General features: G+C 55.3%; 53 protein-coding genes and 1 pseudogene (1 of these 54 running past the window's edge). 24 read left to right on the top strand and 30 right to left on the bottom strand.

Annotation, left to right across the window (positions count from 1 at the left end; all coding sequences use genetic code 11):
* The 3 genes in view from tssK to AC2FAK_RS03570 are tightly spaced (at most 25 nt apart) and all read right to left on the bottom strand, a layout consistent with a single transcriptional unit that may run on beyond the window.
* Positions 1–1076 carry the 5' portion of a type VI secretion system baseplate subunit TssK gene (tssK, locus tag AC2FAK_RS03560; RefSeq protein WP_095454537.1) on the bottom strand. The gene continues 268 nt to the left of window position 1, outside the view, so the window shows 1076 of its 1344 coding nt (coding positions 1–1076); its start codon is at positions 1074–1076; its stop codon lies off the left edge, out of view.
* Between the two features lie 25 nt (positions 1077–1101).
* The gene (gene tssJ / locus AC2FAK_RS03565) at positions 1102–1605 is read right to left on the bottom strand and encodes a type VI secretion system lipoprotein TssJ (protein WP_013096175.1); all 504 of its coding nucleotides are present in this window, start codon (positions 1603–1605) and stop codon (positions 1102–1104) included.
* Positions 1606–1628: 23 nt separating this feature from the next.
* Positions 1629–2123, bottom strand: a complete 495-nt coding sequence (locus AC2FAK_RS03570) for a hypothetical protein (protein WP_013096174.1) — start codon at positions 2121–2123, stop codon at positions 1629–1631.
* An 861-nt stretch (positions 2124–2984) separates the two neighbouring features.
* On the opposite strand from AC2FAK_RS03570, the gene AC2FAK_RS03575 reads away from it, so the two are divergent.
* The gene (locus AC2FAK_RS03575) at positions 2985–5273 is read left to right on the top strand and encodes an FdhF/YdeP family oxidoreductase (RefSeq protein WP_095454538.1); all 2289 of its coding nucleotides are present in this window, start codon (positions 2985–2987) and stop codon (positions 5271–5273) included.
* Here AC2FAK_RS03575 and AC2FAK_RS03580 read toward each other — a convergent pair.
* Complete coding sequence (locus AC2FAK_RS03580; protein WP_095454539.1) at positions 5239–6030, bottom strand: phosphate/phosphite/phosphonate ABC transporter substrate-binding protein; 792 nt, start codon at positions 6028–6030, stop codon at positions 5239–5241. The genes AC2FAK_RS03575 and AC2FAK_RS03580 overlap by 35 nt on opposite strands.
* Positions 6023–6994, bottom strand: a complete 972-nt coding sequence (locus tag AC2FAK_RS03585; protein WP_095454540.1) for a fatty acid desaturase — start codon at positions 6992–6994, stop codon at positions 6023–6025. The genes AC2FAK_RS03580 and AC2FAK_RS03585 overlap by 8 nt, the downstream gene beginning before the upstream one ends.
* Positions 6995–7158: 164 nt before the next feature.
* Here AC2FAK_RS03585 and AC2FAK_RS03590 point away from each other — a divergent pair, with 164 nt between their 5' ends.
* Both AC2FAK_RS03590 and gap read left to right on the top strand, forming a co-directional pair.
* Entirely contained in the window at positions 7159–8139 is a 981-nt protein-coding gene (locus AC2FAK_RS03590) for a GlxA family transcriptional regulator (RefSeq protein ID WP_020690861.1), read from the top strand.
* A 78-nt stretch (positions 8140–8217) separates the two neighbouring features.
* The gene (gene gap, locus AC2FAK_RS03595; RefSeq protein WP_095454541.1) at positions 8218–9228 is read left to right on the top strand and encodes a type I glyceraldehyde-3-phosphate dehydrogenase; all 1011 of its coding nucleotides are present in this window, start codon (positions 8218–8220) and stop codon (positions 9226–9228) included.
* A gap of 41 nt (positions 9229–9269) precedes the next feature.
* Here gap and AC2FAK_RS03600 read toward each other — a convergent pair whose 3' ends face one another.
* A complete protein-coding gene (locus tag AC2FAK_RS03600) occupies positions 9270–10457 on the bottom strand; it encodes an MFS transporter (protein WP_013096167.1) in 1188 nt (395 codons plus the stop codon).
* A 115-nt stretch (positions 10458–10572) separates the two neighbouring features.
* On the opposite strand from AC2FAK_RS03600, the gene AC2FAK_RS03605 reads away from it, so the two are divergent.
* A complete protein-coding gene (locus AC2FAK_RS03605) occupies positions 10573–11529 on the top strand; it encodes an AraC family transcriptional regulator (RefSeq protein WP_029882287.1) in 957 nt (318 codons plus the stop codon).
* Between the two features lie 13 nt (positions 11530–11542).
* Here the strand turns inward: AC2FAK_RS03605 and AC2FAK_RS03610 are convergent, their stop codons facing one another.
* A complete protein-coding gene (locus tag AC2FAK_RS03610; RefSeq protein ID WP_095454542.1) occupies positions 11543–12922 on the bottom strand; it encodes a carbohydrate porin in 1380 nt (459 codons plus the stop codon).
* A 94-nt stretch (positions 12923–13016) separates the two neighbouring features.
* Positions 13017–14375, bottom strand: coding sequence for a glycoside-pentoside-hexuronide (GPH):cation symporter (locus tag AC2FAK_RS03615; RefSeq protein ID WP_020690856.1), 1359 nt, complete (start codon positions 14373–14375; stop codon positions 13017–13019).
* A 365-nt stretch (positions 14376–14740) separates the two neighbouring features.
* Here AC2FAK_RS03615 and AC2FAK_RS03620 point away from each other — a divergent pair, with 365 nt between their 5' ends.
* Positions 14741–16426: an alpha,alpha-trehalase gene (locus tag AC2FAK_RS03620; protein ID WP_095454543.1), complete on the top strand. Its 1686-nt coding sequence runs from the start codon at positions 14741–14743 to the stop codon at positions 16424–16426.
* 67 nt (positions 16427–16493) lie between these two features.
* Here the strand turns inward: AC2FAK_RS03620 and AC2FAK_RS03625 are convergent, their stop codons facing one another.
* A complete protein-coding gene (locus AC2FAK_RS03625; RefSeq protein ID WP_095454544.1) occupies positions 16494–18596 on the bottom strand; it encodes a TonB-dependent siderophore receptor in 2103 nt (700 codons plus the stop codon).
* Between the two features lie 113 nt (positions 18597–18709).
* A complete protein-coding gene (locus AC2FAK_RS03630) occupies positions 18710–18964 on the bottom strand; it encodes a GlsB/YeaQ/YmgE family stress response membrane protein (RefSeq protein WP_013096161.1) in 255 nt (84 codons plus the stop codon).
* Positions 18965–19170: 206 nt separating this feature from the next.
* On the opposite strand from AC2FAK_RS03630, the gene ycgR reads away from it, so the two are divergent.
* Entirely contained in the window at positions 19171–19902 is a 732-nt protein-coding gene (gene ycgR, locus AC2FAK_RS03635; RefSeq protein WP_023621730.1) for a flagellar brake protein YcgR, read from the top strand.
* 38 nt (positions 19903–19940) lie between these two features.
* On the opposite strand, the gene emtA is transcribed toward ycgR, so the two are convergent.
* Entirely contained in the window at positions 19941–20552 is a 612-nt protein-coding gene (gene emtA, locus AC2FAK_RS03640) for a membrane-bound lytic murein transglycosylase EmtA (RefSeq protein WP_023621731.1), read from the bottom strand.
* Positions 20553–20648: 96 nt separating this feature from the next.
* On the opposite strand from emtA, the gene ldcA reads away from it, so the two are divergent.
* Complete coding sequence (gene ldcA, locus AC2FAK_RS03645; protein WP_062857091.1) at positions 20649–21563, top strand: muramoyltetrapeptide carboxypeptidase; 915 nt, start codon at positions 20649–20651, stop codon at positions 21561–21563.
* Between the two features lie 97 nt (positions 21564–21660).
* Complete coding sequence (locus AC2FAK_RS03650; RefSeq protein ID WP_013096157.1) at positions 21661–23394, top strand: potassium/proton antiporter; 1734 nt, start codon at positions 21661–21663, stop codon at positions 23392–23394.
* A 47-nt stretch (positions 23395–23441) separates the two neighbouring features.
* Here AC2FAK_RS03650 and dadX read toward each other — a convergent pair whose 3' ends face one another.
* Both dadX and AC2FAK_RS03660 read right to left on the bottom strand, forming a co-directional pair.
* On the bottom strand, positions 23442–24512 hold the full coding sequence (gene dadX, locus AC2FAK_RS03655) for a catabolic alanine racemase DadX (protein WP_095454545.1): 1071 nt from the start codon (positions 24510–24512) through the stop codon (positions 23442–23444).
* 9 nt (positions 24513–24521) lie between these two features.
* On the bottom strand, positions 24522–25820 hold the full coding sequence (locus AC2FAK_RS03660; RefSeq protein WP_014832348.1) for a D-amino acid dehydrogenase: 1299 nt from the start codon (positions 25818–25820) through the stop codon (positions 24522–24524).
* A 320-nt stretch (positions 25821–26140) separates the two neighbouring features.
* Between AC2FAK_RS03660 and AC2FAK_RS03665 the strand changes: the two genes are divergently transcribed.
* Positions 26141–27673 (top strand): SpoVR family protein, encoded by a 1533-nt coding sequence (locus AC2FAK_RS03665; RefSeq protein WP_013096153.1) that lies wholly within the window; start codon positions 26141–26143, stop codon positions 27671–27673.
* Positions 27674–27791: 118 nt separating this feature from the next.
* On the opposite strand, the gene fadR is transcribed toward AC2FAK_RS03665, so the two are convergent.
* A complete protein-coding gene (gene fadR / locus AC2FAK_RS03670) occupies positions 27792–28511 on the bottom strand; it encodes a fatty acid metabolism transcriptional regulator FadR (protein WP_013096152.1) in 720 nt (239 codons plus the stop codon).
* A 201-nt stretch (positions 28512–28712) separates the two neighbouring features.
* Here fadR and nhaB point away from each other — a divergent pair, with 201 nt between their 5' ends.
* The gene (gene nhaB / locus AC2FAK_RS03675; protein ID WP_047023045.1) at positions 28713–30251 is read left to right on the top strand and encodes a Na(+)/H(+) antiporter NhaB; all 1539 of its coding nucleotides are present in this window, start codon (positions 28713–28715) and stop codon (positions 30249–30251) included.
* Positions 30252–30297: 46 nt separating this feature from the next.
* Entirely contained in the window at positions 30298–30828 is a 531-nt protein-coding gene (gene dsbB, locus AC2FAK_RS03680) for a disulfide bond formation protein DsbB (RefSeq protein ID WP_028028084.1), read from the top strand.
* A gap of 121 nt (positions 30829–30949) precedes the next feature.
* Here dsbB and AC2FAK_RS03685 read toward each other — a convergent pair whose 3' ends face one another.
* The 3 genes from AC2FAK_RS03685 to AC2FAK_RS03695 form a co-directional block, all read right to left on the bottom strand.
* Positions 30950–31390: a YcgN family cysteine cluster protein gene (locus AC2FAK_RS03685; protein ID WP_014832353.1), complete on the bottom strand. Its 441-nt coding sequence runs from the start codon at positions 31388–31390 to the stop codon at positions 30950–30952.
* A 92-nt stretch (positions 31391–31482) separates the two neighbouring features.
* Positions 31483–32142 (bottom strand): fumarylacetoacetate hydrolase family protein, encoded by a 660-nt coding sequence (locus AC2FAK_RS03690; RefSeq protein ID WP_038984664.1) that lies wholly within the window; start codon positions 32140–32142, stop codon positions 31483–31485.
* A 47-nt stretch (positions 32143–32189) separates the two neighbouring features.
* On the bottom strand, positions 32190–32465 hold the full coding sequence (locus tag AC2FAK_RS03695; protein WP_013096146.1) for a YcgL domain-containing protein: 276 nt from the start codon (positions 32463–32465) through the stop codon (positions 32190–32192).
* Positions 32466–32588: 123 nt separating this feature from the next.
* Between AC2FAK_RS03695 and minC the strand changes: the two genes are divergently transcribed.
* The 3 genes from minC to minE are packed head-to-tail and all read left to right on the top strand — an operon-like array spanning position 32589 to position 34405.
* A complete protein-coding gene (minC, locus tag AC2FAK_RS03700; protein WP_020690845.1) occupies positions 32589–33296 on the top strand; it encodes a septum site-determining protein MinC in 708 nt (235 codons plus the stop codon).
* A 23-nt stretch (positions 33297–33319) separates the two neighbouring features.
* Complete coding sequence (minD, locus tag AC2FAK_RS03705) at positions 33320–34132, top strand: septum site-determining protein MinD (RefSeq protein ID WP_013096144.1); 813 nt, start codon at positions 33320–33322, stop codon at positions 34130–34132.
* Between the two features lie 3 nt (positions 34133–34135).
* The gene (gene minE / locus AC2FAK_RS03710) at positions 34136–34405 is read left to right on the top strand and encodes a cell division topological specificity factor MinE (RefSeq protein ID WP_008500504.1); all 270 of its coding nucleotides are present in this window, start codon (positions 34136–34138) and stop codon (positions 34403–34405) included.
* 73 nt (positions 34406–34478) lie between these two features.
* Here minE and rnd read toward each other — a convergent pair whose 3' ends face one another.
* The 5 genes from rnd to yoaA all read right to left on the bottom strand — a co-directional run bounded on the left by rnd (position 34479) and on the right by yoaA (position 40859).
* Positions 34479–35606 carry a ribonuclease D gene (gene rnd / locus AC2FAK_RS03715; RefSeq protein WP_029882295.1) on the bottom strand — a complete coding sequence of 376 codons (1128 nt, stop codon included), beginning with the start codon at positions 35604–35606 and terminating at the stop codon, positions 34479–34481.
* Between the two features lie 71 nt (positions 35607–35677).
* Complete coding sequence (fadD, locus tag AC2FAK_RS03720; RefSeq protein ID WP_141236754.1) at positions 35678–37363, bottom strand: long-chain-fatty-acid--CoA ligase FadD; 1686 nt, start codon at positions 37361–37363, stop codon at positions 35678–35680.
* A 204-nt stretch (positions 37364–37567) separates the two neighbouring features.
* Positions 37568–38149, bottom strand: coding sequence for a Slp family lipoprotein (locus tag AC2FAK_RS03725; protein WP_013096141.1), 582 nt, complete (start codon positions 38147–38149; stop codon positions 37568–37570).
* Positions 38150–38186: 37 nt separating this feature from the next.
* Entirely contained in the window at positions 38187–38882 is a 696-nt protein-coding gene (tsaB, locus tag AC2FAK_RS03730) for a tRNA (adenosine(37)-N6)-threonylcarbamoyltransferase complex dimerization subunit type 1 TsaB (RefSeq protein WP_047023047.1), read from the bottom strand.
* 66 nt (positions 38883–38948) lie between these two features.
* Positions 38949–40859 (bottom strand): DNA repair helicase YoaA, encoded by a 1911-nt coding sequence (gene yoaA / locus AC2FAK_RS03735; RefSeq protein ID WP_047023048.1) that lies wholly within the window; start codon positions 40857–40859, stop codon positions 38949–38951.
* A gap of 132 nt (positions 40860–40991) precedes the next feature.
* Here yoaA and AC2FAK_RS03740 point away from each other — a divergent pair, with 132 nt between their 5' ends.
* Complete coding sequence (locus AC2FAK_RS03740; RefSeq protein WP_013096138.1) at positions 40992–41336, top strand: RidA family protein; 345 nt, start codon at positions 40992–40994, stop codon at positions 41334–41336.
* Positions 41337–41341: 5 nt separating this feature from the next.
* Here AC2FAK_RS03740 and AC2FAK_RS03745 read toward each other — a convergent pair whose 3' ends face one another.
* Positions 41342–41524, bottom strand: coding sequence for a YoaH family protein (locus tag AC2FAK_RS03745; protein ID WP_008500497.1), 183 nt, complete (start codon positions 41522–41524; stop codon positions 41342–41344).
* Between the two features lie 61 nt (positions 41525–41585).
* Between AC2FAK_RS03745 and pabB the strand changes: the two genes are divergently transcribed.
* From pabB to AC2FAK_RS03765, 4 genes are all read left to right on the top strand, one after another.
* Positions 41586–42914: an aminodeoxychorismate synthase component 1 gene (gene pabB, locus AC2FAK_RS03750; RefSeq protein ID WP_047023049.1), complete on the top strand. Its 1329-nt coding sequence runs from the start codon at positions 41586–41588 to the stop codon at positions 42912–42914.
* Positions 42915–42917: 3 nt separating this feature from the next.
* Positions 42918–43496, top strand: a complete 579-nt coding sequence (locus AC2FAK_RS03755; protein ID WP_095454546.1) for a CoA pyrophosphatase — start codon at positions 42918–42920, stop codon at positions 43494–43496.
* 184 nt (positions 43497–43680) lie between these two features.
* The gene (gene sdaA, locus AC2FAK_RS03760; protein ID WP_038419892.1) at positions 43681–45045 is read left to right on the top strand and encodes an L-serine ammonia-lyase; all 1365 of its coding nucleotides are present in this window, start codon (positions 43681–43683) and stop codon (positions 45043–45045) included.
* Positions 45046–45175: 130 nt separating this feature from the next.
* Positions 45176–46774, top strand: a complete 1599-nt coding sequence (locus AC2FAK_RS03765; protein WP_038419893.1) for an EAL domain-containing protein — start codon at positions 45176–45178, stop codon at positions 46772–46774.
* 6 nt (positions 46775–46780) lie between these two features.
* On the opposite strand, the gene yoaE is transcribed toward AC2FAK_RS03765, so the two are convergent.
* A complete protein-coding gene (gene yoaE, locus AC2FAK_RS03770) occupies positions 46781–48340 on the bottom strand; it encodes a CNNM family cation transport protein YoaE (RefSeq protein ID WP_013096133.1) in 1560 nt (519 codons plus the stop codon).
* Positions 48328–48537: a protein YoaL gene (locus tag AC2FAK_RS03775; protein WP_071843273.1), complete on the bottom strand. Its 210-nt coding sequence runs from the start codon at positions 48535–48537 to the stop codon at positions 48328–48330. Before AC2FAK_RS03775 ends, yoaE begins: the two co-directional genes overlap by 13 nt.
* A gap of 264 nt (positions 48538–48801) precedes the next feature.
* Between AC2FAK_RS03775 and manX the strand changes: the two genes are divergently transcribed.
* From manX to mntP, 5 genes are all read left to right on the top strand, one after another.
* A complete protein-coding gene (gene manX, locus AC2FAK_RS03780; protein WP_029882299.1) occupies positions 48802–49767 on the top strand; it encodes a PTS mannose transporter subunit IIAB in 966 nt (321 codons plus the stop codon).
* 47 nt (positions 49768–49814) lie between these two features.
* The gene (gene manY / locus AC2FAK_RS03785) at positions 49815–50615 is read left to right on the top strand and encodes a PTS mannose transporter subunit IIC (protein WP_003859914.1); all 801 of its coding nucleotides are present in this window, start codon (positions 49815–49817) and stop codon (positions 50613–50615) included.
* 12 nt (positions 50616–50627) lie between these two features.
* Positions 50628–51479 carry a PTS mannose transporter subunit IID gene (locus AC2FAK_RS03790; RefSeq protein WP_006175979.1) on the top strand — a complete coding sequence of 284 codons (852 nt, stop codon included), beginning with the start codon at positions 50628–50630 and terminating at the stop codon, positions 51477–51479.
* 54 nt (positions 51480–51533) lie between these two features.
* Positions 51534–51992 carry a DUF986 family protein gene (locus AC2FAK_RS03795; RefSeq protein WP_013096131.1) on the top strand — a complete coding sequence of 153 codons (459 nt, stop codon included), beginning with the start codon at positions 51534–51536 and terminating at the stop codon, positions 51990–51992.
* A 397-nt stretch (positions 51993–52389) separates the two neighbouring features.
* On the top strand, positions 52390–52956 hold the full coding sequence (gene mntP / locus AC2FAK_RS03800; protein WP_013096130.1) for a manganese efflux pump MntP: 567 nt from the start codon (positions 52390–52392) through the stop codon (positions 52954–52956).
* On the opposite strand, the gene rlmA is transcribed toward mntP, so the two are convergent.
* The 5 genes and pseudogenes from rlmA to AC2FAK_RS03825 all read right to left on the bottom strand — a co-directional run bounded on the left by rlmA (position 52953) and on the right by AC2FAK_RS03825 (position 57654).
* The gene (gene rlmA, locus AC2FAK_RS03805) at positions 52953–53768 is read right to left on the bottom strand and encodes a 23S rRNA (guanine(745)-N(1))-methyltransferase (protein ID WP_047023051.1); all 816 of its coding nucleotides are present in this window, start codon (positions 53766–53768) and stop codon (positions 52953–52955) included. The two genes, mntP and rlmA, sit on opposite strands and share 4 nt — an antisense overlap.
* Before the next feature lie 67 nt (positions 53769–53835).
* Positions 53836–55542, bottom strand: coding sequence for a peptidoglycan glycosyltransferase FtsI (ftsI, locus tag AC2FAK_RS03810; RefSeq protein WP_072200481.1), 1707 nt, complete (start codon positions 55540–55542; stop codon positions 53836–53838).
* A 230-nt stretch (positions 55543–55772) separates the two neighbouring features.
* Complete coding sequence (cspE, locus tag AC2FAK_RS03815) at positions 55773–55982, bottom strand: transcription antiterminator/RNA stability regulator CspE (protein ID WP_001062678.1); 210 nt, start codon at positions 55980–55982, stop codon at positions 55773–55775.
* 12 nt (positions 55983–55994) lie between these two features.
* Positions 55995–56139 (bottom strand): annotated as a pseudogene (locus AC2FAK_RS03820) (DUF2627 domain-containing protein).
* Positions 56140–56664: 525 nt separating this feature from the next.
* Positions 56665–57654, bottom strand: a complete 990-nt coding sequence (locus AC2FAK_RS03825; RefSeq protein WP_075203482.1) for an MBL fold metallo-hydrolase — start codon at positions 57652–57654, stop codon at positions 56665–56667.
* Between the last annotated feature and the right edge of the window lie 17 nt (positions 57655–57671).

Raw genomic sequence — 57671 nt, forward strand, 5'->3', positions numbered from 1 at the left:
TGCAGGTGTTCGCCCGGCACGTTGGCTTTGACCGCCAGGACGAAGCCGAACTCGCGCACCATGCTGGTCTCCGGCACCGTGGCGATGTTCAGGCCATGAGAGCGCTCGTTCAGCGGCAGCTGAATGGCCTGCTCTTCCATCACCAGCGACAGCCCCTGACGCAGCATCAGCATCAACTTGCTGAAGCATCCCGCAAGGTCGTCGTGATCGTAAATCGGCAGCACGCTTTCGGCGGTGCGTTGCGAGGTCCAGGTGGCAAGCTCCGTGGCAAACGGCAGCCAGCTGCGCCAGAGCGTTTCCGGGTGCAGCAGCGGGAGCGTTTTTAAATGGGAGACTTCGCCCAGATGACGGTTAACCAGCGACAGCAGCGTAAATTCGATCAGCTCTGAGGTGTTAAAGCGGCCAGGCTGGCGCAAACGCCCCCCAATCTGCTGGCTGCGCTGCACCAGCAAGCCGTGGAGATCGTTGACCATGCTGTAAAGTTGCGGGCTGTTGCAGGCGTTCAGCATCGGCGGAATGTAGCTGCTATCCAGACGCACATGGTTGTCGTTGCGCTTTTCCGCGACAAACGCGATGCCAATCGCCGTCCATTCGGCCGTCAGATCTTTTTCCAGCATCAGGGTCAGACGTAAACGGCCAAACTGCACCGTGGCATCCCCCACCGACATGGCGTTATCATCTTCCACCTCCTGCTCGAAGGCGATGAAACGCGCCAGTGATGCGGGCTCTTCGCTGAAAATAACCTCTTCACGCTCTCCCCTACGTACCGGCAGCGCGAGCACCACCTTTTCGTTGGTGAGATTGTCAGGAATTTTCAGCGGGGCCGGGCCATTGCGCCCATTGCGAACCTGGAAAAACGTACCGTCGGGTAGCACACCGCTGGCATAGCTCAGGGCAATGCAGCCCTGGCGAAGCATCGCTTCGTCCAGTTCAACATCGAGGAAGCCCCAAAGATACGATCGCTGTAGCGCACCCCATTCCCGAACGTGGTTGAGCAGATAACTTTCTGTCCGTTGAAAATGGTGTGGACGCAGGAACATGCCTTCGGTCCAGACGACCTTCTCTGCTTTGGTCATGATAGGTTTCCTGTTTTTAAGCGCGTTACTGGCTGATGACCCGGATGCCATTTATGTCGAGAAAGACATTGGCCTGGAGTTCATCGGATGACCATTTCCAGAACTGGTAGAGATGGTTTTCGCCCGGAACAGGCAGTGGGAGTGAGACACGCCATTTCTTTCCATCCAGCATCTGATATTCGGCCATAACACCGATATAGCGCGCCTCGGGTGAGCTTTGTCCGCTAAGGGTTTTCGAAAGCTGGCCCGGCATCAGGAAGAAAACATCGCTGTTCAGCAGATTCGCGCCAAGCGTGGCTGACGCGTTGTTCTGCAGGGAATAGAAGTCACTGGACATGAAATCCGCATCGGACTTCAACAGCAGCACTCTGACTTTAAGCGGCGCAGAATCATTGATTTGTGGATGAGCCTGAAACTGCAGATTGTAGCGGGAGGGGTCGCTGTGTGAAGACGACGAACAACCACTGACCAGGGCGAATATCACCGCGTAAAAGACGAACCACAGCTTATGAAAATTTTTATTATTCATAAAAATACGCTCAGAAAAGCCGTTTAGTTCAGGATCCAGGTACCGTTAGCGCTGTCTTTGCAGGCTTTGCTGTTACCATCGACATCGACACAGGTCGCTTTTTTACGCGCCTTAGGACGAATAGCCTGTTTACGCACGGTGGCTTCGTACTGATCGGCTTTGATTACCGCACGCATTGGAACGTAACCAATCAGCTGGTCTTGTCCTTCATCGGCAAGCGCCATCCAGTAGTGTTCAACCTGCCCCAGCACCACGTAGGTTTTACCGGTGACAAGCGTACTGACCACTTTCCCACCGAAATCAGGGCGGCTCATCAGGGAGGCCGGATACATGGCACGGTATGGCTCGTTAACCTGTGTGAACTCAGCAGGAGGCGTGATGGCATGCCGGTGGGTTAAGGTGACGCCGTTGACCTGGCTGGTCACGATCGTATCGTCGGTGATCACAGGTTTCTGCGGCGCTTTACAGCCCGCCACCGCCATTACAAACAGAAGTGAAAACAATACGCGCATTTTCATATGCTTTTCCGTAGCGATATTTCGATGATGAGATAAAGGGGATGAAGTTTGACTTAAGTGCTATCGTTAAAATAGCCAGGATATTTTCGGGGCGTTACTATTATTCGGGCATAGCTACCGCACGAGCCCTTCAGAATAAGGCCCAGCGTCTTCCTGACATATTTTGACAAACGGTAAACAAGTTTACATGAGCTTGTCACCAATTCAATATTTCCTTCCTCACAACTGCTGCTTAATGAAGCACCCGACTCATTATAGGATTAATCTGAGAAAAAAAGCTTACTTTGCTGAATTTGTCTTATTATTACGCGCCCCTCTAACACAAACCATTGATTCAAAAATGAAAAAATCAAAAGAGAACCATTGTCATTAACGCAATACTGCTATTATCGCCACTACCATAATTAGTAGAATGGGGATTTTTTCGGGGGGAGTATGAATATATCTTCCATGAATTATTTGTTGCATTGATAGCGTATCTTTAATAGCGATGACTTTTCCGCCCTGAATTAAGACAATTCATAGACGATGAAAAAAATTAATTTTACGGCGCAAAATAACCTGGTGCCTTTAATCCCTTAGAGGCACGATTTACACCACCCGCAGTGAATTAACAGTTAAGCAGTACTACATCTTTATTCCCCGGCGCATTGTTCACTTTATCGCCTTCAGCATCGTCGGGTAAATATATTGCAGGTTCCCCTGCCCGCCTTTCGTTTGAAATTTTACTGTCACTAACATTGTCGCATTCACGCCACCCTTGTCAGGACACATTATCGACATGATAAAAATTTGTTATGATTTCTTTAATTTTTCTCAGCCGCATCATGCACGACCGGCGGTCTAACAGGGTAATCTGGAATGAATAACAAACGACGTGCCGTTCCCGGCATCAGACCTTACGACGGCCCTGCAGGCGGCTGGGGAGCATTAAAAGCGACGGCAATTGCCGTGCGAACACAGATGGATGCCCTGGATGCTCCCGCCACGCTGTTGCGCACCAACCAGCCTGACGGCTTCGACTGCCCGGGCTGCGCGTGGCCAGACAAAGAGCATAAATCCACATTTCAGTTCTGCGAGAACGGGGCAAAAGCGGTCACCTGGGAAGCCACCAGCAAACGGGTGACTCCTGAGTTCCTCGCTCATAACACCGTTACGTCGTTACTGGCAAAATCTGACTTTGAGCTGGAAGGATACGGGCGCCTGACCCATCCCCTGCGCTATGACCGGGCAAGTGACACCTTCCGCCCCGTTGAGTGGGAGGATGCCTTCGAACGCATCGGCGAGGTTCTGCGCGGGCTTGAACCAGACCAGGTGGAGTTTTATACCTCCGGTCGCGCCTCCAACGAAGCGGCCTGGCTGTTCCAGCTTTTTGCCCGTGAGTACGGAACCAATAATTTTCCCGACTGCTCCAACATGTGTCACGAAGCCACCAGCGTCGGTTTACCGCGCTCTATTGGTATCGGGAAAGGCACCGTCTCGCTGGACGATTTTGACAAGACGGAGCTGGTGATCTCCATCGGGCATAATCCCGGCACCAACCATCCGCGTATGATGGGCACCCTGCATGAACTGGCTCGCCGCGGCGTGCCGATCATCGTCCTGAACCCGCTGCGCGAGCGCGCGCTGGAACGGTTTGCCGATCCGCAGAGCGTCATTGAGATGGCGACCTACGGATCCACCGACATCGCCTCAACCTACTTCCAGGTTAAAGCCGGTGGCGATGCCGCCGCGCTAAAAGGCATCGCCAAACACCTGCTGCAGATGGAAGCCGGGCGTGGCAACGTGCTCGACCACGCGTTTATCACCGAACACACACAGGGCTTTGAAGACTTTGCGGCAGACATTGCGCAAACGAACTGGGACGCCATTGAGCGCGAGTCCGGGCTGAGCCAGGCGGCGCTGAAACAGGTTGCCGATGCCTACGCGAAATCGAATGCCACCATCATTACCTACGGCATGGGCATTACGCAGCATAATAAAGGAACTTCCAACGTCCGCCTGATCGCCGATGTGCTGCTGCTGCGCGGCAATATAGGCAAGCCCGGTGCGGGGATCTGTCCGCTGCGCGGCCACTCTAACGTTCAGGGAAACCGTACCGTCGGGATAAGCGAGAAACCAACCCCGGCATTTCTGAACCGTCTTAAGGAGGTGTTTGGCTTTGAGCCGCCCTCTCACCATGGCCATGACGCAGTGCAGGCAACCCAGGCCATGATTGACGGTCGTGCCAGAGCGCTTATCTGCCTCGGCGGCAACTTTGCGGTGGCGATGCCCGATCACGAAAACGGCTTCCCGGCGATGAGTAAGCTGGATCTGAGCGTGCACGTTGGCACCAAGCTGAACCGTACGCACCTGCTGGTGGGTAAAGAGACCTTCATTTTACCCTGCCTTGGCCGCACGGAACTGGATATGCAGGCCAGCGGACGTCAGTCCATTACCGTTGAAGATTCCATGTCGATGGTTCATGCCTCCTTAGGCAAGCTGAAACCCGCCTCTCCCCTGCTTCGCGCTGAACCGGCTATTGTGGCCGGCATGGCGAAGGCAACCCTGAAGACAACCCGCGTGGACTGGATGCACCTGGTTGCGGATTACGATCGCATTCGCGATCTGATTGAGCAGACCATTCCGGGCTTTGAGGACTATAACGCGCGGATCCGGGTACCCGGTGGATTCCGTATGCCGCTGCCACCCACGAAACGTATCTGGCCGACGGCGACGGGCAAAGCGATGTTCTCGGTATTTGAAGGGGTCAATGAAGATGCCAGCGGTGAAGGCGATAACGTCCTGCGTCTGATCACGCTGCGCAGTCACGACCAGTACAACACCACGATTTACGCTCTCGACGACCGCTACCGGGGCGTCTTTGGCCGTCGCGACGTGCTGTTTATGAATGAAGCGGATATGGCGCAGTCAGGACTGGAGCACGGCGACCGGGTGGATATCGAAACCGCCCTCCCGGGCAGCACTCAGCGTCTGGAGGATATCACTGTGGTGGCGTATGCCATCGCCCCGGGCTCGGTCGGGGCCTACTATCCTGAGGCCAACGTGCTGGTTCCGCTCGACTATCTGGATAAAGAGAGCGGCACGCCGTCGTATAAATCGGTGCCTGTCCGCCTCACCCTGCGCTCGAAAGAGATCCGTCCGCTGTAATCCCGGTTAACACAGACCAGGCCTCACGCGCCACGACGCTAAACCCGCCGATAAACAGCGCATCACACACGCCCCGGTATTCCGGGGCGCTCACCAGCGTGGTTAGCGCATCACGGATGGCATGAAGCGTTTCGGGTGCGGTGCCGGACGCGGTGATCAGCGGCAGTCCTGGCGTAAGGGGCGTCTGGTCAATCACAGTTAGCCCCGCCAGCAGGGTCGGTTCATGCCGCTGCAACAGCGCATACGTCACGCAGTCGATCGCCGCGATATCCCCTCCCCCACGTTTTACTTCGATCAGCGACTGGCGATGGCTGCCGCTAAAGATAACCTCTGAGAACCAGGTGTTTAACGCACGTGACGGCACGCGGTTGCGCAGCGCATTGTAGCCAGACTGGGAATCGGGCGCGTTACATACCACCCGCCGTCCGCGAAAATCAGCCAGCGTGCGGTGTTTATCCTCATCACGTACCACCAGAAAACTGCGGTAATTTATCCCTTCGCAGCCCGGTACCCGGTAGTGAAAACAGCCGACGACCTGTACCTCCGGCAGTTGTGTCATCAGCGGGTAGCCGCAGGTCTGGCTCAGGATAAGATTAGGCTGCTGCCAGTGTGCCAACAGGTCAGGCTCAGGCCTGCCGGGAATAAGCTCCTCCACCGGCAGACCACGCGCCACCAGTAGACGCTGGACGGCCCGCCACAGGGCAAGAGTATCTGTACTATCCACCGCATACATCGGAAACGCCAGCCGGTTACTCATCTCCTTCCTCCTGTTGACGCCAGGGATGTACGGTGACGTCCACCGACGTTTTCCAGAACCGTCGCATCCATTCGCCATACCCTCTGACCAGAAACCCGTGGTTACGCTCCCGGTACGCCTTCTTGTTTTGCAGGTAGATCGTCTTAAGCCCATACCAGGGCACGCCGGGTAAATCGTGATGTACTGAATGGTAGTTAAGATTTAAAAACAGCACGCGCCAGAACAAGCCTGCTTCGTTAATCACCGAACGCGCCAGCGGGTCGTCCGCCGCGCGATGTTCGAGAAAAGAGCGTACTTTTGTCAGCGCCAGCGCCGGGTAGCTTACCGCCAGTACAAACCAGAGCGGAGAGAAACCGTTGTGCATCATCCAGGTAAAAAGCAGCGCCAATAACGCTATATGCACAAGCCACATCACCATCGCCCGCAGTTGAAGATGGCGAAACGCCGCCACCGCGCTGCCCAGCGTCTGGAGAATATCCAGCAGCGGCGCCAGCAACAGTCGCCCGGTAAAGGTGTTTCGGGCGTGGATCACCCGCTTCTGCCAGGACGACAATCGCGCCCAGCTCGCCTGCGAAAAGTAGTATGACTCCGGGTCATCCACCGGAATGGTGAGATGGTCGTGACGATGGTGGGCCAGATGAGAATCCCGGTACAGGCCATACGGATACCAGACCGCCAGCGGCAGCGTGCCAAAGAGCTGGTTCAGCCACACGAAACGCGTGGGATGGCCGTGGATCAATTCATGCTGAAGGGACATATACCAGGCGGTAAACCCAATCAGCAACAGCGTGGCAGGCAGCAGACCGAGGGTGTGCCAGAACGCCAGCGTCGAGAACCAGCCGCCATAAATGGTGGCGATTAATATCCACGTGGGCAGTTCGGTTCGCCAGAGAAACCCCGAGGCGAGATGGTGAATTTGGTCGCGTTGCTGCGGATGTAAATAGAGGGAGCTTCGTTTACCCATTCCTTCAGAGCCGTTTCGCCAGAGATAATATGCTGACGATCCGGGATAACGCCTGAAATAACAAAGAACTTAAATCACTTTGCTTTGCCAGAAAGGTGTGTTGTGCCAGCCAACGCCCTTGCCCTCCGCTTGACTTATTTTGCAATAAAGGTACTTTTCAGGACATGAAGAAGATCCTGATTATTGTTCCTGACGGCGGCATGCTGTTTGAAGCCGCCGGCATCGCCGACATTCTGATGCAAGCTAACCGCCTGCACCCGGGAGGCCTTGCGCAGCCCTGCTATCGCATCATCATCGCCACGACCCAGCCGCACCAGGTGATCCACGGCCAGTCTGGTCTCAATCTGCTGGCAGATTATCGCCTGCCGGAGCTGGATCCCCGTGAGCCGCTTGATACCATCATCATTACCGGGCGCGGCATGAACGAGCAGGAGAGCACCGCCGTGGTGGACTGGCTGCATCTTGCAGCCCCCCATGCGCGGCGGATCGCCTCCATTTGCGGTGGCGCAATGCTGCTGGCCCAGACCGGTTTGCTTGACGGCCGTCGGGCAACCACCCACTGGCGGCTGCTGGAAACCATGCAAGCGCAGTACCCCACCATCCGTGTTGAGGGAGGGCCGCTCTATATTCAGGATGGCCCTGTCTGGACCTCCGGTGGCGTGAGTTCCGGCTTTGATCTGACCCTGGCGCTGGTGGAAGACGATTATGGCTTCAGCCTCGCGCGCGACGTGGCGCAGGATATGGTGATGTATCTGCGCCGCCCGGGAGGACAGCTACAGTTCAGCCGCTATAACCTGTCGCAGTCCGGCTCCTCCGGCCCCATCAGCGAGCTGCAAACCTGGATCCTGCAAAACCTGACGGCCGATCTGTGCGTCGAAAAGCTGGCGGAAAAAGTAGCCATGAGCCCGCGCAACTTCACCCGGGTATTCACCCGCGACACGGGGGCGTCTCCGGCACGCTATGTGACCGAAGCGCGCCTTGCCGCAGCCCGACAGTTGCTTGAACAGACCGACGATCCGCTGTCCGTTATCGCCGAGAAAAGCGGATTTGGCACCAGCATCAACCTGCGTCGCGTATTTGAAAAACAGCTCCACCTCACACCCGGTGAATACCGTCAGCGTTTTCACTGCCGCAAAATGGCGTAATGTGATCTTTTTTTGTCGTTTACGCCATCCGGCCTGAAGCCTACAGTGACTCCAGACAACAGAGATAAGGAGTGCTTTATGGTTAAGGTCGGCATTAACGGTTTCGGCCGTATCGGACGTAATTTCCTGCGCGCGGCACTGGGCAATCCGGACCTGCAGATTGTGGCGATTAACGATCTGACGGACAGCAAAACCCTCGCCCATTTGCTTAAGCATGATTCCCTGCTCGGCACGCTACCGGCACCCGTTGAAGCGGCGGACGGCGCGCTGCAGGTTGACGGCCAGCGCATTACCGTCTTTAGCGAACGCGATCCGGCGAATATTCCCTGGCGCGATGCGGGCGTTGACGTGGTGATTGAAGCGACCGGTTTCTTCACCGAGCGCGAAAAAGCGCTGGTGCATATCACCCACGGTGGGGCGAAGCGCGTCATCATCTCCGCGCCGGGTAAAAATGACGATCTGACGGTGGTGATGGGCGTTAACCACGAGCAGTACGATCCGGCTAAGCACGTAGTAGTAAGCAACGGGAGTTGCACCACGAACGGCCTGGCCCCGGCTGCTCAGGTCCTGCATCAGCAGTTTGGTATTGAGCATGGCTTGATGAACACCACGCACGCTTATACCAACAGCCAGGCGCTGCACGACCAGCCGGAAAAAGATCTGCGCGGCGCACGTGCAGCAGCCCTGTCGATTGTGCCGTACTCCAGCGGTGCCGCGAAGGCACTGGGGAAAGTCATTCCGTCTCTGGACGGCAAGCTGACCGGCTATTCCCTGCGCGTACCGGTTCCGGTGGTCTCGATTGTGGACTTAACGGTGACGCTGAGCCGTGACGTTACGGCCGAAGAGGTGAACGATGCGTTCCGCAAAGCCGCGGCCAGCGGGCCACTGAAAGGCATTCTGGGATACAGCGATGAACCGCTGGTCTCCAGCGATTATCAGGGCGACCCGCGCTCTTCGATTATTGACGGTCTCTCCACCCTGGTGATTGGTGATCGGATGGTGAAAATTCTGGCGTGGTATGACAACGAGTGGGGCTTCTCTAACCGCCTGGTGGATCTGGCGGTGCTGATGGATAAGAAAGGGTTGTAAGGTTTAAGCCGGGTGGCGCTTGCGCTTACCCGGCTAATAATTCACTCCGCCTTAACCTTCACGCCCATCAACACAATCACCATCGCCGTTACCAGCAGGAAACCGCTTCCGGCAAAGACGCCGCTGGCGCCGTTGAGGTCAAATACCGCCCCGCCCACGGCCGCACCGGCGCTGATTGCCAGCTGGATAGAGGCTACCAGCAAACCACCTGCGCTTTCGGCTTCATCTGGCACCGTCGTGGCAAGCCAGGTTGACCAGCCCACCGGAACCAGACCAAACGCAAAGCCCCACATCGCCACCAGCAATCCATCCAGTATCGCCAGATGACCAAACGCCACCATGGTGAGTGCCAGCACGCCCATGGCGAACGGTACCAGCGCCAGCGTCAGGCGCAGATTACGCGCCAGCAGATGTCCGGCTACGGAGGTACCGATAAAGTTGGCAATCCCAAAGCCCAGCAGGATCAGCGAGATGCTCTCCACGCTTGCCTGCCCCACCGTTTCAAGGAACGGACGCAGATAGGTAAAGAAGGCAAAATGACCGCTGAAGATCAGAATGGTCGCCAGCATTCCACCGATCATTCCCGGACGACGCAGCACGCGGAACAGTGTGCCCAGGCTGCCGCTGCTCTCCGGCTTCATTGACGGCAGTACCCAGAGCTGCCACAGCAGCGCCAGCATGCTCGGCAGAATGCAGAGGATAAAGACGTTACGCCAGCCAATCAGGCTGCCAAGATAGCTGCCCAGCGGGGCCGCGACCACCGTGGCGATCGACACACTGGAGAAGATCACCGCCAGCGCTTTCGGCACTTTATCGGCAGGCACCAGACGCATCGCCGTGGCGGTCGACATCGCCCAGAATCCCCCGATGGCAATCCCTAACAGCAGGCGTCCCATCAGCAGTACGTGCAGCGTGGGTGCAAAAGCCACCAGCAGGCTGGAGACGATTTGCAGCACCGAGAAAAACATCAGTACCCAGCGACGGTCGATACTTTTGGTCGCCGGGGTGATCAGCAATCCGGTGACCAGCGCGACCAGCGCGGTGGCGGTCACCGCCTGCCCAGCCATCCCCTCCGTTACGCCCAGGCTTGCGGCCATGGGCGTTAACAAACTGGCGGGCAGGAACTCCGCCGTGATCAAACCAAACACCCCCAGCCCCAGTGAATAGACGGCCCGCCAGGCGGGTTTTGCAGGCACAACAGCCTCTCTCGCCGCGACACATGAACTCATCTGTTGATCTCCCGTTATGAAAATGTGACAACTGTCGCAAAAGGATAGAGTGTTCACCCTGGACGATCTATGACATATAATCTCCACTTATTGATTATTCGTCCGGAGTTTTGCCATGACCGCTCAGTCCCCCGATCTGATTAGCGAGCTGTTGCGCGGAATGCGCCTGTCGGGCGTGAAATACCGCCGCATTGAAGCCAGCGCGCCTTTCGGCGTGGCGTTCCACCAGGCGCCGGGCAAAGCACAATTTCATTTTGTCAGCCGCGGCAGCGCCCTGCTGCGTATGGAGAATGGCGCAACGTTTACCTTAAGCGGTGGCGATGCCCTTTTTATTCCGAACGGTAATGCGCACGCCCTGCTGTCTGACGAGAAGGCAACCATCACGCCGGTTAGCGCGTTTCCCAGCGAGCCTATCTGCGGCTCGGTCTGCGCCATCACCTGCGAACCCTGCCCGGACAGCGAGAACACCGTGATTTTCAGCGGATGCATGGACTTTGAACTGGGCGGAATGCAGCCGCTAATTAAAGCGATGCCGGAGGTGATGATGGTGAGCCGGTTGATGTCCACCTGGCCGGAGATCCACCCGCTGCTGGCGGCGATGGAACGCGAATCCATGACGCGTCAGGCCGGATTCGCCGGGATCCTCGCGCGGCTGGCGGACGTGGTGGCGGCGCTAATCGTGCGGGGCTGGGTTGAAGGAGGCTGCGGAAAAGCCACCGGCTGGGTGCAGGTACTGCGTGACCCGCGTCTGAGCCGGGCCATTTACGCCATGCACCAGCAGCCAGGTCTGAACTGGAGCGTGGCGGATCTGGCAAAAGAGGCTGGCACCTCCCGCTCGGTGTTTGCGGAACGTTTTCTCGCCGCGACGGGCACTACCCCGGCGAAATACCTCAGCGAATTGAGGATGCGCCTGGCAATTCAGTACATTCGCCATGAAAATCAGCCTATTGAAACGGTCGCGCTGCGACTGGGGTACGGATCCCTTGCGGCGTTTAGCCGGGCGTTCAAGCGAATAATCGGCCATGCGCCGGGCACGCTGCGGGAGACCAGCCAGACCCCGGAAGAGGCCTGACTGGCGCTGGACATCAGAAGTAGTATTTGAAGCGCACGCGCCCGCCATAGCGATCGTCGTTACGGTCATCGCCGTCATTCGGATGTGCTTCAACCCACGAAGCATACGCGCCAAGATAGATATTGAAATTCTTCATCTTCATGACGTTCGGGATCAGGTACGACGCATGAATGGTGTGAATATCATAATCACCGGGATCGGTCACCCAGCAGTCGCCATCACAATCCGCATTAAAGTTGGCGGTGTTGAAATTATCGATCTGGTTATGCGCGTAGATATAGCCCAGCTCAACATTGCGCCATAAGGCATTCACGCCCGCGGTGAAATCCGTCTCGTCGGTAGCATCCATGTAGGCGGTATTCAGGTTCGCCACGATACCGTCATCCGGATCGGTTTTTTGCCCGTTCCAGGTCATGGTAAAGCCATAGCCGGTGCGGTCAGACTGGTCGACCCATCTTCCGGACGCATCGTGGTAGCCGTAGGCATTGTTGACGAGGTTGCTCTCCATCGCGATGGCGGTCGAGAAGTTTCCTTCCTGCCAGGCAATCACCGGACGGACGTAGGCGACGTTTTTATCGTTATCCAGGTCCATGCCATGATACTGCTGGTCAACAAACAGCGAGCTGCCGTCTTCCAGCAGCGTGTTAACCTCGAGATACCAGTTGCCCAGGGTTTTACTCAGCAGGAAGTTACCGCCGCTGTCGCTACGCCCCCGCCCCTCTTTCATCATATAGATATAGCCATAACCATCGCCGTAGAGATCGTTAGCGGTGTTGCCGGAATATTCAACGAAGGTATCCTGGTTAAGCGGGAACATGTCATAGGCTTCAAAGCGGCCAACTTTTACCTTCCAGTCGTTTTCCGTGCCAAAGAAGAAGACCGCGTCATCCAGGTTCATTTTGCCCGTTAAGTCCGCCAGCGGCTGTACGGAGAAACCGGCAAAATTGCCGTTTTCCATTCGCTTATAGCCGTCAAACCCCAGCAGCAAACGCCCGTTAATATCCCAGCGTTCATGGTTACCGGGTGCCCAGTCTTTATTGGCTGTCGTTTTCATGGACGTTAAACTGCCGGTCTTGCTGGCCGCATCCATATTAAATTCAACGTCACCATAAAATTTAATATCACCGTAGCCGGATAACGTAAGCTTAGGTGCCGTTTGCGCTGTCGCAGGCTCTGTGGATTCAACCACCACAGGATTTGCAGCTACCACGGTATGCTGCTGTTGCTCCAGAACCTGAATTTGTGCTTCTGCCTTTGCTGCCCTTGTTTCGGCCTTTTCGAGGCGCGCCTCCAGTTGCGCCAGTTTATCTTCCAGACGTTGGGTATCATTTGCTGCCATTGCTGCGGTAGAACAAAACGCACTGACGAGCAGTGCAAAGTATTTCACTTTCATCGACTCCATCCTCGTGAGTTAATCATTATTTCCTGACGGACACAGAGAACCTCACCGATAATTCAAATGAATTATCGGCTTACTGCTTCAACTATTAAGAGTTAGCGAATTCGCCTTTGTTTAAATCACTCACCACGCCATTCATGACGTTTTCAGTTAATTTATAAAATTTGATCGAGAATGCGGTGAGTAAATAAAAGAGTGAAGGGATTAACGTGAACAATAAAATAACGCCCTGAATGGCGGATTCTGACTGTACGGTACTGTTCGACTGGTAATTAAACCAGGCCAGCACCCAACCCAGAATGGCACCACCGACGGCGACCCCCAACTTAATCACGAAAATATTGGCCGCAACATTCATACCTGTAATACGACGTTGGGTTTTCCATTCACCGTAATTATTTGCATCAGTGATCATTGACCACTGCAACGCGCCGTTACCGCCCTGGACAATCTGAATGAACACATGGGCAATCAGTGGAATGACCCAGAACTCCAGCGGCAGCCAGAAGCAGGCCACGCCTAACGCAGCGTTGAGAATATTGATCCAGAACGAGAGTTTAACCTTGCAAAAACGGGTCCCGAACGGCTGCGCCAGAACCGAACCAAACATCGAGGCCAGCATCCCGCCCAGCATAAAGAACGAGATGACGTCAGCCCCCTTGTTGAGAACAGTGTTCACGTAATAGACCACTGCACCACCGCGGATCACCACCGCCACCAGCATCATAAAGTTGTAGATCGAGAGAATGCGCCACTGATCGTTACGAAAGAGAATTTTAACGTCCCGGGCGATGTTCAGATTTTCCTCTTTGATCGGCTGGACGCGCTCTTTGGTGGTAACAAAACAAATGATAAACATCACGCAGCCGATTGCGCCAAAAAGCGCCATCGCCACCTGAATGCCGGTCGCCCTGTCGCCGGGGTAGAGATAGTCCGCCAGGGGCAGAATCAGCGCGGTGCCGAGCGCCCCGCCAATTGGCGTAATGGCAAAGCGCCAGGACTGCAACGAGAGGTTTTCACGCGGATCGGACGTCAGCGCCGCCCCCAAAGAACAATACGGGATATTTATGGCTGTATACATCAGGGTCATAAATATATACGCGCCAACGGCATAATAAATTTTCCCGGTTTCAGTAAAATCAGGTATGGAATATACCAGCACGCAACTCACCGCAAAAGGAACGCATATCGCCAGCAGCCAGGGGCGAAAACGTCCCCAGCGAGTGGATGTTGCATCGGCAATCGCTCCCATAACGGGGTCGGTAATGGCATCTAATAAGCGGACCAAAAGAAACATGGTTCCCATTACGGCCGGGGGTAAGCCATAAATATCCGTATAGTAATACGCCAGAATGGCGACCGAGGAGTCAAAAACAATATGACTCGCGGCATCTCCAAGGCTGTAGCCTATTTTTTCCCGGACCGGAATTTTTTCACTCACTGACATCACGTTACTCCTTATTGATGAAACCGGTTTCTGCTTTGGCAATAATTTCGCCTGAGCGCAACGAGGCGATCCATTATGTTTTTTCACCATGAAGTTATGTTTTTTGCTTTATGTGATCGGGATAATTAAAAGAAAGCCTTTATCCGGAAAATTATGCGTAACGGATCGCAATTTATTTTCTCGCCTACAGCCATTCACAATATCAATATTTCAGCCGCGCCACCGGGGCATTAAACGCAACGGTAAATTGTCTGGATTTGTGCAAAGTGCGATGTTCGACACGCGAAGCGCGGAATATTCGACTAAGGTTTTCTGGTGAATGATTACAGCGTGACCGCTGCTCAGCGAAATAAGGAGAAGCACCGATGATAACACCTCAAAAGCTGCGCCCTCGCCTCTTACCTCTGGTTCTGGGCAGTGCGCTGCTCGCGGTTGCCGCGACAGGCAACGCGGAAGAGATGAACTCTGGCCAGACAAATTCACCGGATATCTTGCTCGGCCCTCTTTTCAACGATGTCCAGAGCGCCAAACTCTTCCCCGATCAAAAAACCTTTGCCGATGCCGTACCGAAAAGCGATCCCCTGACGATCCTGGCCGACTACCGCATGCAGCGTCGTCAGTCCGGGTTTGATTTACGCCATTTTGTTGATATGAACTTCACGCTTCCCGCGGAAGGGGAAAAATATGTTCCTCCTGCGGGGCAGAGCCTGCGTGAGCATATTGACGGGCTGTGGCCTGTGCTGACGCGTACCACCGATAAAGCCAGTAACAAATGGGATTCACTCCTGCCCTTACCGAAATCCTACGTTGTGCCGGGCGGGCGTTTCCGCGAGGTCTACTACTGGGACAGCTATTTCACCATGTTAGGGCTGGCGGAAAGCGGCCACTGGGACAAAATCAGCGATATGGTGGACAACTTTGCCTACGAGCTGGATACATGGGGGCACATTCCGAACGGCAACCGCAGTTACTATCTGAGCCGCTCCCAGCCGCCATTTTTCTCGCTGATGGTGGAACTGCTGGCCACGCACGACAGCGAGGCGCTGAAAAAATACCGTCCGCAGATGGAAAAGGAGTACGCCTACTGGATGGAGGGCGCAGATGCGCTGCAGGCCGGAGAGGCCAACAAACGCGTGGTGAAGCTGGAGGATGGCTCGCTGCTCAACCGCTACTGGGATGACCGCGACACGCCGCGTCCGGAGTCGTGGCTTGACGATATCACCACCGCCAAAAGCAACCCTAACCGCCCGGCAACCGAAATCTACCGCGATTTGCGCTCTGCGGCGGCCTCAGGCTGGGACTTCAGTTCCCGCTGGATGGACGATCCGCAAAAGCTGGGCACCATCCGCACCACCAGTATTGTGCCGGTGGATCTGAACGCCCTGATGTTCAAGATGGAAAAACTGCTCGCCCGGGCAAGCCAGGAGAGCGGCGATGCCGCCAGCGCGAACAAATATGAAGCCCTGGCCACGGCGCGCCAGAAGGCGATGGAGAAGTATCTGTGGAACGATAAAGAGGGATGGTATGCGGATTACGACCTGAAGAGTAAGAAGGTGCGTAATCAGCTCACGGCTGCAGCCCTCTTCCCGCTGTATGTGAAGGCAGCGGCACAGGATCGCGCGGATAAAGTGGCTGCAGCGACGTCCTCACGTCTGCTGAAACCGGGTGGCATCACCACCACCACCGTGAACAGCGGCCAGCAGTGGGATGCCCCCAATGGCTGGGCGCCACTGCAGTGGGTAGCCACGGAAGGGTTGCAAAATTATGGACAGGACAAGGTCGCGATGGATGTCACCTGGCGCTTCCTGAAAAATGTTCAGCATACCTACGATCGCGAGCAGAAACTGGTGGAGAAATATGATGTCTCCTCCACCGGTACGGGCGGCGGCGGCGGTGAGTATCCGCTACAGGATGGATTCGGCTGGAGCAACGGCGTGACGCTGAAGATGCTGGATCTGGTCTGTCCGAAAGAGAAACCGTGTGACAGCGTGCCGCAGAATCAGCCTGCGGCGAATGATGAGGCTGCGCCGGTGAAAAGTACGGCGCAGTAAGTGAACAATGCCGGGTGGCGCTAACGCCTACCCGGCCTGCATTCCCTGCGGGAGAGGGAAACGATAATCAGAAGCTGTAGCTCGCCCCCAACTGATACGTCCGGTCACGTCCAATCCAGCAGTTTGTCGCGTCGTAGCAGGTCAGCGTCTCTTTGTTGGTGATGTTTTGCGCGCTGGCTTTCAGCGTCAATCCCTCCAGCGACGGCAGGATTTCCCCCATACGGTAGGAGGCCGCCAGATCGTACTGCATGGTGCCGCCCAGTTTGCCCGCATCGTTGTTCGGTGAAATTTCCATTGGACCGGTGTAGCGCGCCCCTGCCCCCAGCATCAGCCCTCTCAGCGGCGTGTTGTCAAAGGTGTAATCCCCCCACAGGTTGAACGCATTCTCCGGCACCTGCGTTGGCCGTTTGCCCTGGTATTTGTCATCTTCGGTATTGATCAGATGGGTGTAGGCATAGTTGGCAATCAGGGTCACGTTATCCGCCGGGCGGCTGACGATTGAGAGCTCAGCCCCTTTAGATTCCACTTCTCCGGTCTGGCTGTAATTCAGGAAGCCCGGATCGGAGGTGACGACATTTTTCTGACGGATATTAAATACCGAGGCGGTAAAGGTTGTGGCGTAATCCGCCAGCAGGTATTTTACCCCGCCTTCCACCTGCTTGCTGGTGGTTGGCTTCACGTCTTTAGCCGTGAGCGTACCCTGCGGCGACACCGGGGCAAACCCTTCAGAGTAGCTGATGAACGGTGACAGCCCATTCTCAAACGCGTAAAGCGCGCCCAGGCGTTTGGTCACGCGATCCTGCGAGACCCACGCCTTGTCGCCATTCTGCATATAGTTGGTGGTTACCGAGCGGTAATCGTCATAACGCAGGCTGGCCAGCAGATTTAAACCGCCAAACTCCACCTGATCCTGCAGGTAATAGCCGTTTTGCTGATAGCTCAGACGATTTTTCTGCCCCGTATACAACCCGAGATCGCGTTCATTGATCTGCGAATAGTCAGGATTTCGCATATCGATGCCAGGCGTTGTTGAGGCATAACGGTAGTAGAAGTGAGAGTCCATCTTTTGATAGTCAAACCCGGCCAACAGGTGGTGTTTCCACTCTCCCAGCGCCACGGTTTTGGTTACCTGGTTATCGATGTTGAAGCTCTTCAGATCTTCATCAGTGGTGTAAGCAAACCGGTTAAGCTGGTAGACCGCGCTCCCCGTCCCCGTGGCATAAACGCTGCGCTGGTGGGTGTCGACATCAAAGTACCGTGCTTTCTGGTTAAAGCCCCAGCCACTGTCAAACTCATGTTCAAAGCTGTAGCCCAGCATCCACTGACGCTGTTTGAAACCGCTCCACTCATCCCCGGCATAATCCCGGCGGTCGGCATATTTCGAGCGCAGATAAGCAAGCGGCAACGGGTTGGATGGAGACAGGCTCGGGGAGTTTTGCGCCAGTGCATCAACCGTAAGACGCGTTTTGCTGTCCGGCTCCCAGGTCACGGACGGGGCAACCAGATAATTTTCATAGCGCGTGGTATGGGGCTGATCGTCATTTTCCGTGGCTTTGCCCAGCAGGCGGTAGTTCCAGTCGCTGTCGGCAATTTGTCCGGTCGAGTCGAGATAACCCTCCTTCAGATTGCGATTGCCGGTGTTGAAACCCAACTCGGTATGGGCGGTTTTTTGTGGCTTTTTACCCTGAATATTTACCAGCCCCCCCGGGGAGCCACCACCGTAGAGCACAGAAGATGGCCCTTTGAGGATATCAACGCTTTCAATCAGCAGTGGATCGATGCGCGCTTTGGTGTTTCCGGTGACGTTATACGGCAGCTGCAGGCCGTTGTAGAACTCCTGGTCGACCGTAAAGCCACGAATTTTATACTCGCTCATGTACGTGGTGTTTCCACGCAGCTCTGTCGAAACGCCCGGAACATAGCGCAGGATTTCGTTCACGGAACTGGCATGGCGTTGCTCAATTTGCTGCGCAGAGACGGTATCGATCACCTGCGGCGTTTTACTTTCGGCCACCGCCGATTTGGTTGCGCTGTTTGTCCATGCGGGGAGAACGCTGCCCTGCTCAGAGCCGGTGACAAGAATGGTGGATTCTTCCGCAAATGCCTGTGCCTGTAATGCCAGCGTCACGGCTCCTGCCAACGCGCATACTGCAAAACGTGAGGTGTTCATAGTGTCGTCTTGTGGTTATATGTAACTAGGAACGACAATTATTATCATTTCGATTAGCAAATCAATATCACGACAAAAAAAACGGCCCTGTCGCGAGAGCCGTTTTGTGTCATCTATGCCCGTCGGAGCAACCTGAATATGCCCAGGACAACAATGGCGCCCACCACAGCCACAAGGAAACTGTGCAGGTCGAATCCACTGATGTCGCCCCCAAAGCCAAACATGGTCGCCAGCCAGCCGCCGACAACCGCACCAACAACCCCAAGAACACAGGTCAATATAAAGCCGCCGCCATCATTTCCCGGCATGATGAGTTTAGCGATAGCCCCGGCAATAAGACCAAAGATGATCCACGCGATAATACCCATAGCGATGCCCTCTTGCAGGTTTAACGCATGCGCAGAAAACCCTCCGCGCAGGTAACGTAAGTATAGGTCATCACGGTAAAACCGATTTCATCTCACCGACTTAACTTCTCTGTACTGCGAAAAAAACTCACCGGTTTGTATTAAGTTTCGTTTCACGCTGCCGATAACGCAGAGACAGTCTGTCATTTATCAAGGAGCCATCCGGCGTGAGTAATTACAGTGAGCAGTTCCTGAAGCAAAATCCGCTGGCTGTATTAGGGGTATTGCGCGACCTGCAAAAAGGCGAGGTGCCGCTGCGCATCAGCTGGTCAAACAATCAGTTCATCAGCAAAATCCTGGATGCTTCTGCAGAGAGGCTGGTCATCGACCTGGGCAGCCAGGAGCATGAAAACCGCGCCGCGCTGCGGGCGGAGAAAATCTCGGTGATGGCAGAAACGCACGGCGCAAAAGTGGAATTTGTCCTGCCGCGCCTGGAGTTGAGCGAATACGGTGGTCTTCCGGCGTTTGTCACCCCGCTGCCGGCCAACCTCTGGTTTGTTCAGCGCCGTGAATATTTTCGTATCAGTGCCCCGCTTCACCCTGCCTATTTTGGTAAGGCCAAAATGCCGGACAAAAAAGAGATCCGCTTTCGCCTTTTTGACCTCTCCCTGGGCGGCATGGGTGCGCTGATGGATACGCCAAAGCCTGACGGACTGGTAGAAGGCATGCGATTTACCCAAATCGAACTGGATATGGGAGGCTGGGGGCGTTTTTACTTTGATGCGCAGCTGATTGCCATCAGCGAGCGTAAGGTGGTCGACAGCAAAAATGAAACGATCGTCACGCCGCGTCTGAGCTTCCGCTTCCTGAACGTCGGGCCGGGCGCAGAGCGTGAACTGCAGCGGATTATCTATTCTCTGGAGCGAGAGGCGCGGGAGCGGGCGAATAAAGTGTTGTGACAGGAGCCGGGCAGCACACAGGCCGCCCGACAACGGCATTACATGGCATCCATTGCTTTCTGAACTTTCCAGATATAACGCGGAGCCTGTGGTGCCGGATGATTTTTCACCACGTGTTCAAAGAACTCGTCTTTGTCCATGTCGTTGATCTCTTCTATCGCCTCTTTACGGTCCGATGAGAACGTCCTGAGCAGCGCACCCGCGCCGTTCACGTAAGAGACCACCAGCGCATACTGCATCACTTCAGGATCCTCGATTCCCTTCAGCACGCCGTGTTCCAGAATGCTCAAATAGGCCGTGCCCATGGAGATGTTGCGTTCCGGGTTTTTCAGCTCGCTGGTTGACGGCTGACCACGCCAGCCCATATAGCGGTAGACCTCTCTCCCTGCGGTTGAGGCCTTAAGCTGCATCAGCCCCACGGCGTTAGATTTGCTGACAAGCGTTGGGTTACCGCCGGATTCCACGGCAATGATCGCCGTGATCAGTCGCGGGCTGACGCCCCAGGCCTTGCCTGCCTGTTCACTGATCGGCATCCACTGCATGGCCCGTTTTACAGGCACTTCCGGGTTCCATGCCGGGTTTTGATAGTCATGTTTTGAACTACAGCCAGCCAGCAACACAATCAAAAAAGCAAACCATCTCAATTTCACGTCATCTATCCTTATAGCCGGTCATCGCCCTTGAAGCAGGCAACGTATAAGCGGCATGATATAGACAATTAGATTCTCATTCAGCAAGGAATTGCCATGTCTCAGTTTCATCTTATCGCGCCGTCCGGGTACTGCATCAACCAGGAGGCGGCACAGCGGGGCGTTGAGCGCTTACTGGAACTCGGTTACCCGGTAGAAAATCAGACAATTATCCCCCGCCGCCAGCAGCGTTTTGCCGGTACGGAAGCGCAAAGGCTGAATGATATCAACAGCCTGGTGAACCTGCAGGGTGAGAACAATATCGTGCTGGCGGTGCGCGGCGGCTATGGTGCGAGCCGGTTGCTGGAGAGTATTGACTGGCAAGGGCTGGCAAAGCGTCAGCAGCAGGATCCGCTGCTTATCTGCGGCCACAGCGACTTTACCGTAATCCAGCTCGGGCTACTCGCGCTGCATAACGTGGTGACCTTCAGCGGCCCGATGCTGGCCGGTAATTTCGGGGCACCCGAGCTTGACCCATTTACGGTGGAACACTTCTGGCGCGCCCTGAAAAACCCGACCTACAGCGTTGTGTGGCAGGGCAACGGGCCGCACTGGTCGTGTGAAGGACAACTCTGGGGCGGAAATCTGGCAATGCTTGTGTCGCTCATTGGAACGCCATGGCTGCCGCAAATTGACGGCGGCATTCTGGTGCTGGAAGATATCAATGAACATCCGTTCCGCGTCGAGCGCATGTTATTGCAGCTGTATTACGCCGGTATTCTGGAACGTCAATCCGCGGTTATTCTTGGCAGTTTTACCGGTGCCGCACCGAATGACTATGACGCAGGATACTCGCTGGAAACGATGGTCGATTTCATCCGCTCACGCCTTGATATTCCTGTTATTACCGGGCTGGACTTCGGCCACGAGCAGCAAACCGTCACCCTGGCGTTAGGCGCGCAGGCCATCCTGAAGCACGATGAAACGGGCAGTCGGTTAACGATTGGGGGTCATCCGGTCTTAAAGGCATAAAAAAGCCGTTAATCCCCCTCAATAAACCGCTGTTTCCGTCGTTAATATGTTAGGGTTTTAGTAACAGCATTAACATTGAGGTGGGAGTAAGACAACATTGGATGCCACAGCGATAATCAGTCTTTTCATTCTGGGTTCTGTGCTCGTAACCTGTAGTATTTTATTAAGTTCATTTTCATCGCGTCTCGGCATACCTATTCTTGTTATTTTCCTTGCCATCGGCATGCTGGCGGGTGTCGATGGTATCGGCGGTATCCCTTTCGATAACTACCCTTTCGCTTACATGATCAGTAACCTTGCGCTGGCGGTGATCCTACTCGACGGCGGGATGCGCACCCAGGCGAGCTCATTTCGCGTGGCGCTGGGGCCCGCCCTGTCGCTGGCGACGGTCGGGGTGTTAATCACCTCCGGTCTGACCGGCATGATGGCGGCGTGGCTGTTCCATCTCGATCTGATGGAAGGTTTACTGATTGGCGCGATTGTCGGCTCAACCGACGCGGCGGCGGTGTTTTCCCTGCTGGGGGGCAAAGGGTTGAACGAACGCGTCGGGTCCACGCTTGAGATTGAATCCGGCAGTAACGATCCGATGGCGGTATTTCTCACCATCACGCTGATAGAGATGATCCAGCAGCATGAAACGGGCTTAAGCTGGATGTTTGTCCTGCATATCCTGCAGCAGTTCGGCCTGGGGATTGCGCTCGGCCTGGCCGGGGGTTACCTGCTTCAGCAGACGATCAACCGGATATCGCTGCCTTCGGGGCTCTACCCGCTGCTTGCCCTGAGCGGCGGCATTCTGATTTTTGCCGTCACCACTGCGCTGAACGGCAGCGGGATCCTCGCGGTTTATCTCTGCGGCTTCCTGCTGGGCAATCGCCCTATTCGCAACCGTCACGCCATTTTGCAGAACTTCGACGGGCTGGCCTGGCTGGCGCAAATCGGGATGTTCCTCGTGCTGGGCCTGCTGGTGACGCCGTCAGACCTGCTGCCGATTGCCGTTCCGGCGCTGATTTTATCGGCGTGGATGATCTTCTTCGCACGCCCCCTGTCGGTGTTTGCCGGTCTGCTGCCGTTTCGCGGCTTCAACCTGCGCGAACGGGTCTTTATCAGCTGGGTGGGGCTGCGCGGCGCGGTGCCCATTATCCTGGCTGTCTTCCCGATGATGGCCGGACTGGATAACGCGCGGCTATTCTTTAACGTCGCCTTCTTCGTGGTGCTGATCTCGCTGCTGTTCCAGGGAACCTCGCTCGGGTGGGCGGCGAAAAAAGCCAAAGTGGTGGTTCCTCCTGTGGGCTGGCCGGTGTCTCGCGTGGGGCTGGATATTCACCCGGAAAACCCGTGGGAACAGTTTGTTTACCAGCTCAGCGCTGATAAATGGTGCGTGGGGGCATCGCTGCGCGATTTGCATATGCCTGCGGAAACGCGAATTGCCGCCCTGTTCCGCGATAATGTCCTGCTGCACCCAACCGGCAGCACCCGGCTACGCGAAGGCGATATTCTGTGTGTGATTGGCCGCGAGCGGGACCTGCCCGCCCTGGGTAAACTGTTCAGCCAGTCGCCTCCGGTGGCGCTGGATCAGCGTTTCTTCGGCGATTTTATTCTGGAAGCCAGCGCCAGGTTTGCGGATGTGGCCCTGATTTATGGGCTCGACGAAGGGGCTGAAGGCGACGATAACCAGCAAACGCTGGGCGAAATCATCCAGCAGCGCCTTGGTGCGGCCCCGGTTGTGGGTGACCAGGTGGAGTTTGCCGGGATGATCTGGACCGTAGCAGAGAAAGAAGATAACGCAGTGCGGAAAGTCGGTTTGCGGCCGATGGAAGAGGACGTGGAGTAGTGGTTTTTTGCCGGGTGGCGCTAACGCTTACCCGGCACACAGACATGTTACACCGTCACAACCGGCACTCTCGGTGCCAGCGCGCACATCAGTTCATACCCTACCGTCCCCGCCGCGGCAGCCACGTCATCAATTTTGACTTCGTTACCCCACAGCTCAACCGGGGAACCAATGCCCGCCTGCGGATATGGCGTGAGGTCAACGGCCAGCATATCCATGGAGACAGTGCCCACCGTTCCCGTACGCACCCCGTCTACCCAGACTGGCGTGCCGCTCGGCGCGATACGCGGGTAGCCGTCAGCATAACCGCCCGCCACAATACCAATCCGTTGCTCGCCCGTCGCCCGGTAACGGCTGCCATAGCCCACCGTGTCGCCGGCCTTCAGCGTCTGCACACCGATGATTTCGCTGCGCAGGGTCATCACCGGCTTAAGGCCGCTGTTGGCGATATCCTGCCACTGGCCTGAGGGAGAGGCGCCATAAAGGACAATGCCCGGACGCACCCAGTTATAATGCGCCTCAGGATGCCACAGCGTGGCCGCTGAGTTGGAGAGCGAACGTGGGCAATCCAGCCCTTCTGCTGCCTGCTCAATGCGCACCATCGCATCGGCAATGCCGTCCGGTTTTTCCGCATCGGCAAAATGCGCCATCAGCGTCATTTCGCCCACGTTCTTCAGGACGCGCAACTGTTGCCATACCGTATGGACCCGCTCAGGCTGGAAGCCCAGGCGGTTCATACCGCTGTTCACCTTGAGATAAATATCCAGCGGCGCATGCAGTTTTGCATCCTGAATCGCTTTAATTTGCCAGTTGCTGTGAACGCTGGTGGTCAGCCGGTACTTATCCAGCAGCGGCAGATCGTCGGCGTGGAAGAACCCCTCAAGCAACAGAATGGGCCCTTTCCAGCCGCGCTCGCGCAGCAGAATGGCCTCTTCCAGATTCAGTAACGCAAAACCGTCGGTGGCGCTGAGCGCACTCCAGATACGATCGATACCGTGGCCGTAGGCATTGGCTTTCACCACCGACCAGACGCGTGAACCTGGCGCCGCCCGGCGAACAATTTGCAGGTTATCCTTCAGGGCCTGCAAATCGAGCTGAGCCAGAACAGGACGGGACATGACAACTCCTTAGTTATGCGCGCCGTGCAGGTGCTGTGGACGCGAAGGGGTAAACCCCGATTGATAGCGTGCGGCACTTAAATCGTCAAACGGAATTGCCGGCGTGCGCCCGGATATCAAATCGCTAAGCAGCTGGCCTGAGCCGCAGGCCATTGTCCAGCCAAGCGTACCGTGGCCGGTATTGGTCCACAGGTTTTTGAACGGCGTACGGCCGACAATTGGCGTGCCGTCTGGCGTCATTGGACGCAGCCCTGTCCAGAAGGTTGCCTGCTCGACAAAACCGCCACGCGGGAACAGGTCGCCCACCACCATCTCCAGCGTTTCACGGCGCGGCTTCAGCAGCTCGGTGTTAAAGCCAACAATCTCCGCCATCCCGCCAACGCGGATGCGGTTATCGAAGCGGGTAATGGCGATTTTATAGGTTTCATCCAGAATGGTGGAAACTGGCGCCCCGCTGTCCTCTTTTACCGGAATGGTCAGGGAGTAGCCCTTCAGCGGGTAAACCGGAATGTCGAGAATGCCCTTCAGCATCGCGGTGGAATAGGAGCCAAACGCCATAACGTAGGCATCCGCTTTAATGACTTCATCGCCACACTTCACGCCGTAGATACTTCCGCCTTCTGACAGCAGTTTGTCGACTGCGGTATTAAAGCGGAATTTCACCCCCGCCTGCTCGCACATCTGCGCGAGACGCTGCGTAAACAGCTGGCAGTCGCCGGTTTCATCATTCGGCAAACGCAGGCCGCCCGTCAGCTTGTGCGACACTTCTGCCAGCGCCGGTTCAACCTGCCCAAGCTGGCTGGCTTCGAGCAGTTGATACGGTACGCCCGCATCTTCCAGCACGGCAATATCACGGGTGGCGTTTTCATACTGTTGCGCCGTACGGAACAGCTGCAGCGTGCCGCCCTGGCGACCTTCGTACTCAATACCGGTGGAGGCGCGCAGTGCTTTCAGGCAGTCACGGCTGTATTCCGCCAGACGCACCATCCGACCTTTGTTTTCCATATAGTGCCGGGTGTCGCAGTTGCGCAGCATCTGCCACATCCACTTCAGCTGGAACTGGGTGCCGTCGAGGCTGATGGCCAGCGGCGCATGGCGCTGGAACATCCACTTAATTGCCTTCAGCGGAACGCCGGGTGCCGCCCACGGCGCGGCATAGCCCGGAGAGATCTGTCCGGCGTTCGCCGCACTGGTTTCCAGCGCAGGCCCTGACTCACGATCGATAACGGTCACGTCATGTCCCGCCTGACTTAAATACCAGGCGCTGGTTACGCCAACGACACCACTTCCCAGTATGACAACACGCATAGCCACTCCATATGTGCAAAAGAACAATCTTCTAATTACAGATTGATAACCTAGTTGAAAATATTATTCAACATACGACTTTTTTATGGTGACTTACCTCACACATCCCCCAGCATCAGGGGATGAGGCGAATTTGGGATCTCCTGCTGCGCGTTATTTTTAACCAGTATAAAATTCTGTGAAGACCGCTTTTTTTGCCGCATCAAAAACGGGAAATCGCAAAGAAAAAATTTCTGCTCCAGCACGCTTTTTAACACGGTGATCTATGCTTATCAGGAGGCTCTCCAGACAGAGAGAGCTCCCACAACGAGGGCGCGCTAATGGCTACTATTGATTCCCTGAATAAGGACAGCACACGTCTGAGCGATGGACCCGACTGGACCTTCGAGTTGCTGGATGTCTATCTCGCCGAAATCGACCGGGTGGCAAAACTGTATCGTCTGGATACTTATCCCCATCAGATTGAAGTCATTACGTCCGAGCAGATGATGGACGCCTACTCCAGCGTCGGGATGCCGATCAATTATCCGCACTGGTCGTTTGGTAAAAAATTCATTGAAACGGAGCGCTTATATAAGCACGGCCAGCAGGGGCTGGCGTATGAGATCGTGATCAACTCCAATCCGTGTATCGCCTACCTGATGGAAGAGAACACCATTACCATGCAGGCGCTGGTGATGGCGCATGCCTGCTACGGGCATAACTCGTTCTTCAAGAATAACTACCTGTTCCGCAGCTGGACCGATGCCAGCTCGATTGTCGATTACCTGATCTTCGCGCGTAAATACATTACCGACTGCGAAGAGCGCTACGGCGTGGACGAAGTGGAGAAACTGCTCGACTCCTGTCACGCGCTGATGAACTACGGCGTTGATCGTTACAAACGTCCGCAGAAAATCTCCCTTCAGGAGGAGAAAGCGCGGCAGAAAAGCCGCGAAGAGTATCTGCAAAGCCAGGTGAATATGCTGTGGCGCACCCTGCCGAAACGTGAAGAAGAGAAAGCGGTTGCCGAAGCGCGTCGCTACCCGTCTGAGCCGCAGGAAAACCTGCTCTATTTTATGGAGAAAAACGCGCCGCTGCTGGAGCCGTGGCAGCGTGAGATCCTGCGCATCGTGCGTAAGGTCAGCCAGTATTTCTATCCGCAGAAACAGACCCAGGTGATGAACGAAGGCTGGGCCACCTTCTGGCATTACACCATCCTTAACCATCTGTACGATGAAGGGAAAGTCACCGAGCGGTTCATGATGGAGTTCCTGCACAGCCATACAAACGTGGTGTTCCAGCCGCCTTACAACAGCCCGTGGTATAGCGGCATTAACCCGTACGCGCTCGGCTTTGCGATGTTCCAGGACATTAAACGCATCTGCCAGTCGCCAACGGAAGAAGATAAATACTGGTTCCCGGATATCGCCGGCTCTGACTGGCTGGAAACGCTGCATTTCGCGATGCGTGACTTTAAGGATGAGAGCTTCATCAGCCAGTTTATGTCGCCGAAGATCATGCGTGATTTCCGCTTCTTCACCGTGCTGGATGACGACCGCAATAACTACCTGGAGATTTCTGCGATCCATAACGAGGAAGGCTACCGTGAGATCCGCTCTCGCCTCTCCTCCCAGTACAACCTGAGCAACCTTGAACCCAACATTCAGGTATGGAACGTGGATTTACGCGGCGATCGCTCCCTGACGCTGCGCTATATTCCGCACAACCGGGCGCCGCTGGATAAAGGACGCAAAGAGGTGCTGAAGCATGTGCATCGCCTGTGGGGCTTTGATGTGCTGCTGGAGCAGCAGAATGAAGATGGCAGCGTGGAGCTGCTGGAACGTTGCCCGGCGCGGTTGAATACGCTCTAATGCGGGCCTTTTTGCGCCCGGTGGCGCTTCGCTTACCGGGCCTACATGAACCGTAGGTCGGGTAAGGCGTAGCCGCCACCCGACGAAAAAAAACCTCTCACTTGAGAGGTTTTTTATTTCAGCGGCCCTGAATGGCTAAATCACCCGGCAGCGTTTTCTGCATCCGGTGCCAGATTTCACCGGAATCGTGGCCGTAGCGGCGCACCGTCTCATACACCTGATCGTGCAGGCCTTCAGTACAGAGCTTGCTGAGCTTATGGTAGAAGCCCAGCGCCAGGCTGCGCGCCTCGGGGTTGGCAAAGTAGTGGCGACCGATACGGGTATACAGCCCTTTCATGCCGTTCAGGATCAGACCGTACACTGGGTTACCGGAGGCAAACGCCAGTCCGCGGAAAACGTTGTAATCGAGCGTGGCAAAGGCATCGGCGTGATCTTCCACTTCGTTCGCGCTGGCAAGCACCTGCAGCGCGTCTTCCGGATGCTGACGAAAAGCGGTACGAATAAAGATTGTCGCAATGTTGGTACGCACCGAGAGCAGATTATCGATCAGCTGTGGCACGCTTTCGTGATCGAGGCGCGCCAGCGTTTCAAGAATGTTCAGCCCGGAAGTTTCCCAGAAGTTGTTTACTTTCGTTGGCTTACCGTGCTGGATCGTCAACCAGCCATCGCGCGCCAGTCGCTGGAGCACTTCACGCAGCGTGGTGCGAGTGACGCCAATCAGTTCAGAGAGTTCGCGTTCAGCCGGAAGAATGGATCCCGCAGGGAAGCGATTATTCCAGATGCTTTCAATGATGTACTCTTCCGCGAAACCCGCCGGGCTCTGCGCCTTAATGACCATAGTGAGATTTCCATTACACAGCTTTTGCAAATTGCACTCATCATACCAGAGGCATGCAGTGGCAGGTAGCGCGTGAAAGAGAGAAAAGAGGGATCGCTGTTTTATTTTCGTGAAATTTACAATACACGCTTATCCGCCTCTGCCCCGCGTTTTTTGCGTATACTGATGTTTTGTTTTACCTGACGGGGAAGGACGTCTGTTGTGGAAATTTCTTTTGGGCGCGCGCTGTGGCGCAATTTTTTAGGCCAGTCTCCTGACTGGTACAAACTGATACTTCTGGTTTTCCTGGTTGTTAATCCCATTATTTTTAGTATCGCTCCGTTCGTCGCGGGGTGGCTGCTGGTGGCGGAGTTTATCTTCACCCTGGCCATGGCGCTGAAATGTTATCCCCTGCTGCCGGGTGGTTTGCTGGCTTTTGAAGCCGTGGTTATCGGCATGACGAGCGCAGAACATGTCAAAGCCGAGCTGGCATCCAATCTTGAAGTGCTTCTGCTGCTGATCTTCATGGTGGCCGGTATCTACTTTATGAAACAGCTGCTGCTGTTTATCTTCACCCGCCTGTTGCTCAGCATTCCGTCTAAAACGATGCTGTCGCTGGCGTTCTGCCTTGCTGCCGCATTCCTTTCGGCCTTCCTGGATGCGCTAACCGTCGTGGCGGTGGTTATCAGCGTTGCCGTCGGGTTTTACGGCATTTATCACCGCGTGGCATCGTCCCGTCCGGGCGAGGATTTGCAGGACGACAGCCACGTCGAGGCGCATAACCGTGAGGTGCTGGAACAGTTCCGCGCGTTTCTGCGCAGCCTGATGATGCACGCAGGCGTCGGTACCGCATTAGGTGGCGTGATGACCATGGTAGGTGAGCCGCAAAACCTGATCATCGCCAAAGCCGCTGAGTGGCATTTCGGCGAGTTTTTCCTGCGCATGGCCCCGGTCAGCGTGCCCGTGTTCGTCTGCGGGCTAGCAACCTGCATTCTGGTCGAGAAATTTAACGTTTTCGGCTACGGTGCGCAGTTGCCTGAGCCAGTTCGCAAAGAGCTGCATAAATTTGACGAGCAGAACCGTACGCAGCGCACGCGCCAGGAGACGCTGCGTCTGATTGCGCAGGGGATCATCGGTCTCTGGCTTATCGTCGCGCTGGCTTTCCATCTTGCCGAAGTCGGGCTGATTGGTCTTTCGGTTATTATTCTTGCGACGACCTTTAGCGGGGTAACGGATGAACATGCTATCGGTAAAGCCTTTACCGAAGCCCTGCCATTTACCGCGCTGCTGGCGGTCTTCTTTGCGGTGGTGGCGGTGATTATCGACCAACACCTGTTCGCCCCGATTATTACTTTTGTACTGCAGGCGGCGCCCGACGCGCAACTGTCGCTCTTCTATCTGTTCAACGGCCTGCTGTCGTCCATCTCCGATAACGTTTTTGTCGGCACGGTCTACATCAATGAAGCCAAAGCGGCGATGGAAGAAGGCATTATCAACGCCGGGCAGTTCGAGCTGCTGGCGGTTGCCATTAATACCGGCACCAATCTGCCGTCGGTGGCGACGCCAAACGGACAGGCCGCGTTCCTGTTCCTGCTGACCTCGGCCCTCGCGCCACTCATACGTCTTTCTTATGGAAAGATGGTCTGGATGGCGCTGCCCTATACGCTGGTGCTCACCATTGTGGGATTGCTTTGCGTCAAAATTACCCTCATTCCCTGTACGCAATGGCTGATACAAGCGGGTATACTTGCGGCGCATTAAAATTCGTTTACACTGCGCTTTCTAAGCATGTTCCAGGGAAATGATTATGTTGAGATTTTTAAACCAGTGCTCCCGCGGTCGCGGAGCATGGTTGTTAATGGCCCTGACCGCCTTTGCGCTGGAAATGGTCGCGCTGTGGTTCCAGCATGTGATGGGACTCAAACCCTGCGTGCTCTGTATCTACGAGCGCTGCGCGCTGTTTGGCGTCATGGGCGCGGGTCTGTTGGGTGCGATTGCACCTAAAACACCGCTCCGTTACGTCGCTATCGCGGTCTGGCTGTACAGCGCCTGGAAAGGGATTGAGCTTTCCTGGCAGCACACCATGATGCAACTGCACCCGTCGCCGTTCATGACCTGTGATTTCGCAGCCCGCTTCCCGAGCTGGTTGCCGCTGGATAAATGGCTGCCGCAGGTGTTTGTCGCCTCCGGTGACTGCTCTGTACGTCAGTGGGAATTCCTGTCGCTGGAGATGCCGCAGTGGCTGGTGGGCATTTTTGTGGCCTACTTCGTCGTGGCGCTGCTGGTGCTGATTGCTCAGCCGTTTAAGCCGAAGAAGCGCGATCTGTTCGGAAGGTAAAAGCAAAACGGCAACGATAGTTGCCTTTTTTAGTTTTTGCGCCCTCTCCCGTGGGAGAGGGTTGGGGTGAGGGCATCAGGCCGCACCCCAATAAAAACCCGCCTCGGCGGGTTTTTATTTATCACCGGGTCGGGTGATTCATAATGTGGTCTTCCCAGTCCCGCACCTCGGACTCTTTCACCGCGATGTGACGCACAGAGATACGCTCGCCGTGCATGGCCGCTTTAGAGCCGGTCAGCAAGGGGTGCCATGTCGGCAGATCCTTCCCTTCCGCCAGCAGGCGATACGCGCAGGTATGCGGCAGCCATTCAAACGTCGGCAGGTTCTCACGGGTGAGCTTAATGCAGTCCGGCTCGAACTCGAAGCGGCGCTCGTAGTTGCGACACTGGCAGGTTTTGATGTTTAACTGCTTACAGGCAACGTTGGTGAAATAGATTTCATCAGTGTCTTCATCCATGAGCTTATGCAGGCAGCACTGCCCGCAGCCGTCACATAACGACTCCCACTCCACGTCTGTCATTTCATCGAGAGTTTTGCGTTGCCAGAAAGGGATGTCGTTCATCAGGATGTCCACACGTCAAAAGAAAGCGCACCTTATAACGAGTCTGGCACGTTGATGCAAGTTTTGCCGCCCTGAGGGGCGGCAAAATGCGTTTACAGTACGCGGGTTTTCAGTGACAGGCCGTTAAAGCTCACGTCCAGTTCGTCTCCACCGTTAAGAGGGCCGACACCTTCTGGCGTACCGGTCAGGATCACATCACCCGGCTTAAGGGTAAAGAAGCGGCTCATATAGGCAATCAGCGGCACGATCTTATGGATCATATCTGCCGTGGTGCCCTGCTGGCGGATCTCACCGTTCACTTTCAGGCTGAGGGACGTGTTCTGTGGATCGCCGGTAAATTCGCCGACCGGAACAAAACCCGAGATCGGGCAGGCATTATCAAAGCCTTTGGCTTTTTCCCACGGCTGCCCTGCTTTCTTCAGCTTGCCCTGTACCTCACGCAGCGTCAGATCCAGCGCCACGCCGTAACCGGCGATAGCTTTTTGCACATGCTCTTCGGAGGCCTGGCGTAGCGTCGCGCCAATCAGCACCGCCAGCTCCACTTCATGATGCACAGAACCCAGTCCCTGCGGCAGTGCCAGCGGCTGGCGGATATCGCAAAGCGCGGTTTCTGGCTTAATGAACAGCACCGGCTCTTCTGGTGTCGCGCTGCCCATCTCCTGAATGTGTTTGGCATAATTGCTGCCCACGCAAACCACTTTGCTGACGGGATAATCCAGTAATGCACCTTGCCAGTTATGATGTTGATACATGGTCGACCCCTAAACGGTTGATGTGTTATGCCCGAAAACAGGTGAGGCTATTTTTTACCGGTCGCCTCAAGATGCTGTTTTAATAAATTCTCGGGAGGTGGCGGGAGCTGTAAATAATAGCCTTGCTCCGTTAAGGCCGTTTTAACTTTTTCCAGATCGGCGTTAACCAGTTTCTTACGACCGTCGAGCGGCAGCAGCATCGCCAGCTGAGGTCGGCCAAAGCTCTTCATTAATTCTTCTGGCACGCGGGAAAAATCGTCTTTCTTTTCGACATAAAGATAGGTCTGGTCGCGGCTTGTACTTCTGTAGATCACACAAAACATGTTTTTACTCTGAATTCATAGGTGGTTGCTTGCCTCAATATACTCCTGACTATAACATGCCTGATACTCTTCGGAATATCGCAGCGAGTGGTTGCGGTTAATAGCAAATTGAGTAAGGCCAGGATGTCAAACACGCCCATCGAGCTTAAAGGCAGTAGCTTCACCTTATCAGTGGTACATTTGCATGATGCAAAACCCGAGGTTATTCGTCAGGCGTTAGAAGACAAAATCGCTCAGGCTCCCGCCTTTCTGAAACACGCCCCTGTTGTTATCAATGTCAGCGGTCTGGAATCCCCGGTTAACTGGAAACAACTCCAGCAGGCCGTCTCCTCTACCGGTCTGCGCATTGTGGGCATCAGTGGCTGTAAAGATACTGAGCTGAAAGCGGAAATCGACCGTGCGGGACTGCCTCTTCTGAACGAAGGCAAAGAAAAAGCCCCACGTGCGGCCCCCGTTGCCGTTGAAACGCCCCCACCTGCGGTACAAAACGTTACCGCCCTCACAAAAACGCGAATGATTGATGTGCCGGTTCGTTCCGGACAGCGCATTTATGCACCAAACTGTGATCTAATTGTTACAAGCCACGTCAGCGCTGGCGCTGAGCTGATTGCAGATGGCAATATTCACGTTTACGGTATGATGCGTGGGCGTGCACTCGCTGGGGCGAGTGGCGATCGGGACGCACAAATATTTTGTACTCACCTGACAGCGGAACTGGTGTCCATCGCAGGTGAATATTGGCTGAGCGACAAGATCCCAGCCGAATTTTATGGCAAAGCGGCTCGTCTGCGACTGGCAGACGACGCGTTGACCGTTCAACCGTTGAATTGATCCCTTTTTAACAAGGAATTTCTATGGCACGCATTATTGTTGTTACTTCGGGTAAAGGAGGCGTTGGCAAGACCACCTCCAGCGCGGCCATCGCTACTGGTTTGGCCCAGAAGGGAAAGAAAACCGTCGTTATCGATTTCGATATCGGTCTGCGTAACCTCGACCTGATTATGGGTTGTGAACGTCGCGTCGTGTATGACTTCGTAAACGTGATTCAGGGCGATGCCACCCTTAACCAGGCGCTGATTAAAGACAAGCGCACCGAGAACCTTTATATCCTCCCGGCCTCTCAGACGCGTGACAAAGACGCCCTGACCCGCGAAGGGGTTGAAAAGGTGCTCGATGAGCTGAAAAAAATGGAGTTCGACTTCATTGTCTGTGACTCCCCTGCCGGTATCGAAACCGGTGCCCTGATGGCGCTCTATTTCGCTGATGAAGCGATCATCACCACGAACCCTGAAGTGTCATCCGTCCGTGACTCTGACCGCATTCTCGGGATCCTCGCATCCAAATCCCGCCGTGCGGAAAATGGCGAAGACCCGATTAAAGAGCACCTGCTGCTGACCCGCTATAACCCGGGCCGCGTAAACAAAGGTGACATGCTGAGCATGGAAGACGTGCTGGAGATCCTGCGCATTAAACTGGTGGGCGTTATCCCGGAAGACCAGTCCGTGCTGCGCGCCTCTAACCAGGGCGAGCCAGTGATCCTTGATACAACAGCAGATGCCGGTAAAGCGTATGCGGATACGGTTGACCGTCTGCTGGGAGAAGAACGTCCTTTCCGCTTCATTGAAGAAGAGAAGAAAGGTTTCCTCAAACGCCTGTTCGGAGGATAAGTTATGGCATTACTGGACTTTTTTCTCTCGCGGAAAAAGAACACCGCCAACATCGCAAAAGAACGACTGCAAATCATCGTTGCGGAGCGTCGTCGTAGCGACGCCGAGCCTCACTACCTGCCGCAGCTGCGCAAGGACATCCTGGAAGTGATCTGCAAATATGTGCAGATTGACCCGGAGATGGTCACCGTGCAGCTGGAGCAAAAAGACGGGGATATTTCGATTCTGGAGCTGAACGTTACGCTCCCGGAAGCGGAAGAGTCGCGTCCGTAGTTTTTGATTTCGTAGCCCCGGTAAGCGCAGCGCCACCGGGGGAATATGCCGGGTATATCGCCCGGCATATTGATTATCGTGGATACCCTTCCAGCAACGTATTCAGGCGATCGGCCATCAATTCCCCGCGCCAGCCCGCCATCATTTCCGGTAAGCCATTCTGCGGTTTCAGCTTCCAGTGCCAGTTCAGCAACTGGTTTATCTGACGACGTGATGCCAGCAGTTCGGCACTCAGTTTGCTTTCTGCCGCCACAGCCTGCACCAGCGCTTTAATATCTTTAAACGCTTTGCGGTAGCCCGGCATATCCATCAGATTCAGCAGCGGCTCTGGCAGTGCGTCATCCGGTATCTGCTGCGCTTTGGCCACCAGCGCGAGCAGCGTTTTTCCGTGAAAGCGGATTTCGCTGCCTGAAAGCCCAATGCTGTCCAGCTCACCCATGCTGCCTGGCATATAGCGTGCGACCGCCCACAGGTGCTCTTCGCGTACCACAAAGTTAACGGCCAAATCGCGTTCGCGCGCTTTACGCAGGCGCCAGTCCGCTAACAGTTGCAGGCAGGCCAGCTGACGCGTACGCAGCTGCCACGCATTGCTGATATCGCGCCAGGCCTCTTTCGGGTCAGCGATTTCCTGGCGACGCTGCTGCGTCATCCGGCACTCATCCAGTGCCGCGGGCAGCCAGCCGGAGGCTTCTGCCTCTTTCATCAGTTGTCCGGCAATCGGCAGCAGGTAAAATACGTCTGCCGCAGCGTAGTCCAGCTGACGCTCTGTGAGCGGGCGCGCCAGCCAGTCGGTACGGGATTCACTTTTATCCAGTGTCAGGCCGGTGTACTCCTCAACCATGGCGGCAAAGCCCCATGAAAGCGGACGATTGCTGAACGCGGCGAGGATCTGCGTGTCAATCAGCGGCTGCGGCATGATGCCAAACGTATTCAGAAAGACTTCCAGATCTTCACTGCCTGCGTGCAGATATTTGGTGACCGCAGTATCAAGCAGCAGGTCACGCATCGGCGTCCAGTCGGTAATGCCGAGCGGGTCAATCAGCGACACGTGTTTGCCGTCGTACATCTGAATCAAACCCAACTGCGGATAATACGTCCGGGTACGGACAAATTCGGTATCCAGGGCGATGGCAGGAAAGTCGCGCGTCACTTCGCACAGCGAAGCCAGCTCGTCGTTGGTCGTGATCATCTGGTAATTCAAAACGGTTTCTCTTTTGTTTGCGCCCATAAAAAACGCCGGCTAAACCGGCGTCTGGGCGATTAGCGTGAAGCTCAGGCCTTATTGTCCACTTTGGCACGGGCTTCGTCACGTAATTCTCGTCGTAATATCTTCCCGACGTTCGATTTCGGCAGCTCATCGCGGAACTCCACCAGCTTCGGCACTTTATAGCCGGTGAGCTGACGGCGGCAGAACGTGATGAGCTCCTCTTCGGTAAGAGAGACGTTTTTCTTCACCACAAAAATCTTCACTGCCTCGCCGCTGCTGCCGGAAGGTACGCCAACCGCGGCAACTTCAAGCACGCCGCTATGCTGCATCACCACATCTTCGATCTCATTCGGATAGACGTTAAATCCGGAGACGAGGATCATGTCTTTCTTACGATCGACAATGCGCAGGAAGCCCTCTTCGTCCATCACCGCGATATCACCGGTGTGCAGCCAGCCGTCTTTGATGATTTCGTCGGTGGCATCAGGACGCTGCCAGTAGCCCAGCATCACCTGTGGCCCTTTAACGCACAGTTCACCCGGCTCGCCCGGTGCAACTTCGTTGTCGTCATCATCCACCAGTTTGGCTTCCGTCGACGGTACGGGCAGGCCGATACTGCCGCTGTGATAGTCGATATCATGCGGATTGACGCTGACCAGCGGGGCGCATTCGGTCAGGCCATAGCCTTCGAGTAAATACTGGCCGGTGAGTTTCACCCAGCGCTCTGCCACCGCCTGCTGAACCGGCATTCCGCCGCCCGCAGAGAGGTGCAGCGTGGAGAAATCAAGCTGCTGGAACTCTTTGTTATTAAGCAGCGCGTTAAAAAGGGTATTGACCCCGGTCATGGCGGTGAACGGGTACTTCGCCAGCTCTTTAACCAGCCCCGGAATGTCGCGTGGGTTGGTGATCAGCACGTTCTGACCGCCCAGCTCAATAAACAGCAGGCAGTTCATGGTCAGCGCAAAAATGTGATAAAGCGGAAGCGCGGTGATGACCACCTCTTTGCCCGGATGCAGCAGCGGCCCGTAGGTCGCATTCACCTGCTCAAGGTTCGCCAGCATATTGCGGTGAGTCAGCATGGCGCCTTTGGCCACCCCGGTAGTCCCCCCGGTGTACTGCAGGAACGCAAGATCCTCTGACACCACTTCCGGTTTGACGTATTGCATACGATACCCGGCATGCAACGCGCGGCGGAAGGAGATGGCATCTGGCAGATGGTATTTCGGTACCAGACGTTTAATGTATTTGACGACAAAATTAACCAGCGTGCCCTTGGCGGTGGAGAGCTGATCCCCCATGCGCGTCAGGATGACGTGTTTAACCTGGGTTCTGTCGACCACTTTCTCCAGCGTGTGGGCAAAGTTTGAGACGATCACAATTGCGGTCGCGCCGCTGTCGTTCAGCTGATGCTCCAGTTCACGTGGGGTGTAGAGCGGGTTGACGTTGACGACAATCATCCCGGCCCGCAGGATACCAAATAACGCGACCGGGTATTGCAGCAGGTTCGGCATCATCAGCGCGACGCGATCCCCTTTTTGCAGCCCCAGCCCTTCCTGCAAATAGGCCGCGAACGCCCGACTCCGCTCCTCAAGCTTACGGAACGTCATTACCTCACCCATATTGATAAACGCGGGCTGATCGGCGTAACGCCTTACCGAGTGTTCAAATAATTCAACCAGGGATTGATAACGGTCAGGATTGATCTCCGCAGGCACATCTGCGGGATAACGGTTAAGCCAAACCTTGTTCAATGCATCACCTCTGAATTGAGTGTTCGTCGTCATCACAACCCCGATAATAAACAGTTTGTTAACATTATATTAACTCAGCGTACCAGTTTATTAATTGCCCAGATTTAAGGTTGCGAAGCGCGTCACTCTTTTTTTTCGTTTTAGCCGTAAAAAAAACAGAGACAGCGGCTGAGCCGCTGTCTCTTTTCTAACAATAACAGTAAGTTACTCAGTAACGATCGTCTGTACCTGCGCCGGACCCGGGTTATACCAGCCCCAGCCGGGGTAGCCGTAACGATACGGGTGCGGGCCCCACATCCACGGATCGACAGGCTGAGGCGGCATGATCACCTGCTGTGTCAGCCGCCAGCGTTTGTAGCCGTTAACCTGCATGGTCATAAATTTGTAAGGGGTTGTGCCGATTTTGCCCTGTGTCGTGCCGGTAATCGGCCCGACGACGGTCACCAGCTGTCCACGGAAATCAACCGGGTCGAGGAAGCCGCTGACATCGGCAAAAATGCGCCCGCGCGAGGTTTCGCCGAGGATCGGCCGCGCGCCGCTATCCAGTGGCACGGTGGCGATCTCCAGCCGGGTTTTCCCCTGCTGGTTTTGCACCTCAATCACCTTCCCGCCGAAGCGCGCTTCCTGACCGACGTAAAGCTCAGGGGCATTCATCACGCGAACCAGATCCTGCTGTGGCGTAGGGCTACTGCCCTTAATCGCATCAGGAACGGAAACGCATCCGCTCAGTGCTATGGCCACAGCGCCTGCCATAATTAGGCGTACTACTTTAGTCTGAACCGCCATGATGCGACTCCTTTTTCTCAGTTCCTGTTACTGAGATTCACTCGCGGCCTGGAAGTTTCTTCCACGCGACGGTGTTTCGCAAATAAACCGGCTCGGCATGTTCAACAGCCACGGTTTTTCCTGCTGCGAGCAGCTGGCAGGCCAGGGGAAGCATATCCTCTGCGGCAGGCAGAAGCATGTTGCCGTCCACCAGCGTTACGCCGGTACCGTTTGCCATGTCAGGCCATGCCGCCCAACCGGTCCCTACCGTCGCCCATTCACCGGAGAGGTTCTGCAACCGTTCGGTTACCGCTTCCGGCTTGAGCACCGCTTCCGTCTCTTCGCCGTGCCACACGCCCTGCGCGTCGCGGGTGTATTCAGCCCAGTAGACTTCGCCCATGCGGGCATCAATCGCTGCCAGCACACGGGTAGCACCGGTCATACGCCACGCGCCCTGCGCCATCGTCGCCAGGGTGGAAACACCGATCATCGGCAGGTCAGCGCCCAGCGCCAGCCCCTGCGCAATACCGATCCCAATGCGTACACCCGTAAAGCTGCCGGGGCCACGGCCAAAGGCCAGCGCATCGAGGTCGGTTAAGGTGGTGTTGCCCTGGGTCAAAATCGCTTTCACCAGGGGCAGAATACGTTGGGTGTGTTCTCGTGGGCACTCTTCGAAATGAGCAGAAATAGCACCGTCGTTCCACAGAGCAACGGAACACGCCTCTGTAGCGGTATCAATAGCCAGAATTCGCATCAGTCGTCGCGCTCTCGCAATGGTCAGTCACAAAATGGCGCGCATCTTAGCACACTCCCGGGCAAATTACTCCGCCGTTGGGTTGGCCAGGAAGCGAACCGCGCGTTTAATGTCCCGCGTACGCGGCGCGGGCGGCAGGCTGGCGAGGAAGGTCGCACCGTAGGGGCGCATCACCAGCCGGTTATCACAGATTACGAGCACGCCGCGGTCGTCCACGTCACGGATCAGGCGTCCTACCCCCTGTTTGAGGGTGATCACCGCGTCCGGCAGCTGTACCTCGTCGAAAGGATCGCCCCCGCGCAGACGGCAGTCTTCCATTCGCGCTTTGAGCAGCGGATCGTCCGGCGAGGTAAAAGGCAGTTTATCGATAATCACCAGCGACAGGGTATCGCCCCGCACGTCTACGCCTTCCCAGAAACTGCTGGTTGCCACCAGAAGCGCATTTCCGGCACTGACAAACTGCTGTAACAGTTGCCCTTTGCTGGTTTCCCCCTGCAGCAGCACCGGCAAGGTCATGGTGGCGCGGAACTGTTCTGCCAGGTCGCGCATCATGGCGTGAGAGGTGCAGAGCATAAAGCAGCGGCCATTGTTGGCCTCAATCATCGGCTTCAGCATGGCTGCCAGCAGGCGTGCGGCACCGGGCTGGTTGGGTAACGGCAGATTACGCGGCACGCAGAGCAGCGCCTGTCTTTCATAATCAAACGGGCTCGGCAGCAGCAGTGACTCCGCCTGTTCAATCCCGAGACGCTCGGTGAAGTGGTGCAGATCGTCATTCACCGACAGGGTCGCGGAGGTAAATATCCAGCTCCCCGGTTTTTGCGCCATCACCTCTTTGAATTTGTCTGCCACCGTCAGCGGCGTAAGCGCCAGGGTGAAATGACGCGAGGTGCATTCATACCAGTAGCTGTACCCCGGCTGGTTGATCTCCTTCAGGCGTTTCAGCCGCCCGCGATAGAGCGTGGCACGCTCGAAGGCAGCGTCCAGCAGCGCAGAACGGCCAAGCGACAGTTTCGCCACGTCGTAACAGAGTTCCAGCGCGTCATCCAGTAGCAGTAGCGCGCGCTGGATATTATTGTCCGCCAGCAGCTCGCGCAAATTGCCGCGGTAGCCCGGCTCGCCAAGCTGCAGGCGAAAATCCTGCGCGCTTTGCGCGAGGCGATCGGCACATTTTTGCAGCTGCTGGGTATCTTTTAATTCAGTGCGATAAGCAATGGTGAAATCTTTCGCCAGATCCAGCAGCTGGCGGCTGGAGAGCGACTGACCGAAATACTGGCTGGCGATATCCGGAAGCTGATGGGCTTCGTCGAAGATCATCACTTCCGCTTCAGGAATAAGTTCGCCAAAACCGCTGTCTTTCACCACCATATCCGCGAGAAACAGATGGTGGTTGACCACCACCACATCTGCATCCATCGCCGTTTTACGCGCTTTGACCACAAAACAGTCTTTATACAGCGGGCAGTCGCTGCCCAGACAGTTGTCATTGGTGCTGGTCACCAGCGGCCAGGCGGGAGAGTCTTCCGCCACGCTCGCGCAGGTGCTGATATCCCCCTCTTCCGTCTGGTTAGCCCAGGCGCGAAGGATGATCACATCACTCAGGGTCTGCACCGGCAGGTCGCCGCCCGCCAGCGCCTGCTGTTCGAGACGCTCCAGGCAGAGATAGTTGGAGCGCCCTTTCAGCAACGCCAGCCGCCCTTTGTATTTCAGCGCTTTTGCCACCGTCGGCAAATCACGGCTGTAGAGCTGATCCTGCAACGCCTTCGAGCCGGTAGAGATGATCACCTTCTTTTTCGCGCGCAGCGCCGGTGCAAGGTAAGCGTAGGTTTTTCCCGTGCCGGTTCCGGCCTCGACCACCAGCGGCTGTGCCTTATCGATAGCGCGAGCGACGGCATGCGCCATCTGACGCTGCGGTTCACGCGGTTTAAAACCGGGAATAGCCTGTGCTAACTGCCCTTCAGGGGAAAAATCGTCTGCCACGGTGTTCTCTCACTGTATTTTTGCACAGGGATTATGTCAGCCCATCCTCCCCTGTGCCACCCCAAATAGTGACGACGGCGAAACAATATGGCAGTCTTGCCGCCTGATGACGAAAGTAACGAGGAAACGTTTATGACAATTGTGCGCATTGATGCCGAAGCCCGCTGGTCTGATGTAGTCATTCATAACCAGACGCTCTATTACACTGGCGTGCCGTCCAATCTGGATGCGGATGCCTTTGAACAAACGGCTGACACCCTGGCGCAGATCGATGCGGTGCTGGAAAAGCAAGGCAGCGACAAATCGCGTATTCTGGATGCCACCATTTTCCTGGCGAATAAAGACGATTTTGCGGCCATGAACAAAGCCTGGGATGCGTGGGTGGTGGCGGGTCACGCGCCTGTACGTTGTACCGTACAGGCCACGCTGATGAAGCCGGAATACAAGGTAGAGATTAAGATTATCGCGGCTGTGTAAGCCGGTTACTCTTCATCTTCATCCTCGAAACGCGCCACGATCCGCTCGCCGGTATGGGTGGCGCGAAGTTCTTCCGCCACCTGAGAAATGGCCTGCCCGCTGCTCATCCCCTGGGACATCAGCTCCTGGATCCGCTCAACCGCTTTTTGCTGCTGCTCGTGGCTCAGAGAAGGTAAACCTGCAAACATCGTCAACTCCTGCTAAATTATTCGCGCTAATTATTTCACGCTGCCCGGTAGTATGCCACACATGAACATGCGCTTCCCCACTGTTATTACCCTGCCGTGGCGTACTGACGCCGCTGAATTCTGGTTTGCTCGTCTGAGCCATCTTCCCTGGGCGATGCTGCTGCATTCCGGCCATGCGGACCATCCTTACAGCCGCTTCGACATTGTGGTTGCTGACCCGGTGCGCACGGTGACATCCGAAAACCAGCCCTCCACGCACGATCCGCTGATCAAGCTTCAGGAGGCTATCGACGAGCTGGGTTTGTCTGCCACGCCGAACCCGGATCTTCCCTTCCAGGGCGGTGCGCTGGGCGTGTTTGGCTATGACCTTGGTCGCCGCTTTGAAACGCTGCCTTCCGTTGCGAAGGCGGATATTCCGCTGCCGGATATGGCGGTGGGACTTTACGACTGGGCGCTGATTGTCGATCACCATAAACAGGTGGTCTCCCTGCTCAGCCATTCGGATGTGGAGGCACGCCTGGCGTGGCTAAACGCGCAGCAGCCCGCAGCCGCGCCAGATTTCCGTCTGACCTCTGCGTGGCGTTCAAACATGACCCCGCAGACCTATGCGGAAAAATTCGCACGCGTGCAGGCGTATCTGCAAAGCGGTGATTGTTATCAGGTTAACCTTGCCCAGCGCTTCCAGGCGACGTATCAGGGCGATGAATGGCAGGCCTTTACCCGCCTCAATGCCAGCAACCGGGCACCTTTCAGTGCGTTTATCCGTCTCGATCAGGGCGCGATCCTGAGTCTTTCGCCTGAGCGGTTTATTCATCTGGCGGAAGGCAAGATCCAGACACGCCCGATTAAAGGGACCTTGCCGCGCCTGAGCGATCCGGCTGCCGACCGCCAGCAGGCGGAAAAGCTCGCCGCGTCACCGAAGGATCGCGCCGAAAATTTAATGATTGTCGACCTGATGCGCAACGACATTGGCCGGGTGGCGGTACCGGGCAGCGTTCGCGTGCCGGAGCTGTTCGTCGTCGAGCCTTTCCCGGCGGTGCACCATCTGGTCAGCACCATTACCGCACAGCTGCCGGCTTCGCGTACCCCCTGCGATCTTCTGCGCGCCGCGTTCCCGGGGGGCTCCATCACCGGCGCGCCAAAAGTGCGGGCGATGGAGATTATCGATGAGCTGGAACCGCACCGTCGCAACGCCTGGTGCGGCAGCATTGGCTACGTTAGCGTCTGCGGTACGCTGGATACCAGCATCACTATTCGCACCCTGACGGCCTGCGACGGCCAGCTTTACTGTTCCGCAGGCGGCGGAATTGTTGCTGACAGCCAGGTCGAGGCGGAATATCAGGAAACCTTTGATAAAGTTAACCGTATCCTGCAACAACTGGAGAACTGACGGGTGGAGAGAGAGAACCTGACGCTGGATGATTTTCTGTCGCGCTTTCAGCTTTTGCGGCCTCAGGTGAGCCGCGAAGCGCTTAATCAACGTCAGGCGGCGGTGCTGATCCCCGTGGTGCGTCGTGAGCAGCCCGGTTTGCTGCTGACCCAGCGCTCCCCTCATTTACGCAAACATGCCGGTCAGGTCGCTTTCCCCGGCGGCGCGGTAGACAGCAGCGATGCCTCGCTGATTGCCGCGGCGCTGCGTGAAGCGCAGGAAGAGGTGGCGATCCCACCGGAGGTCGTCGAGATTGTCGGCGTCCTCCCGCCGGTGGACAGCGTGACCGGTTTCCAGGTGACGCCGGTGGTGGGCATTATCCCGCCCGGCCTGCAGTATCACGCCAGTGTTGATGAGGTGTCTGCGGTGTTTGAAATGCCACTGGAAGAAGCCCTTCGCCTGAGCCGCTATCACCCGCTGGATATTCAGCGCCGTGGGCACGATCATCGGGTCTGGTTGTCCTGGTATCAGCATTATTTTGTCTGGGGCATGACGGCGGGCATCATTCGTGAACTGGCTCTGCAAATCGGCCTGAAGCCTTGACTATACTTTACATTCCACCCTCTTTTGTCAGGTTTGCGATCGGCGTCGCGCTATTAGCAAAACCATCGTTAACCATTAGTTTAATTCATGTGAATAGTTAAGCCGAGGTCGATGTTCCCTCTTACACTATGCGCAGTTATAACATCGTTACTGGAACCCCGGTAACCCTGTCAGGAGTGTGAAAGTGATTAGTATATTCGACATGTTCAAAGTGGGAATTGGCCCTTCGTCTTCCCATACTGTTGGGCCGATGAAGGCCGGTAAACAGTTCGTCGATGATCTGGTCGAAAAAGGATTACTGGAAAGCGTTACCCGTGTCGCCGTGGATGTCTACGGCTCACTGTCATTAACGGGTAAAGGCCACCACACCGATATCGCCATTATTATGGGTCTGGCGGGCAATATGCCGGACACTGTAGATATTGATGCCATCCCGGCATTCATCCGTGACGTGGAAGCGCGCGGTCGTCTGCTGCTGGCTAACGGCCAGCACGAAGTGGATTTCCCGCAGGATGACGGGATGCGTTTTCGTAGCGACAACCTGCCGCTGCATGAAAACGGCATGACCATCCATGCCTGGAATGGCGAAAAAGAGATTTACAGCAAAACGTACTACTCCATCGGCGGTGGATTCATCGTGGATGAAGAGCATTTCGGTAAAGAGAGCACTGGCGACGTCAACGTCCCGTATCCGTTCAAATCGGCCACCGAGATGTTGGGTTATTGCAAAGAGACCGGCCTGTCGCTGTCCGGCATGGTGATGCAGAACGAACTGGCACTGCACAGCAAAAAAGAGATCGAAGACTATTTTGCAAACGTATGGCAGACCATGCGCGCCTGTATCGATCGCGGGATGAACACCGAAGGTGTGCTGCCGGGTCCGCTGCGTGTACCGCGTCGTGCCTCTGCCCTGCGCCGCATGCTGGTGACCACCGATAAATTCTCCAACGATCCGATGAACGTGGTCGACTGGGTGAATATGTTCGCTCTGGCGGTTAACGAAGAAAACGCTGCCGGTGGCCGCGTGGTGACGGCGCCCACCAACGGTGCGTGCGGTATTGTTCCGGCGGTGCTGGCTTATTACGATCACTTTATTGAACCTGTTACGCCAGATATCTACATCCGTTACTTCCTGGCGGCAGGTGCCATTGGTGCCCTGTACAAAATGAACGCCTCTATCTCCGGCGCTGAAGTAGGATGCCAGGGTGAAGTGGGTGTGGCCTGTTCCATGGCGGCCGCTGGTCTGGCTGAACTGCTGGGCGCAAGCCCTGAGCAGGTTTGCGTGGCGGCGGAGATCGGTATGGAACATAACCTGGGCCTGACCTGTGACCCGGTTGCCGGGCAGGTGCAAGTACCGTGCATTGAGCGTAACGCCATTGCGTCGGTGAAAGCGATTAACGCCTCCCGTATGGCAATGCGCCGTACCAGCGAGCCTCGCGTGTCGCTGGATAAAGTTATTGAGACCATGTACGAAACCGGTAAAGACATGAACGCGAAGTACCGTGAGACTTCCCGTGGTGGTCTGGCCATTAAGGTACAGTGCGACTAATACCTCCCCTCGCCCATCTGCAACGGATGGGCGAAATTTCCTTCTGATTCTCGTCGCCTTTCACTTTCCCCACTACACTTTCACTGTTGCGTCTGGCTTTTGGGGCTGGAGGTGGATCAGGCGACCGTTCATGCAAACCGCACAAACGATCATTAAAAACTATCGCCGAAAACGCGTTATCGTCTGCGTGACGGTTGCGCTCCTTACGCTCATCCTGACGTTGGGCATTCGATTTATTTCACAGCGCAATGTTAATCAACAACGCATTGTCGATTTCGCCAGCCATACCGTTCGCTCACTTGAAAACGTCCTGCTTTCCCTGGATAACCGCCGACCGGAGTTGTTGGATCTTGTCGGCCAGCCGTGCCCGCAGGCGCATCTGACTCTGCGTAAGCAGGCCGCCATTTTACAGACCGTCCGCTCGATTACCCTGATTAAAGAGGGGATCCTCTACTGCTCCAGTATTTTTGGCAGTCGCGCCGTCCCGGTTCATGAATTATTTCCCGAACTGCCGTCAGGTCTGCCAAAACTGATTTTATCGACCGATAAGTGGCTGCTTAAAGGCAGCCCTATTCTTATCCAGTGGCACCCGACGTCACAACGCGGTGAAGAGGGGGTGATGGAGGTGATCAATATCGATCTCATCACCAGAATGATCCTTGAGCCGCCCCGCCCGCTTATCACTGACGTGGCGTTAACCGTGGGAGATCGCTCTTTACGCTACGGTCAAGGTATTACCGACGCGCTGAAGTTTAATGAGGCTGACTCGCGAATAGAGGAAGTCTCTACACGCTTTCCATTTACCATCACGGTCAGTGGGCCGGGTCCTGGCGCGCTGGCACTTAAAAGCCTGCCGGCACAGCTGCCGCTGGGGTTAATGCTGAGCCTGGTTCTGGGGTATCTGGCCTGGCTGGCCACAGCAAACCGGATGAGCTTCACGTGGGAAATCGATATGGGGATTGCGGCGCGGGAATTTGAGCTGTTCTGTCAGCCGCTGGTGAATGCCCGTACGCAGGAGTGTATCGGCGTGGAAATTCTTCTGCGCTGGAACAACCCGCGTCAGGGTTGGATCTCCCCGGAAGTGTTCATCCCCCTTGCAGAAGAACATAACCTTATTGTTCCCCTGACGCGCTACGTGATTGCCGAGACGGTACGCCAGATAGGCTACTTCCCTTCCCACCCGGGCTTTCACATCGGTATTAACGTGGCGGCCAGCCACTTCCGTCACGCCGTGCTACTTCAGGATCTGAACCGCTACTGGTTCAGTGCAAACCCGAGCCAGCGGCTGGTTATCGAACTCACCGAGCGTGACGCGCTGGTCGATGCAGATTATCGCATCGTGCGCGAGCTGCATCGCAAAGGGGTCAAACTGGCTATCGACGATTTTGGTACCGGCAACAGTTCGCTCTCCTGGCTTGAAAAGCTTCATCCTGACGTACTGAAAATCGACCAGTCCTTTACTACCGCCATTGGGACCGATGCCGTGAACTCAACGGTGACAGATATCATTATTGCGCTGGGTCAGCGGCTGAATATCGAGCTGGTTGCGGAAGGGGTCGAAACGGAGGAGCAGGCGCGCTACTTACGCCGACACGGTGTTCATACTCTGCAGGGGTATTTCTATGCGCGGCCGATGCCGCTGCGGGATTTTCCACAATGGCTGGCGGAGAGTTCACCTCCGCCAGCGCATCATAACGGGCACATCGTGCCCTTAATGCCGTTGCGTTAAGAAGCGTTACTCATCTTCGTCGTGCACGGATTGCTCTTTAACAATACGCACCATATCAACGCGATAGTCGTTGGCTTCAACAATGGTAATGCTCAACGGGGGCAGTTCGATCACATCCCCCACGCGCGGGATCTGCCCGTTCACGGCGATGACCAGACCGGCCACAGTGGCAATGTCTTCTTCATCGTTGACCACGTTTTCCAGCCCCAGCGTATGCGAAAGCGCGTGCAGGTCAGTGGTACCTTTCACCAGCCAGCCTTCACCATCAGCCACGATTTCCGGTGTTTCGTCCTCATCCGGGAATTCACCGGCAATGGCTTCAAGCACGTCCAGCGGCGTGACCAGCCCCTGCACCACACCGAACTCGTTGGTGACAATCACGAAGCTGCCGCGGGCACGGCGCAGAACGCCAAGCAGGTTGATGGGGTCCAGCGTTTCCGGTACCACGATAGCCGGTGAGGCGGCGGCGATGGCTTCGACGTCAACGCCCTCTTCCAGCGCGACCAGCATCTCTTTGGCACGCACGACACCGATGATCTCATCCAGCTCACCACGACACACCGGGAACAGGCTGTGTGGCGAAGAGAGCAGCTGCTGACGAATTTCATCAACGCTCAACCGGGAATCTACCCAGCTGATCTCGCCGCGCGGGGTCATGATGCCGCGCAGTGAACGGGAGGCCAGGGAGAGAACGCCGTTAATCATATAACGCTCTTCTTCCACAAACGCCCCTTCCGGCACCGGAACCGGGTTACGGTTCTCGGTGTCACTCTGCACATTCACCTGACGGCGACCGCCCATCAGGCGCAGGATGGCATCCGCGGTGCGGGCACGCAGCGGCTGATTGGACTGCTGCTTAATAAAGTTACGGCGTGCAATCTGGTTAAACAGTTCGATCAGGATCGAGAAGCCAATCGCGGCATACAGATAACCTTTCGGAATATGGAAACCGAAACCTTCCGCAACGAGGCTCAGACCGATCATCAGCAGGAAGCTCAGACACAGCACCACGACCGTCGGATGTTGGTTCACAAAGCGGGTCAGCGGTTTAGACGCCAGCAGCATAACCGCCATGGCGATAACCACAGCCGCCATCATCACCGGGAGATGGTTCACCATACCCACCGCTGTGATCACCGCATCAAGCGAGAAGACAGCATCCAGCACCACGATCTGCAGCACCACAACCCAGAAGCTGGCATAGCCTTTGCCATGACCATCGTCGTGCTGACGGTTCTCCAGCCGCTCGTGCAGTTCCGTCGTTGCTTTAAAGAGCAGGAATATCCCCCCGAGCAGCATGATCAAATCGCGGCCAGAGAAGGTGAAATCCATGACGGTAAAGAGCGGTTTTGTCAGGGTGACCATCCACGAGATCACGGACAGCAGCGCCAGACGCATAACCAGCGCCAGCGAGAGGCCGATCAGACGCGCTTTATCACGCTGTTTTGGCGGCAGTTTGTCCGCGAGGATGGCAATAAACACCAGGTTATCAATGCCGAGAACGATCTCCAGCACCACCAGCGTGAGCAATCCCACCCAGATTGACGGGTCCATTAAGAATTCCATGACAAGCTCCTGCTAAAGGAATGACGAAACGGTGCCCCACTCAATGTGGGCAAAACAGCGGTAAACAGAGTCGATACGTGGCGAGGATCGCCGGTGAAAAAGGCGCGAAGTGGCCTGATAGATGACTGACGTCGGTGACGGTCCATATAGTGGGCTGTAGCCCTATACTCCTGATCAATTAAACGGAGGCTAAACATATCAGAGACATTACGTTTTTAGCAAAGATTTACGTTCCTTTGCAAAAACGTGAAAAGGCAGAATTTGTGTTGAGTAATTTCTGATTTTCGAAACCTAAATTACGGATCTTCATCACATAAATTATTTTTTCACTATCTAAAATAATTCGCGTAAGTCTGAGCTTTTTTAACTCTAACCCTTATCTGAATCGATTCGGTTCGCCAATACGATTCTCAGTACGTCTGCCTGGCAGAGGTATTAATGATAATAAAAGGAGGTAGCAAGTGACCATTGCTATTGTCATAGGCACACATGGTTGGGCTGCAGAGCAGCTACTCAAAACAGCAGAGATGCTGTTGGGCGAGCAGGAAAACGTCGGCTGGATCGATTTCGTTCCCGGTGAAAACGCCGAGACGCTGATTGAGAAATACACGGCTCAACTGTCGAAGCTGGATACCAGCAAAGGCGTGCTGTTTCTCGTTGATACATGGGGCGGCAGCCCGTTCAACGCTGCCAGCCGCATTGTCGTCGATAAAGAGCACTATGAAGTTGTCGCCGGGGTCAATATCCCGATGCTGGTGGAAACCTTCATGGCACGCGACGACAATCCGGCTTTTGATGAGCTGGTTGCCCTGGCGGTCGAAACCGGTCGCGAAGGCGTGAAAGCGCTGAAGGCACAGCCGGTTGAGAAACCCGTACCGGCGGCTGCCGCGGCACCGAAAGCCGCTGCCCCCGCAAAACCGATGGGCCCGAACGATTATATGGTGATTGGCCTTGCGCGCATCGATGACCGTTTAATTCACGGCCAGGTGGCAACGCGCTGGACCAAAGAGACCAACGTTCAACGTATTATCGTGGTCAGCGACGAAGTGGCCGCCGACACGGTGCGTAAAACCCTCCTCACCCAGGTTGCTCCTCCGGGCGTTACCGCGCACGTGGTGGATGTCGCCAAGATGATCCGCGTCTATAACAACCCGAAATATGCCGGTGAACGTGTGATGCTTCTGTTCACTAACCCGACAGACGTCGAGCGCATTGTTGAAGGCGGCGTGAAAATCACCTCCGTGAACATTGGTGGTATGGCTTTCCGTCAGGGCAAAACGCAGGTCAACAACGCGATTTCAGTCGATGCGAAAGATATCGAGGCATTTAACAAGTTGAATGCTCGCGGTATTGAACTGGAAGCCCGTAAGGTTTCCACGGACCCGAAACTGAAAATGATGGATTTGATCGGCAAAGTTGGGAAATAAGCCCGCGCCGGTTTTTCACATAAAGATTATGCAATAGGAGAAGTACAATGGAGATTACCACTCTTCAGATTGTGCTGGTGTTCATCGTCGCGTGTATTGCGGGTATGGAATCCGTACTTGATGAATTTCAGTTCCACCGCCCTCTGGTGGCCTGTACGTTGATTGGCGCCGTTCTCGGTGATATGAAAACCGGTATCATCATCGGTGGTACCCTGGAAATGATCGCCCTTGGCTGGATGAACATCGGTGCGGCGGTTGCGCCCGATGCCGCGCTGGCGTCCATTATTTCAACCGTGTTGGTCATTGCCGGTCATCAAAGCATCGGTGCCGGTATCGCTCTGGCAATTCCGCTGGCCGCCGCAGGCCAGGTACTGACCATTATCGTTCGTACTATCACCGTGGCTTTCCAGCACGCGGCGGATAAGGCGGCCGAAAACGGCAACCTCACGGCGCTCTCCTGGATCCACGTCTCGTCCCTGTTCCTGCAGGCGATGCGTATCGCTATTCCGGCCGTTATCGTCGCTATCTCCGTAGGGACCAGCGAAGTTCAGGGCATGCTCAACGCCATCCCTGAAGTGGTCACCAGCGGTCTGAACATCGCCGGTGGTATGATCGTGGTGGTTGGTTATGCGATGGTCATCAACATGATGCGCGCAGGCTACCTGATGCCATTCTTCTACCTGGGCTTCGTAACCGCGGCGTTCACCAACTTCAACCTGGTTGCTCTCGGTGTGATTGGTGCGGTAATGGCAATTCTCTACATCCAGCTCAGCCCGAAATATAACCGCGTTGCGGGCGCCCCAGCGCAGGCTGCTGGTAATAACGATCTCGATAACGAACTGGACTAACAGGTGAGCGAAATGGTTGATATGACTAAAACTACCCCTGAGAAGAAACTCACTCCGGGTGATATTCGTGGCGTGTTCATCCGTTCTAACCTGTTTCAGGGTTCATGGAACTTCGAACGTATGCAGGCCCTGGGCTTCTGCTTCTCCATGGTACCGGCGATCAAACGCCTCTACCCGGAGAACAACGAAGCACGTCGCCAGGCGATTAAGCGTCACCTGGAATTCTTTAACACCCATCCTTACGTAGCGGCACCGGTACTGGGCGTTACCCTGGCGATGGAAGAGCAGCGTGCAAACGGCGCAGAGATCGACGATGGTGCCATCAACGGTATTAAAGTCGGTCTGATGGGTCCGCTGGCAGGCGTAGGTGACCCGATCTTCTGGGGTACCGTTCGTCCGGTCTTTGCAGCGCTGGGCGCGGGTATCGCGATGAGCGGCAGCCTGCTCGGTCCACTGCTGTTTTTCATCCTGTTCAATGCGGTGCGTCTGCTGACCCGTTACTACGGCGTGGCGTACGGTTACCGTAAAGGGGTGGATATCGTTAAAGATATGGGCGGCGGCTTCCTGCAAAAACTGACAGAGGGGGCGTCAATCCTAGGCCTGTTTGTGATGGGGGCGCTGGTTAACAAGTGGACGCACGTGAACATCCCGCTGGTGGTTTCAACCATCACCGGACAGGATGGACAAACCCGTGTGACCACCGTGCAGACCATCCTTGACCAGCTGATGCCTGGCCTGGTGCCGCTGCTGTTGACCTTCGCCTGTATGTGGCTGCTGCGTAAGAAAGTGAACCCGCTGTGGATCATCGTTGGCTTCTTCGTCATCGGTATCGCGGGCTACGCTGTCGGTCTGTTGGGCCTGTAAAGCTTTATGTTATACGCCGGGGGCTTGCCCCCGGTTTTTTTATCTGGAGGATGAATGACTGTCACGGACACCGTACTGGTTTTGTTTATTGTTGCCCTTCTGGCTTACGCGATCTATGACGAGTTCATTATGCCTCGCCGCCACGGCGAGACGCTGCTGACCCTTCCCCTCTTACGCCGTGGACGCATTGATGCGTTTATCTTCGCCGGTCTGGTGGTCATCCTGATTTACAATAACGTGACCAGCCATGGTGCAATATTAACCACATGGTTATTATGTGCGCTGGCATTAATGGCGATTTACCTGTTCTGGATCCGTTCGCCAAAACTCATTTTTAAAAAACACGGATTCTTCTTTGCCAATGTCTGGATAGAATATAACCGCATTAAAGAGATGAATTTATCTGAAGACGGGGTGCTGGTGATGCAATTAGAACAGCGCCGCCTGCTCATTCGGGTCAAAAATATAGATGACCTGGAAAAGATATACAAATTACTCATTAAAACTCAATGAGTTATATTTATAGCATCGGCTATATTCCGTGTTAACGTTGCTCACGAAATATAGCCATAGCTATATTCCATTCTTTTTATCCTTCCTATTTTTTAACGCTATTTTTACGAATAAATCTAAATGAAAATCGTTATCAACAAGATAATAAAATAATACCCCCCGCTGTTGTTGTTTTATATTCTCAAAATATGTTAAGGTTGCGCCCGTCGTTGGGGAGTAGCTAATTTCCTGTACTCAGGAAATGTACGTGTCAACATACTCGTTGAAAAACGTGGCGCGTACGGATCGTTTTCTGCACATCGTTGTGCGACGGTCAGGCGAGACCATAGATACATCAACTGCTGTTTACTGGGGGCAGTGATGTGTCATATGGATATCTCCCGGTCTGGACGCTTGTATGAACATCTCCGCCACCATTCTTCTCGCTTTCGGCATGTCCATGGATGCTTTTGCTGCTTCCATCGGAAAAGGTGCCACACTCCATAAACCAAAATTTTCTGAAGCGCTGCGCACAGGTCTGATTTTCGGTGCTATCGAAACCCTGACGCCGCTTATTGGCTGGGGCCTGGGTATGCTGGCCAGCCAGTTTGTACTGGAGTGGAACCACTGGATTGCGTTTGTGCTGCTGGTGTTTCTCGGCGGACGAATGGTGATTGAAGGATTCCGTGGCAACAGCGATGAAGATGAAGAGCCTCAGCACCGCCACGGTTTCTGGCTGCTGGTCACCACCGCCATTGCCACCAGCCTTGACGCGATGGCCGTCGGTGTTGGTCTGGCCTTCCTGCAGGTGAATATCATTGCCACCGCGCTGGCCATTGGTTGCGCCACACTGATTATGTCCACCCTGGGCATGATGGTTGGCCGTTTTATCGGCCCGCTGCTGGGTAAGCGAGCCGAGATCCTGGGCGGGATCGTGTTAATCGGTATTGGTGCCCAGATACTCTGGGCACACTTCGCGGGTTAACCTTCGCGCTGCCAGCAGTGGATGCTGAAATCCGTCTGGCAGCGAAACGTAGCCTGTGCAGCCAGCGTCTCCCGGACAGCCGGTTTTGCCCGCCAGGCAAACGGCGTCATTTGCAGTAACGCCACGGCTTCATCCCCTGTCAGATCCATCTCATACGCTACGGTTTCTTCCTGCCTGAGCACAAAACCAGCCAGTTGTTCTGAATGGGGAGCATGCAGGCGAACCTCGTCATAAATCAGCCCTTTCAGCTCCATCAGATGACGTGGTCCTGGCGTGACGGTTATCACCCACCCGCCGGGTTTCACCACCCGGGCCAGCTCTTCTGCCTTACAGGGAGCATAAATACGCACAACGGCATCCATGCTGGCATCTTCAAACGGCAGCCGGTGGCTTGAGGCCACGCAGAACATCACCCCCGCGTAGCGTTTTGCCGCTGCGCGAATCGCCGCTTTCGACACGTCCAGACCCGTCGTCTGCGCGCCCTTCCCGGCGGCAATCTCGGCAAACCTTGCGGTGTAATACCCTTCACCACAGCCGATATCCAGCAGAGCGGAGGCACTCTGCGTCAGCGTGTGGTCCAGCAGCTGAGCGACACTCTCTCTTAGCGGCTTGTAATGTCCGGCATCCAGAAAGGCACGTCGCGCCTGCATCATCTCTGCGCTGTCGCCCGGATCGCGGGAGCGTTTATGCTGCACCGGCAGAAGATTCACATACCCCTCTTTCGCCATATCAAACTGATGTCCCTGCGGACACGCATAACTTTTCTCAGAACGCGTCAGGCGCGCGTGACAAAGGGGGCAACTGAAGGGCATGACAACTCCGGGGCATAAATCAAAGGGCGAAGTGTACCGCTATTCGCCCCGTTATAAAACGCCAGGGTTAACGCATGACGATAAGGTGGCCGGAATCAGCCGGCAGGCCATCCGGTTTCACGTTCTCCAGGCGCAGCACATTCCCCATGATCTCACTGAAAACGGGCGCTGAAACGGCACCACCATAATAGGCACCGTTCTGCGGATCGTTTATGACTACCACCAGCGCAAAACGTGGGTCGCTGGCAGGCGCAACGCCTGCGGTATAGGCGACATACTTATCGACGTACTTGCCACTGTCATCAATCTTTTTCGCCGTACCGGTTTTGACCGCCACCCGGTAATCCCGTACGGCGGCCTTCACTCCTCCACCGCCCGGAAGCGCCACGCTTTCCATCATGTGTTCCACTTCATGGGCAATCTTTTCTGGCATGACTCTGTGGCCTATCACCGGCGGGTCGATACGGGTGATCGAGAGCGGGCGCTCAAGCCCATACCCGCCAATGGTGGCGTAGACATGGGCCAGTTGAAGGGGCGTCACCATCAGGCCGTAGCCGAAGGCAAAGGTTGCCCTGTCGAGTTGACTCCAGAATTTACGCTGCGGCAGTAACCCTGAGCTTTCGCCCGTTAAACCCAGCCCGGTATTGGTGCCAAAGCCAAAGTTCCGGTAGGTATCGATAAGATGCTGGATGGGCATCGCCAGAGAGAGACGGGAAACACCGGTGTCGCTCGATTTTTGCAGGATCCCGGTCATCGTCAGTTCCGGGTAGTAACCCACATCACGGATACGGTGACCGTCAAGAGTATACGGATGGGTATCAATGACGCTGTCCGGTTGCACCAGCCCCTGCTGCAATGCCGTCATCAGAACCAGCGGCTTAACGGTGGAGCCGGGTTCGAAGGTATCGCTAATGGCACGATTACGAAAATCGTTTAACGTTGCACCTTCACGGTTGTTTGGGTTGAAATCGGGATAGCTCGCCATGGCGAGTATTTCCCCTGTGGGGATATTGATCAGGACCGATGCACCCGACTCGGCTTTATTCCAGGCAACCGCATTATCAAGCGCGTCCTCGGTGATGGTTTGCAGACGCTCGTCAATGCTCAACTGGATATTATGCGCAGGAACGGGCGCCACTTCGGTCAGGTTTTCCACCACGCGTCCATAGCGGTCCTCCCTCACCTGCCGGACCCCGGCCTTCCCCATCAGCTGCGCGTTGAAGCTCTTCTCTACGCCTTCAATCCCCTGACCATCAATATTGGTAAAACCGATAAGGTTTGCGGCCACATGGCCTGCCGGATAAAAACGCCGGGACTCATCGCGCAAGTTGATGCCTGGCAAATTGAGTTTATCGATCCACTGCGCCTGAGCAGGATCCACCTGACGGGCAAGGTAAATGAAGCGCCCCTGTGGATTGCTGTTAATACGCGATGCCAGCGTGCTGAGGGAGAGATGCAGCGCGCTGGCCAGCGCCTGCCAGCGGTCATCAAACCCTACCCCACCTTTTGCCAGTACCGTTTTGGGGTCGGCCCACACGGCCCTGACGGGCACACTCACCGCCAGCGGACGGCCTTCACGGTCCATGATCATGCCACGCGGTGCATCAATCGCCACCTCACGCAGCGATCGCATATCTTCCTGTTTTACCAGATTGTCAGGTTTAATAATCTGCAGCCAGGCAACGCGTCCCAGTAAAAATGCCAGGCTGCAAAAAATAGCAAAACAGAGCAGAGCAAAACGTGCCGGGGTGAAACTGCCGGCACTCGGTATCATTTTCTTCTTCACCTGAACCCCAGGGCTGTTGAACAACGCCCTGATTTAACGGGAAAAGCCGCTGTGGAGGGGGGAAAACAGTGCTAATAATCTCGTAGCTTTGCAACAAGGTACTAACAGAGACAGGGATGGTAATATTTTGAAAGATAAGGCATATAAAAAAGCCCCGCGTTTGCGAGGCTTTATGTCTGAGATTGAAGTGCTACGCGCTTCAGTCAGCAGCGGTTCGATCAGATAGCAGTTACGTTAACTGCAGCTGGGCCTTTCTGGCCGTCCTGAATTTCGAACTCAACGTTCTGGCCTTCAGCCAGAGTTTTGAAGCCGTTACCCTGGATTGCAGAGAAGTGTACGAACACGTCTTTGCTGCCGTCAGCAGGAGTAATGAAACCAAAACCTTTAGACTCGTTGAACCACTTAACTTGACCTTTAATCTTTGCCATTTGCAAAATTCCTTAGAGTGTTTTCTTAGCCCGCAGGCATTGACTGAGATAAAACTGAGACATTACTGCTTGAGGCACTAATATAAGGTTCGGCAGAGAAGCGGTATTCAACGACAACGTGTTTACTCAGGACTTCTTTACTGAAAATGCCACACATAAACAGAACTGTACCTCGTTTGACCCAAAACGTGTTATCACACACTATGTTTAATATGGCAAGCCATTTTTAAACATGTCTCGATCCGCCGCACAAATTCGAACACAGCCTGTAAGGATTTGCACATTTATGCTTACCGCATACAAACCAGTCCTCGTCCTTATACAGACTCAACGTTGCTTTCACACCCGCTGTAATCAAAGACTTTTTTAACATAGCTCAATCATTACAATGCGTCCAGCAACCCACGAAAGAAAGCCGGAAACAGTGATTGATTTAGAACATTTTGTGAAAAGTTATGCTCAAATCATTGTAACGCAACTGTATTGTTACAAAGAAAATACACAGCTAATAAGCCCAGCGCAACTGGGTTAAAAATCACCAGATAATAAAAACGTTATGCACCAAAATAATGAAATTTTTATGACTCTGCCTCAAAAGAAGGCAAGCAAAACGTTTCGATAAAAATAAAACATTAGATAGTGGCTTTAATAGCAGAATATATGCAACAAATCATCGCTTCGCTTACAAGGATAAATATTCACCAATTTTCAGTATCCTGAAGGAATTATTAACCGGTGCTAAATTAACAAGCGCGTCAGTTAACTCTCTGACAGGTTCATCCAGTGATTCATCCGCCAGTTCAAACACGCCCCAGTGAATGGGAAAGGCTAAGGGACTTCCCAGCTGCTGCCACAGTGCGACGGCAGATTGCGGATCCATATGGTGTACCGCCATGAACCATCTTGGTGCATAGGCGCCAATGGGCAACGCGGCGGCGTCGATCTTGCCCAATCGTTCCGGGATCAAAAGCAGCTCCGGAGAGTAGCCCGTATCGCCGCTAAACCAGAAACGGCGGTGTCGCCCCTCAAAGACCCAGCCACACCACAGAGAGCGATTGCGGTTCCAGAATGTTCGCATGCTCCAGTGCTGTGCCGGAACGGCGGTCAGGGTTATCCCCTGCCAGGTGATACTCTGCCACCAGTCCAGCTCAACGATGCGCCTTGCTCCCCGGCGGCGAAACCACTGTGCAAGTCCTAACGGCACGAAGAAACTGACGTCGGGAAAGCGCTTCAGGATACGGCGAACGGTCGCGTCATCAAGGTGATCGTAATGATTGTGGGAGATAACCACTGCATCAAGCTGCGTGAGTTGTTCCACAGAGAGAGCGGGAGGCGTTCTGCGCAGGGGCCCCAGGAACGGTACGGGAGAGGCGCGTCGGGAAAATACCGGGTCGGTGAGAAGAGTATTGCCGTCCATTTGCAGCAGCATACTCGCATGCCCCAGCCACCATACCCCATCTTCATGAGGTTGATTAAGCGACACGGGCTGCCACCACTGGCGGATAAAGTCGTCATAACCGAGCGCAGGAGGTTTGGGCAAACCGGCTTCTTTACGCGCTTTACGCCAGCGCTCAAGGTCGCCGGGCTGATGCCCAACGGGACAGGTATTCTGAAAACCGTTCGGCGTGTGATGCTTCAGGGAGGCGTCATACCAGGGATTTTTCCAGACCACAACCACCTCCCAGGTCA

The organism is Enterobacter cloacae complex sp. 394F7, assembly GCF_057320385.1.

What these genes read in the sequence shown, in the direction of transcription:
- minD (WP_013096144.1), top strand. Translation starts at nt 33,320, where the DNA reads ATGGCACGCATTATTGTTGTTACTTCGGGTAAAGGAGGCGTTGGCAAG.
- AC2FAK_RS03580 (WP_095454539.1), bottom strand. Translation starts at nt 6,030, where the DNA reads ATGAGTAACCGGCTGGCGTTTCCGATGTATGCGGTGGATAGTACAGAT.
- AC2FAK_RS03775 (WP_071843273.1), bottom strand. Translation starts at nt 48,537, where the DNA reads ATGTTTAGCCTCCGTTTAATTGATCAGGAGTATAGGGCTACAGCCCAC.
- AC2FAK_RS03660 (WP_014832348.1), bottom strand. Translation starts at nt 25,820, where the DNA reads ATGCGTGTTGTCATACTGGGAAGTGGTGTCGTTGGCGTAACCAGCGCC.
- mntP (WP_013096130.1), top strand. Translation starts at nt 52,390, where the DNA reads ATGAACATCTCCGCCACCATTCTTCTCGCTTTCGGCATGTCCATGGAT.
- dadX (WP_095454545.1), bottom strand. Translation starts at nt 24,512, where the DNA reads ATGTCCCGTCCTGTTCTGGCTCAGCTCGATTTGCAGGCCCTGAAGGAT.
- pabB (WP_047023049.1), top strand. Translation starts at nt 41,586, where the DNA reads ATGAACATGCGCTTCCCCACTGTTATTACCCTGCCGTGGCGTACTGAC.
- AC2FAK_RS03665 (WP_013096153.1), top strand. Translation starts at nt 26,141, where the DNA reads ATGGCTACTATTGATTCCCTGAATAAGGACAGCACACGTCTGAGCGAT.
- AC2FAK_RS03790 (WP_006175979.1), top strand. Translation starts at nt 50,628, where the DNA reads ATGGTTGATATGACTAAAACTACCCCTGAGAAGAAACTCACTCCGGGT.
- minE (WP_008500504.1), top strand. Translation starts at nt 34,136, where the DNA reads ATGGCATTACTGGACTTTTTTCTCTCGCGGAAAAAGAACACCGCCAAC.
- cspE (WP_001062678.1), bottom strand. Translation starts at nt 55,982, where the DNA reads ATGGCAAAGATTAAAGGTCAAGTTAAGTGGTTCAACGAGTCTAAAGGT.
- AC2FAK_RS03605 (WP_029882287.1), top strand. Translation starts at nt 10,573, where the DNA reads ATGACCGCTCAGTCCCCCGATCTGATTAGCGAGCTGTTGCGCGGAATG.
- dsbB (WP_028028084.1), top strand. Translation starts at nt 30,298, where the DNA reads ATGTTGAGATTTTTAAACCAGTGCTCCCGCGGTCGCGGAGCATGGTTG.
- yoaE (WP_013096133.1), bottom strand. Translation starts at nt 48,340, where the DNA reads ATGGAATTCTTAATGGACCCGTCAATCTGGGTGGGATTGCTCACGCTG.
- AC2FAK_RS03690 (WP_038984664.1), bottom strand. Translation starts at nt 32,142, where the DNA reads ATGTATCAACATCATAACTGGCAAGGTGCATTACTGGATTATCCCGTC.
- AC2FAK_RS03765 (WP_038419893.1), top strand. Translation starts at nt 45,176, where the DNA reads ATGCAAACCGCACAAACGATCATTAAAAACTATCGCCGAAAACGCGTT.
- AC2FAK_RS03740 (WP_013096138.1), top strand. Translation starts at nt 40,992, where the DNA reads ATGACAATTGTGCGCATTGATGCCGAAGCCCGCTGGTCTGATGTAGTC.
- fadR (WP_013096152.1), bottom strand. Translation starts at nt 28,511, where the DNA reads ATGGTCATTAAGGCGCAGAGCCCGGCGGGTTTCGCGGAAGAGTACATC.
- AC2FAK_RS03630 (WP_013096161.1), bottom strand. Translation starts at nt 18,964, where the DNA reads ATGGGTATTATCGCGTGGATCATCTTTGGTCTTATTGCCGGGGCTATC.
- AC2FAK_RS03725 (WP_013096141.1), bottom strand. Translation starts at nt 38,149, where the DNA reads ATGGCGGTTCAGACTAAAGTAGTACGCCTAATTATGGCAGGCGCTGTG.
- gap (WP_095454541.1), top strand. Translation starts at nt 8,218, where the DNA reads ATGGTTAAGGTCGGCATTAACGGTTTCGGCCGTATCGGACGTAATTTC.
- manY (WP_003859914.1), top strand. Translation starts at nt 49,815, where the DNA reads ATGGAGATTACCACTCTTCAGATTGTGCTGGTGTTCATCGTCGCGTGT.
- tssJ (WP_013096175.1), bottom strand. Translation starts at nt 1,605, where the DNA reads ATGAATAATAAAAATTTTCATAAGCTGTGGTTCGTCTTTTACGCGGTG.
- minC (WP_020690845.1), top strand. Translation starts at nt 32,589, where the DNA reads ATGTCAAACACGCCCATCGAGCTTAAAGGCAGTAGCTTCACCTTATCA.
- AC2FAK_RS03600 (WP_013096167.1), bottom strand. Translation starts at nt 10,457, where the DNA reads ATGAGTTCATGTGTCGCGGCGAGAGAGGCTGTTGTGCCTGCAAAACCC.
- AC2FAK_RS03625 (WP_095454544.1), bottom strand. Translation starts at nt 18,596, where the DNA reads ATGAACACCTCACGTTTTGCAGTATGCGCGTTGGCAGGAGCCGTGACG.
- AC2FAK_RS03620 (WP_095454543.1), top strand. Translation starts at nt 14,741, where the DNA reads ATGATAACACCTCAAAAGCTGCGCCCTCGCCTCTTACCTCTGGTTCTG.
- AC2FAK_RS03585 (WP_095454540.1), bottom strand. Translation starts at nt 6,994, where the DNA reads ATGGGTAAACGAAGCTCCCTCTATTTACATCCGCAGCAACGCGACCAA.
- AC2FAK_RS03610 (WP_095454542.1), bottom strand. Translation starts at nt 12,922, where the DNA reads ATGAAAGTGAAATACTTTGCACTGCTCGTCAGTGCGTTTTGTTCTACC.
- ftsI (WP_072200481.1), bottom strand. Translation starts at nt 55,542, where the DNA reads ATGATACCGAGTGCCGGCAGTTTCACCCCGGCACGTTTTGCTCTGCTC.
- AC2FAK_RS03590 (WP_020690861.1), top strand. Translation starts at nt 7,159, where the DNA reads ATGAAGAAGATCCTGATTATTGTTCCTGACGGCGGCATGCTGTTTGAA.
- tsaB (WP_047023047.1), bottom strand. Translation starts at nt 38,882, where the DNA reads ATGCGAATTCTGGCTATTGATACCGCTACAGAGGCGTGTTCCGTTGCT.
- ldcA (WP_062857091.1), top strand. Translation starts at nt 20,649, where the DNA reads ATGTCTCAGTTTCATCTTATCGCGCCGTCCGGGTACTGCATCAACCAG.
- rlmA (WP_047023051.1), bottom strand. Translation starts at nt 53,768, where the DNA reads ATGCCCTTCAGTTGCCCCCTTTGTCACGCGCGCCTGACGCGTTCTGAG.
- AC2FAK_RS03570 (WP_013096174.1), bottom strand. Translation starts at nt 2,123, where the DNA reads ATGAAAATGCGCGTATTGTTTTCACTTCTGTTTGTAATGGCGGTGGCG.
- AC2FAK_RS03745 (WP_008500497.1), bottom strand. Translation starts at nt 41,524, where the DNA reads ATGTTTGCAGGTTTACCTTCTCTGAGCCACGAGCAGCAGCAAAAAGCG.
- AC2FAK_RS03615 (WP_020690856.1), bottom strand. Translation starts at nt 14,375, where the DNA reads ATGTCAGTGAGTGAAAAAATTCCGGTCCGGGAAAAAATAGGCTACAGC.
- AC2FAK_RS03795 (WP_013096131.1), top strand. Translation starts at nt 51,534, where the DNA reads ATGACTGTCACGGACACCGTACTGGTTTTGTTTATTGTTGCCCTTCTG.
- AC2FAK_RS03575 (WP_095454538.1), top strand. Translation starts at nt 2,985, where the DNA reads ATGAATAACAAACGACGTGCCGTTCCCGGCATCAGACCTTACGACGGC.
- AC2FAK_RS03695 (WP_013096146.1), bottom strand. Translation starts at nt 32,465, where the DNA reads ATGTTTTGTGTGATCTACAGAAGTACAAGCCGCGACCAGACCTATCTT.
- AC2FAK_RS03685 (WP_014832353.1), bottom strand. Translation starts at nt 31,390, where the DNA reads ATGAACGACATCCCTTTCTGGCAACGCAAAACTCTCGATGAAATGACA.